At 47.6% G+C, this 57,671-nt stretch carries 54 protein-coding genes and 1 pseudogene (2 of these 55 only partly in view); 44 read left to right on the top strand and 11 right to left on the bottom strand.

Annotation, left to right across the window (positions count from 1 at the left end; all coding sequences use genetic code 11):
* Nucleotides 1-284: the 5' portion of a GNAT family N-acetyltransferase gene (locus LACZS1_RS11005; protein ID WP_070650336.1), read on the bottom strand. Its footprint begins 7 nt before the window's first position; only the first 284 of its 291 coding nucleotides appear in the window; it begins with the start codon at nucleotides 282-284; the stop codon falls past the left edge of the window.
* Nucleotides 285-622: 338 nt separating this feature from the next.
* On the opposite strand from LACZS1_RS11005, the gene LACZS1_RS11000 reads away from it, so the two are divergent.
* From LACZS1_RS11000 to LACZS1_RS10990, 3 genes are read left to right on the top strand one after another with little or no spacing between them, the layout of a single operon-like run.
* The gene (locus tag LACZS1_RS11000; RefSeq protein ID WP_070650335.1) at nucleotides 623-1,162 is read left to right on the top strand and encodes a dCTP deaminase/dUTPase family protein; all 540 of its coding nucleotides are present in this window, start codon (nucleotides 623-625) and stop codon (nucleotides 1,160-1,162) included.
* Nucleotides 1,163-1,181: 19 nt separating this feature from the next.
* Nucleotides 1,182-2,546 (top strand): DNA repair protein RadA, encoded by a 1,365-nt coding sequence (radA, locus tag LACZS1_RS10995; protein ID WP_010492253.1) that lies wholly within the window; start codon nucleotides 1,182-1,184, stop codon nucleotides 2,544-2,546.
* A 20-nt stretch (nucleotides 2,547-2,566) separates the two neighbouring features.
* Nucleotides 2,567-3,682, top strand: coding sequence for a PIN/TRAM domain-containing protein (locus LACZS1_RS10990; RefSeq protein WP_010492251.1), 1,116 nt, complete (start codon nucleotides 2,567-2,569; stop codon nucleotides 3,680-3,682).
* A gap of 104 nt (nucleotides 3,683-3,786) precedes the next feature.
* Here LACZS1_RS10990 and LACZS1_RS10985 read toward each other — a convergent pair whose 3' ends face one another.
* A complete protein-coding gene (locus LACZS1_RS10985; RefSeq protein ID WP_070650334.1) occupies nucleotides 3,787-4,683 on the bottom strand; it encodes an Rgg/GadR/MutR family transcriptional regulator in 897 nt (298 codons plus the stop codon).
* A gap of 280 nt (nucleotides 4,684-4,963) precedes the next feature.
* Between LACZS1_RS10985 and LACZS1_RS10980 the strand changes: the two genes are divergently transcribed.
* From LACZS1_RS10980 to LACZS1_RS10920, 13 genes and pseudogenes are all read left to right on the top strand, one after another.
* Nucleotides 4,964-5,842: an ATP-binding cassette domain-containing protein gene (locus tag LACZS1_RS10980; protein ID WP_070650333.1), complete on the top strand. Its 879-nt coding sequence runs from the start codon at nucleotides 4,964-4,966 to the stop codon at nucleotides 5,840-5,842.
* A gap of 25 nt (nucleotides 5,843-5,867) precedes the next feature.
* On the top strand, nucleotides 5,868-6,644 hold the full coding sequence (locus LACZS1_RS10975; RefSeq protein WP_070650332.1) for an ABC transporter permease: 777 nt from the start codon (nucleotides 5,868-5,870) through the stop codon (nucleotides 6,642-6,644).
* Between the two features lie 223 nt (nucleotides 6,645-6,867).
* Complete coding sequence (locus tag LACZS1_RS10970; protein WP_070650356.1) at nucleotides 6,868-8,058, top strand: MucBP domain-containing protein; 1,191 nt, start codon at nucleotides 6,868-6,870, stop codon at nucleotides 8,056-8,058.
* A 149-nt stretch (nucleotides 8,059-8,207) separates the two neighbouring features.
* The gene (locus LACZS1_RS10965) at nucleotides 8,208-9,035 is read left to right on the top strand and encodes a YhfC family intramembrane metalloprotease (RefSeq protein ID WP_070650331.1); all 828 of its coding nucleotides are present in this window, start codon (nucleotides 8,208-8,210) and stop codon (nucleotides 9,033-9,035) included.
* A gap of 148 nt (nucleotides 9,036-9,183) precedes the next feature.
* Complete coding sequence (gene gltX, locus LACZS1_RS10960; protein ID WP_049170030.1) at nucleotides 9,184-10,677, top strand: glutamate--tRNA ligase; 1,494 nt, start codon at nucleotides 9,184-9,186, stop codon at nucleotides 10,675-10,677.
* A gap of 171 nt (nucleotides 10,678-10,848) precedes the next feature.
* A complete protein-coding gene (locus LACZS1_RS10955) occupies nucleotides 10,849-12,243 on the top strand; it encodes an FAD-binding oxidoreductase (protein ID WP_070650330.1) in 1,395 nt (464 codons plus the stop codon).
* A 25-nt stretch (nucleotides 12,244-12,268) separates the two neighbouring features.
* Nucleotides 12,269-12,529: pseudogene (locus LACZS1_RS10950) on the top strand (helix-turn-helix domain-containing protein).
* Between the two features lie 343 nt (nucleotides 12,530-12,872).
* On the top strand, nucleotides 12,873-14,279 hold the full coding sequence (gene cysS / locus LACZS1_RS10945) for a cysteine--tRNA ligase (RefSeq protein ID WP_070650329.1): 1,407 nt from the start codon (nucleotides 12,873-12,875) through the stop codon (nucleotides 14,277-14,279).
* A complete protein-coding gene (locus LACZS1_RS10940) occupies nucleotides 14,276-14,707 on the top strand; it encodes a Mini-ribonuclease 3 (protein WP_070650328.1) in 432 nt (143 codons plus the stop codon). The genes cysS and LACZS1_RS10940 overlap by 4 nt, the downstream gene beginning before the upstream one ends.
* Nucleotides 14,676-15,458 (top strand): 23S rRNA (guanosine(2251)-2'-O)-methyltransferase RlmB, encoded by a 783-nt coding sequence (gene rlmB, locus LACZS1_RS10935; RefSeq protein ID WP_010492226.1) that lies wholly within the window; start codon nucleotides 14,676-14,678, stop codon nucleotides 15,456-15,458. The genes LACZS1_RS10940 and rlmB overlap by 32 nt, the downstream gene beginning before the upstream one ends.
* A gap of 2 nt (nucleotides 15,459-15,460) precedes the next feature.
* Entirely contained in the window at nucleotides 15,461-16,000 is a 540-nt protein-coding gene (locus tag LACZS1_RS10930) for an NYN domain-containing protein (protein WP_010492225.1), read from the top strand.
* Nucleotides 16,001-17,339: 1,339 nt separating this feature from the next.
* Nucleotides 17,340-17,936: a type IV toxin-antitoxin system AbiEi family antitoxin domain-containing protein gene (locus tag LACZS1_RS10925; RefSeq protein WP_047105540.1), complete on the top strand. Its 597-nt coding sequence runs from the start codon at nucleotides 17,340-17,342 to the stop codon at nucleotides 17,934-17,936.
* Nucleotides 17,936-18,820, top strand: coding sequence for a nucleotidyl transferase AbiEii/AbiGii toxin family protein (locus LACZS1_RS10920; RefSeq protein ID WP_070650326.1), 885 nt, complete (start codon nucleotides 17,936-17,938; stop codon nucleotides 18,818-18,820). Before LACZS1_RS10925 ends, LACZS1_RS10920 begins: the two co-directional genes overlap by 1 nt.
* A 163-nt stretch (nucleotides 18,821-18,983) precedes the next feature.
* Here the strand turns inward: LACZS1_RS10920 and LACZS1_RS10915 are convergent, their stop codons facing one another.
* Both LACZS1_RS10915 and LACZS1_RS10910 read right to left on the bottom strand, forming a co-directional pair.
* Complete coding sequence (locus LACZS1_RS10915; RefSeq protein WP_235500827.1) at nucleotides 18,984-19,877, bottom strand: Rgg family transcriptional regulator; 894 nt, start codon at nucleotides 19,875-19,877, stop codon at nucleotides 18,984-18,986.
* A gap of 144 nt (nucleotides 19,878-20,021) precedes the next feature.
* A complete protein-coding gene (locus LACZS1_RS10910) occupies nucleotides 20,022-20,276 on the bottom strand; it encodes an AbrB/MazE/SpoVT family DNA-binding domain-containing protein (protein ID WP_070650325.1) in 255 nt (84 codons plus the stop codon).
* Nucleotides 20,277-20,758: 482 nt separating this feature from the next.
* On the opposite strand from LACZS1_RS10910, the gene LACZS1_RS10905 reads away from it, so the two are divergent.
* The 8 genes from LACZS1_RS10905 to LACZS1_RS10870 all read left to right on the top strand — a co-directional run bounded on the left by LACZS1_RS10905 (nucleotide 20,759) and on the right by LACZS1_RS10870 (nucleotide 26,086).
* Nucleotides 20,759-20,956, top strand: coding sequence for a ComC/BlpC family leader-containing pheromone/bacteriocin (locus LACZS1_RS10905; protein WP_010492210.1), 198 nt, complete (start codon nucleotides 20,759-20,761; stop codon nucleotides 20,954-20,956).
* Nucleotides 20,957-20,983: 27 nt separating this feature from the next.
* Nucleotides 20,984-21,142: a hypothetical protein gene (locus tag LACZS1_RS10900; protein WP_010492208.1), complete on the top strand. Its 159-nt coding sequence runs from the start codon at nucleotides 20,984-20,986 to the stop codon at nucleotides 21,140-21,142.
* A 178-nt stretch (nucleotides 21,143-21,320) separates the two neighbouring features.
* The gene (locus LACZS1_RS10895) at nucleotides 21,321-21,602 is read left to right on the top strand and encodes a hypothetical protein (RefSeq protein WP_070650324.1); all 282 of its coding nucleotides are present in this window, start codon (nucleotides 21,321-21,323) and stop codon (nucleotides 21,600-21,602) included.
* Between the two features lie 6 nt (nucleotides 21,603-21,608).
* Nucleotides 21,609-22,136 (top strand): stage II sporulation protein M, encoded by a 528-nt coding sequence (locus tag LACZS1_RS10890; protein ID WP_070650323.1) that lies wholly within the window; start codon nucleotides 21,609-21,611, stop codon nucleotides 22,134-22,136.
* A 6-nt stretch (nucleotides 22,137-22,142) separates the two neighbouring features.
* The gene (locus LACZS1_RS10885; RefSeq protein WP_070650322.1) at nucleotides 22,143-23,645 is read left to right on the top strand and encodes a hypothetical protein; all 1,503 of its coding nucleotides are present in this window, start codon (nucleotides 22,143-22,145) and stop codon (nucleotides 23,643-23,645) included.
* The gene (locus LACZS1_RS10880) at nucleotides 23,614-24,216 is read left to right on the top strand and encodes an ATP-binding cassette domain-containing protein (protein WP_070650321.1); all 603 of its coding nucleotides are present in this window, start codon (nucleotides 23,614-23,616) and stop codon (nucleotides 24,214-24,216) included. The genes LACZS1_RS10885 and LACZS1_RS10880 overlap by 32 nt, the downstream gene beginning before the upstream one ends.
* 131 nt (nucleotides 24,217-24,347) lie before the next feature.
* Nucleotides 24,348-25,403, top strand: a complete 1,056-nt coding sequence (locus LACZS1_RS10875) for an LLM class flavin-dependent oxidoreductase (protein WP_274804370.1) — start codon at nucleotides 24,348-24,350, stop codon at nucleotides 25,401-25,403.
* Nucleotides 25,400-26,086, top strand: a complete 687-nt coding sequence (locus tag LACZS1_RS10870; RefSeq protein ID WP_029345590.1) for an NADPH-dependent F420 reductase — start codon at nucleotides 25,400-25,402, stop codon at nucleotides 26,084-26,086. The genes LACZS1_RS10875 and LACZS1_RS10870 overlap by 4 nt, the downstream gene beginning before the upstream one ends.
* Nucleotides 26,087-26,530: 444 nt before the next feature.
* On the opposite strand, the gene LACZS1_RS10865 is transcribed toward LACZS1_RS10870, so the two are convergent.
* The 6 genes from LACZS1_RS10865 to LACZS1_RS10840 form a co-directional block, all read right to left on the bottom strand.
* Nucleotides 26,531-26,932 (bottom strand): hypothetical protein, encoded by a 402-nt coding sequence (locus LACZS1_RS10865; protein WP_070650320.1) that lies wholly within the window; start codon nucleotides 26,930-26,932, stop codon nucleotides 26,531-26,533.
* Between the two features lie 792 nt (nucleotides 26,933-27,724).
* Nucleotides 27,725-28,702, bottom strand: a complete 978-nt coding sequence (locus LACZS1_RS10860) for a polyprenyl synthetase family protein (RefSeq protein ID WP_070650318.1) — start codon at nucleotides 28,700-28,702, stop codon at nucleotides 27,725-27,727.
* Nucleotides 28,703-28,878: 176 nt separating this feature from the next.
* A complete protein-coding gene (locus LACZS1_RS10855; RefSeq protein ID WP_093997901.1) occupies nucleotides 28,879-30,060 on the bottom strand; it encodes an RNA-guided endonuclease InsQ/TnpB family protein in 1,182 nt (393 codons plus the stop codon).
* 241 nt (nucleotides 30,061-30,301) lie between these two features.
* Nucleotides 30,302-30,865, bottom strand: a complete 564-nt coding sequence (locus LACZS1_RS10850; protein ID WP_070650316.1) for a Gx transporter family protein — start codon at nucleotides 30,863-30,865, stop codon at nucleotides 30,302-30,304.
* The gene (locus tag LACZS1_RS10845; RefSeq protein ID WP_025013283.1) at nucleotides 30,862-31,308 is read right to left on the bottom strand and encodes a NusG domain II-containing protein; all 447 of its coding nucleotides are present in this window, start codon (nucleotides 31,306-31,308) and stop codon (nucleotides 30,862-30,864) included. Before LACZS1_RS10845 ends, LACZS1_RS10850 begins: the two co-directional genes overlap by 4 nt.
* A gap of 187 nt (nucleotides 31,309-31,495) precedes the next feature.
* Nucleotides 31,496-33,394, bottom strand: coding sequence for an NAD(P)/FAD-dependent oxidoreductase (locus LACZS1_RS10840; protein ID WP_047105557.1), 1,899 nt, complete (start codon nucleotides 33,392-33,394; stop codon nucleotides 31,496-31,498).
* Between the two features lie 287 nt (nucleotides 33,395-33,681).
* On the opposite strand from LACZS1_RS10840, the gene pplA reads away from it, so the two are divergent.
* The 13 genes from pplA to LACZS1_RS10775 all read left to right on the top strand — a co-directional run bounded on the left by pplA (nucleotide 33,682) and on the right by LACZS1_RS10775 (nucleotide 44,218).
* Complete coding sequence (gene pplA, locus LACZS1_RS10835; RefSeq protein WP_025013285.1) at nucleotides 33,682-34,593, top strand: extracellular electron transfer flavoprotein PplA; 912 nt, start codon at nucleotides 33,682-33,684, stop codon at nucleotides 34,591-34,593.
* Between the two features lie 178 nt (nucleotides 34,594-34,771).
* Nucleotides 34,772-35,839, top strand: a complete 1,068-nt coding sequence (locus LACZS1_RS10830) for an FAD:protein FMN transferase (RefSeq protein ID WP_070650315.1) — start codon at nucleotides 34,772-34,774, stop codon at nucleotides 35,837-35,839.
* A gap of 37 nt (nucleotides 35,840-35,876) precedes the next feature.
* Nucleotides 35,877-36,815, top strand: coding sequence for a 1,4-dihydroxy-2-naphthoate polyprenyltransferase (menA, locus tag LACZS1_RS10825; RefSeq protein ID WP_070650314.1), 939 nt, complete (start codon nucleotides 35,877-35,879; stop codon nucleotides 36,813-36,815).
* Nucleotides 36,812-37,771, top strand: coding sequence for a UbiA family prenyltransferase (locus tag LACZS1_RS10820; RefSeq protein ID WP_070650313.1), 960 nt, complete (start codon nucleotides 36,812-36,814; stop codon nucleotides 37,769-37,771). Before menA ends, LACZS1_RS10820 begins: the two co-directional genes overlap by 4 nt.
* 127 nt (nucleotides 37,772-37,898) lie before the next feature.
* Nucleotides 37,899-38,048, top strand: coding sequence for a 50S ribosomal protein L33 (gene rpmG / locus LACZS1_RS10815; RefSeq protein ID WP_075760979.1), 150 nt, complete (start codon nucleotides 37,899-37,901; stop codon nucleotides 38,046-38,048).
* Between the two features lie 19 nt (nucleotides 38,049-38,067).
* Nucleotides 38,068-38,238 carry a preprotein translocase subunit SecE gene (gene secE, locus LACZS1_RS10810; RefSeq protein WP_010492112.1) on the top strand — a complete coding sequence of 57 codons (171 nt, stop codon included), beginning with the start codon at nucleotides 38,068-38,070 and terminating at the stop codon, nucleotides 38,236-38,238.
* Nucleotides 38,239-38,340: 102 nt separating this feature from the next.
* Complete coding sequence (gene nusG, locus LACZS1_RS10805) at nucleotides 38,341-38,895, top strand: transcription termination/antitermination protein NusG (protein ID WP_025013288.1); 555 nt, start codon at nucleotides 38,341-38,343, stop codon at nucleotides 38,893-38,895.
* A gap of 9 nt (nucleotides 38,896-38,904) precedes the next feature.
* Nucleotides 38,905-39,750 carry an alpha/beta fold hydrolase gene (locus LACZS1_RS10800; RefSeq protein ID WP_070650312.1) on the top strand — a complete coding sequence of 282 codons (846 nt, stop codon included), beginning with the start codon at nucleotides 38,905-38,907 and terminating at the stop codon, nucleotides 39,748-39,750.
* 53 nt (nucleotides 39,751-39,803) lie between these two features.
* On the top strand, nucleotides 39,804-40,247 hold the full coding sequence (locus LACZS1_RS10795; protein WP_070650311.1) for a nucleoside 2-deoxyribosyltransferase: 444 nt from the start codon (nucleotides 39,804-39,806) through the stop codon (nucleotides 40,245-40,247).
* A 194-nt stretch (nucleotides 40,248-40,441) separates the two neighbouring features.
* Entirely contained in the window at nucleotides 40,442-42,688 is a 2,247-nt protein-coding gene (nrdJ, locus tag LACZS1_RS10790; RefSeq protein WP_070650310.1) for a ribonucleoside-triphosphate reductase, adenosylcobalamin-dependent, read from the top strand.
* Nucleotides 42,689-42,714: 26 nt separating this feature from the next.
* Nucleotides 42,715-43,104 carry a DUF4430 domain-containing protein gene (locus tag LACZS1_RS10785; RefSeq protein WP_093997906.1) on the top strand — a complete coding sequence of 130 codons (390 nt, stop codon included), beginning with the start codon at nucleotides 42,715-42,717 and terminating at the stop codon, nucleotides 43,102-43,104.
* On the top strand, nucleotides 43,101-43,640 hold the full coding sequence (locus LACZS1_RS10780; protein WP_070650308.1) for an ECF transporter S component: 540 nt from the start codon (nucleotides 43,101-43,103) through the stop codon (nucleotides 43,638-43,640). The genes LACZS1_RS10785 and LACZS1_RS10780 overlap by 4 nt, the downstream gene beginning before the upstream one ends.
* 26 nt (nucleotides 43,641-43,666) lie before the next feature.
* A complete protein-coding gene (locus tag LACZS1_RS10775; protein WP_070650307.1) occupies nucleotides 43,667-44,218 on the top strand; it encodes a cob(I)yrinic acid a,c-diamide adenosyltransferase in 552 nt (183 codons plus the stop codon).
* A gap of 69 nt (nucleotides 44,219-44,287) precedes the next feature.
* Here the strand turns inward: LACZS1_RS10775 and LACZS1_RS10770 are convergent, their stop codons facing one another.
* A complete protein-coding gene (locus LACZS1_RS10770; protein WP_070650306.1) occupies nucleotides 44,288-45,763 on the bottom strand; it encodes an amidase in 1,476 nt (491 codons plus the stop codon).
* Between the two features lie 424 nt (nucleotides 45,764-46,187).
* Here LACZS1_RS10770 and mgtA point away from each other — a divergent pair, with 424 nt between their 5' ends.
* The 7 genes from mgtA to LACZS1_RS10735 form a co-directional block, all read left to right on the top strand.
* On the top strand, nucleotides 46,188-48,818 hold the full coding sequence (mgtA, locus tag LACZS1_RS10765) for a magnesium-translocating P-type ATPase (protein WP_070650305.1): 2,631 nt from the start codon (nucleotides 46,188-46,190) through the stop codon (nucleotides 48,816-48,818).
* Nucleotides 48,819-48,989: 171 nt separating this feature from the next.
* Entirely contained in the window at nucleotides 48,990-49,415 is a 426-nt protein-coding gene (gene rplK / locus LACZS1_RS10760) for a 50S ribosomal protein L11 (RefSeq protein WP_005688081.1), read from the top strand.
* Between the two features lie 98 nt (nucleotides 49,416-49,513).
* Nucleotides 49,514-50,209 carry a 50S ribosomal protein L1 gene (rplA, locus tag LACZS1_RS10755; RefSeq protein ID WP_306402855.1) on the top strand — a complete coding sequence of 232 codons (696 nt, stop codon included), beginning with the start codon at nucleotides 49,514-49,516 and terminating at the stop codon, nucleotides 50,207-50,209.
* Between the two features lie 184 nt (nucleotides 50,210-50,393).
* Nucleotides 50,394-51,767, top strand: a complete 1,374-nt coding sequence (locus tag LACZS1_RS10750; protein WP_306402746.1) for an NAD-dependent succinate-semialdehyde dehydrogenase — start codon at nucleotides 50,394-50,396, stop codon at nucleotides 51,765-51,767.
* A gap of 428 nt (nucleotides 51,768-52,195) precedes the next feature.
* Nucleotides 52,196-53,749, top strand: coding sequence for a glycosyltransferase family 4 protein (locus tag LACZS1_RS10745; RefSeq protein ID WP_070650303.1), 1,554 nt, complete (start codon nucleotides 52,196-52,198; stop codon nucleotides 53,747-53,749).
* The gene (locus LACZS1_RS10740; RefSeq protein WP_070650302.1) at nucleotides 53,746-55,242 is read left to right on the top strand and encodes a glycosyltransferase; all 1,497 of its coding nucleotides are present in this window, start codon (nucleotides 53,746-53,748) and stop codon (nucleotides 55,240-55,242) included. The genes LACZS1_RS10745 and LACZS1_RS10740 overlap by 4 nt, the downstream gene beginning before the upstream one ends.
* 132 nt (nucleotides 55,243-55,374) lie before the next feature.
* Nucleotides 55,375-57,671, top strand: the 5' portion of a protein-coding gene (locus tag LACZS1_RS10735; protein WP_070650301.1) for a pectate lyase-like adhesive domain-containing protein. It continues 1,597 nt past the right edge of the window; the window shows 2,297 of its 3,894 coding nt (coding positions 1-2,297); it begins with the start codon at nucleotides 55,375-55,377; its stop codon lies off the right edge, out of view.

Below are 57,671 nucleotides of genomic sequence, written 5' to 3'. Positions count from 1 at the left end.
TCCTTCACCGGCCGCAAGACATCAGCATATTCCGGATGGTTGTGAAAGGCATGAACCGCGTATGAGCAAAGTGGTTCAATGGTTTTGCCTTCTTTCCGGGCGGCAGCAACGACTGCTTCGATGAGTTGGCCGGCGATGCCTTGGCCACGCAAACTTTCGTCAACAAAAGTATGATCGACCGCCCATGCTTGGCCGTCGTCAATTGATTGATACGTTAATTCGGCCAGCAGTCGGCCATCCCAGTCGGTATTGAAAATCCGGCCCGGTTTGTGTTGAAATTCCATCTTAACCTCCTTGGTAAAAGTGCGTGAGCGTGAACTGGCGCGTTCAGGAACCGGAGTATAAGTGGCCATTGCGACCAAGGTCTTTATACGCAGGTTCCTGCGCCAGTGAACGCGTTATGGTTGAGCATCCAACGCATCGCACTGTCAGCGCCGCTTTTACCGAATCCAGTCACCATGACGTTCGGGTCAATTTTGTTAATGCGATTGACCAGCCGCGTCCGCACTCCAAATTTAGCAAGAAAACGGTATAATTACAAGAAGGAAAGCCTTTTCAGCATGGTTGTCAGCTGGTGCCACGTGTTATGATACCTTGGACACTACTTATATGGAGGTTCATTATGAAGACCCGTGGTTTTGAAATTGTTTCAAAGTATCAGGATGACGACCTGACCTTGCCCACACGCCAAACCAAGCAGGCGGCAGGGTATGATTTTTACGCGCGTGAGGATTTCTTACTGAAAAGCATCTGGCGGTATGATTTTATTCGGCTTTTCCGGCTGATTAAGAATGAACGTCCGCTGACCAACAAGGATTTCGAACGGGCTGAGCAGATCTTGAAACCGTATTTGGTGCCAACTGGGATAAAGGCGTATATGCAACCTAATGAAGTGCTAGTTCTGGCTAATCGCTCCAGCAATCCGCTCAAGCACGGCTTGACGTTGCCCAATGGGATTGGCGTGATTGATGCCGACTATTATAACAATCCGGACAACGAAGGCGAAATCTATATTCAGCTACTGAATTTCTTTCCCCGCGACGTGATGATTAAAAAAGGCGACCGCATCGGCCAGGGCATCTTCATGCCATTTTTACTGGCCGATGGCGATCAAGGCGGGCTGGCTCAGCGGCAAAGCGGTTTTGGGTCAACCGATCACTAGTTAATATTGAAGGGATAATATGGCTAAAGCAAAAACACAGTACGTATGTCAAAATTGCGGTTATATTTCGGCCACTTATTTAGGGCGTTGTCCGAATTGTGGCGGCTGGAATACCTTAGTTGAAGAAACCGTCAGTTCAACCAAGTCGGCACCGCGGCAAACGCGGGCAGGCAGTAAAGTCAAGCCGATGCGGATGGATGAAGTGACGGTTGCCAAGGAAACGCGGGTTAAGACCGGTTTGGCGGAATTAAACCGTGTGCTTGGTGGCGGCGTGGTGCCGGGATCGCTGGTGTTGATTGGCGGGGATCCTGGCATCGGTAAATCGACCCTGTTGTTGCAGGTGTCCGGGCAGTTGGCAAGCACTGGCGGCACCGTTTTATACGTGTCCGGCGAAGAAAGTGCCAGTCAGATCAAAATGCGTGCCGGCCGCTTAGGGGTTGCCAATTCGGGGATGTACCTGTATCCGGAAACCGACATGCCCAGCATTGAAGGCGTTATTGACCAGATGCAGCCGGATTATGTCGTGATTGATTCGGTGCAAACCATGAATGTACCGGATATGAACTCGGCAGTCGGTTCGGTTGCCCAGATTCGCGAAGTTACAGCCGAACTGATGCGCATTGCCAAATCTAAAGGCGTGACGATCTTCATCGTTGGTCACGTGACTAAGGAAGGTGCCATTGCCGGCCCTAAGATTCTTGAGCATATGGTCGACACTGTGCTTTATTTTGAAGGCGATATGCACCACACTTACCGGATTTTACGGTCGGTTAAGAATCGGTTCGGCTCTACCAATGAAATCGGCATTTTTGAGATGCACCAAAATGGCCTGCAGGAAGTTGCCAATCCCTCGGAAATCTTCTTAGAAGAACGGCTGGCTGGGGCAACCGGTTCGGCGGTGGTGGTGTCGATGGAAGGTACGCGGCCGATTTTGGTGGAAATTCAGGCATTGATCAGTCCCACGATGTACGGCAATGCCAAACGCACCAGCAGCGGATTGGATCACAATCGCGTCAGCTTGATCATGGCAGTGCTGGAAAAACGGGCCAATCTCATGCTGCAGAATCAGGACGCTTACCTGAAAGCCACTGGCGGCGTTAAGTTGGATGAACCGGCGATTGACTTAGCAATGGCCGTTGCGATTGCCTCGTCATATCGCGACAAAGAGATTCCGCCGACGGATTGTTTTGTCGGTGAAATCGGCCTGACCGGTGAAGTGCGGCGGGTGAACCGCATTGAAGATCGGGTCAAAGAGGCGGCCAAGCTGGGTTTTAAGCGGATTTTCGTACCGCGCAACAACCTGCAAGGCTGGCACGCACCCAAAGATATTCAAGTCATTGGGGTTACAAGCATTGCCGAAGCGTTGCATAAGGTTTTTAATTAGAAGAAGAGAGGAGGCAAACCATGAAGAAACGAATTGTTTATTTGATTTTCGGCTTGATCGGCATCGGGGTCGGCATGGGCGCATTACCGGCACTTTGGGAAGCCATCGGTTGGCAACATCACCTGATTGTCAATAACCTGCTGACGAACGGGTTAATCGGCGCCATCATTTTCCTGCTGCTAGCCAGTCTCAGCGTCAACTGGATTCTGGGACGGTTAAAAGTTCTGGAAAAGACGCTGAACACCAAATCACCAAGCTATTTACTGTTCGGTAGCTTGTCGACCACGATCGGCTTGATTCTGGCCGCGATTATTTCAATTCCGTTGTATCGGTTCATCGCACCGCTGAATATCTTCCTACCACTCATCATCATGCTATTATTCGGTTACTTGGGTTTTCGGGTGGGTACGACACGCAGCGAAGAATGGCGGCGGCTATTGAATTTCCGCAACCGCCGGACAGCAGATACGGACAACGACCAGGTACTCGAGCGTAAAGTCGGCGATCATTTTCGCAAATACAAGCTGCTCGACACCAGTGTCATCATTGACGGCCGGGTTCAGGCCATTGCCAAGACCGGGTTTATCGAAGGTACGATGCTGGTTCCGAACTTTGTTTTGCATGAACTGCAACTGATTTCAGACTCAGCGGATTCGATGAAAAGAATGCGCGGCCGCCGCGGATTGGACATTTTGAATGCCATGCAAAAAGATAAAGACATTCATATTGAGATGTACGAAGGCGATTTTGACGATTTAACCGAAGTCGACAGCAAGCTGCTCAAGCTCGCTAAATTGCTCGATGGCATCGTCATGACGAATGACTTTAACCTCAACAAGGTCGCACAATTTCAAAATGTACCGGTGCTCAACATCAACGCGTTAGCCAATGCCCTGAAGCCCGACGTGATCCCCGGAGAAAACATGACGGTCACCGTCATCAAATCCGGCTCCGAACGGCAACAAGGCGTCGCTTATCTCGACGATGGCACGATGGTGGTGGTCGAAGACGGCAAGTTCTACATGAACAAACCGCTGGAAGTCATCGTCACCAGCGCGCTGCAAACGGCCGCGGGGCGCATGATCTTCGCAAAGCCGGCACACCAGCAAAAGGCGATCCGGGATAAGGAAAAGTAAATATTGTGGATGTGAAAAGGCGTTGTCCCGAGTTGGGGCAGCGCCTTTTGAGTATGCACTTTTTTCAGAGTATATGCTTTTGCTTACTTCGCAAATGAACAAGGCTAACGCTCATCGGTGATTGGCTCCTGAAAAGAAAAATCAACCTTCCACCTACGGCCAAACGCTGGGCTTATTTTGGAGATCACTTTAACCAAGGCATTCAGTTCATTAGCAGCGTTTGAATTACCGGTAAGCTTGTAGGTACATAAAAGTTTGAGCAGGCGCAACTGAATGCGAAGAAAAAAGAGGTTATCCGGGACGCTTTGTTCCTGTAATCGGTTGAGTGTTTGAATGGCTTTTGCATATTCACACCTGTAATACAGCGAAACACCGACATTATAGAATGCAGAGAAAAACAAATCGAGATAGTTATGAGGTTGATGAAAATCAAAGTGAATGGCCAAAAATTTGGCGTATAGCCGATTAAAGTCATCAGGCTGTAAAAATGGCACACAATCGCCATACAACGCATATTCCAAGGCGTACCAGGTATCACGCCCCATTAAATAATCGTTGATGGTTTTAGAATCGGTTTTAGAGAGGAGAGCGTGAACATCTTGGGTGTCGAGAATAATGGCGGAGACCATAATTTCTCTCAGCTTATACAGACGGGCGTGGGTCTTTTTAAATTTCGACAAGAAAGATTGCCGGAATTGTTTGAGACCGTCAACATCTTGCTCCATCGCGTATCTGAGCAAACGTTTGTCCATCGCTCTTTGCGAAAGATCGGCTGGCGAGGCATTTGTATCATGATTTTGGTTGAGAATTTCAAAAAATTCGGTTGTATCCATTCCCACGTTATCCAATAGAAGGCACAACTTCTCTACGGAAATATCAGTATGGCCATTTTCGAATTTTGACACAGTGCTAGCACTCAAAGAACCTGCCACATCTGAGATCCTTAAACCGCGTTCAAGGCGAATTTTCTTAAACATATACCCAGCATCGCGTGTGCCCATAGTGTCTGACTCCTTGTTTTCTTAAAATCAACTACCGATTCATTATGACCTAAAAAATTCGCTTTTGTCAAAAAGCACAGTTTGTTTCTTTTGCTGTGGTAAGTTAACACCATTAAAAGATGTCAAAATCAAGTCTGGCAATTAAGGCAAAGTGTCAGATAAATTTTGTGCGTATCTCCAAAGTTGATGGCATTTTATATTCCTTATATCTAGAGTGGATGTTTAAAGCAAATGAAGCTGACAATCACCAATCTCATCAAGAAAGTTGTGGTATGACTTAATGCTAACAGTTAATAACCTCGATAAATGGTTCGGGAAGAAACAAGCGTTGCACCAAATTTCATTTAAAATCAAACCGGGACGGGTTGTCGGCCTGATTGGGGCAAATGGCGCAGGTAAAACAACCATTATGAAAACCATTTTGGGCATTTCGAGTTTTACCGGTGACATTCGGCTAAATGATCAAAAGATCACCGTTGACAATCATGATGCGTTAAAAGATGTGGGCGCCTTGATTGAGTATCCCGGTTTGTATCCTTATTTAACCGGCCGGGAACAGCTGCACCTTTTTACGAGAGGCACTGATCGGCGCGCTAAAGTGGACAAGGTGATTGAAGAAATGCATTTGACCCCCTATGCCGATTCAAAAGCCAAGCATTATTCGCTAGGGATGAAACAGAAGCTGGGGATTGCGCTGGCGTTGGTGAACCAGCCAAGTCTGGTGATCCTTGACGAGCCAATGAATGGGCTTGATCCCAAGGCAACAAGAGAACTGCGCGAATTGATCCTTAAGAAGAAGGCAGAAGGCATTTCATTCCTTATATCAAGTCATATCCTGAGCGAGTTGCAAAAAGTGGCTGACGATGTTGTGATCATTAATCACGGTCATCTCGTCACAAGCAATACCATGAGCGCCGTGTTGGCCAGAAATGAAAGTTATCTCTTGCTCCGAACCGATCAGAACGACCGCGCGGCGCAACTTTTAGTGCAGAAAAGTTATCAAGCTGCGGTCGAAGAAGGCAGCGTTAAGATTGCCAGAAACTCAATTCAAAATATGACATCTTTGTTGCATGAGGTGTTGGATCAGAATATTGCGATCCACGACATTCACGAACAACAGGATGACTTGGAAAACTCACTTTTAGGCATCATTGAGTGATTGAGACGATACGGAGGATTTTATTTTGTTCACATTGCTTAAACAGGAAACCTACAAACTCTTAAAAAGACCATCCTTTACAATTTTCTGGTTATTTCTCATTGTGTTTCAACTGGCAATGGCGATTTTCGGAAAAGTTTATCCACAGACGTTTCAGCCTGAGAACTTGTTCCTCAACGATTTTTATGCGCCGGTGATGATTGTCTTTTATATTATTGCAGTCGGTAGTACCCAGCTGTCATCGGAAAATCAGTATGGCACGCTGAAGGCCTTGCTGTATCGACAGTATTCAAGTAGCAAAGTTTTGGTTAGTAAGTGGCTAACCCTGCTAGGCTGTGCACTTTGCTTCTATGGCAGCAGCCTCGTGATGACTTTTCTTTTAAAAGTGATCTTTTTCCAAAATAAATTTAGTCTGACTTTGCAAGTTAGCACGCATCAGCCGATTTGGCAGGCCATGTTGATGAATACTGTCAGCGAGTTTTTGACCTTACTTTTTCTGGCTGCTTTTGTGTTGCTACTGGCCACCTTATTTGATAACTCAACGCCTGCAATCATCGTCGGCATTAGTGCCTACTTTGTTGTCTCGGTCTTTAACCAACTGATGTTTATGCTGATTGATCAGCACGAATGGCTCAAATGGAACCCGGTGAATATGTTGAACTTCGGTGCACAACTGAATTCCCCAAAGCTTTCGAGTCTGACCCACCTAGGCATCAACCAGATGATGATCGGCTACATTGCTTATGGGAGTATCTTCTTGATTCTTGGCCTGATTGTCTTCCGCAGACGCAATTTGCGGTAGATGATGGTATTCACGAAAAATAAAACGCCTGTTTAGGTGTCATTTTCTGCGCCCAAGTCAGTTATCCAAGTGCTTCAAAGTGGATCTTTTCTCAGCCCGAGAATCCATTCGAAAGTTTTTATACCAATACCGCGTGTTATAATTTGTGTGTAAATTAAAATACTTATTTTAACAAGGTCTGGTTGAAGGGCTTTTGGCTTGGTTTCTGAAGGGAGCAATTGCATTGAGACCAATTGGAGAAGAAAAAGTTCATAGCAAACTGTATAAAAATGGCAAGTTGTGGGTGGTGATGCTGATCGGCTTCTTCTTGATGGGCGGTACGAGTTCCGCGCATAAAGTGGCGGCCAAGTCCATCAATGAAACCTCTCAATTGGCACAACGATCGAGAGTCAAGGCAGCATTGACTCGTCAACAAAAAAAGCATTTGAGTAATCCCGTCGTCTCACCAATTACAGAGACAGGAAAAGCTGCTGAAGATCCTGCTACACAAGGAACCGTTGATATCAAATTTGTCGATGACCAAGGCAATCAACTTGCCCCGGATCATACGTTTAGTGGCAAAGTCGGCGATCCGTATACCATCTCGCCAATCAGCATCAAAGATTACCAATACGCCCATTTAGCCACGAATAGCGCACCGGCAACCGGCACGTACACTGATGGCACCGTCACTGTCACCATGGTTTACACCAAGACGCCAATTCCTCAAGGTAGCGTTACCGTGAAGTACGTCGATGATGCAGGTAACACGCTTGCACCTGATAAAGTGCTCACCGGCCAGCCTGGCGATCCTTATGAAGCCCGTCCGATCGATATTGCAAATTACCAATTCACCAGTCTTGCGCCAGACAGCGCACCGGAAAACGGGACCTTTAATACCGGCACTTTGACTGTGACGTTTGTTTACAGCAAGAATCCAACGGCCCAAGGAACCATTAACGTTCATTATGTTGACGAAAATGGGCACGCACTCGCGCCCGACAAAGTTTTGACTGGAAACGCAGGAACACCTTATACCACAACGCCAACAACCATTGCAGGATATCAGTATCTGCGCATGGCGCCAAACAGCGCGGCTGATTCAGGCACATTCACCAATGGAACGTTAAATGTCACCTTTGTTTATGCAAAGACGAGCGCGCCGGTCACGCCAAGTACGCCAGTCACACCAAGCACGCCGACAAATCCATCCACGCCAAATCCGCCAAGCAACGTTTTACCATCAACAGGTGGCAGCAATGGCGCGACAACAACGATCATAACGCCAACTAATAAAGCTAAGCACACACTCCCACGGACACACGAAGAAGAACAGATCGGCTTGACGGCTCTTGGCGTTGTTCTTCTAGCTTTGGCAGGCTTTTTAGGTATTCGTTGGCGCCGGCAAACGAAAAAAGTAAGTCATAAAAATTAAATCGTACCATTTTCAATTGTGTAAATTGAGTTGAAAAATGGAATGGAAAAGAGCATCATTCACTTTAAATGATGCTCTTTTTATACCTAAAGAATTGAAAACGACCACAACAGATCGTTTTCTGAACAATCGAATGTGAGGTCGCGCGTATGTCAAAAATTGTGAACAGCACTGTCAGTCAAGCAGCCATCGTGATGATGGTCATCGAGATCATTATTTGTTTGGTTTTGCCGGTGGCTTTAGCCGTGTGGATCATTCAACGGCGAAGTCATCCGAAAAAAGGAGCAACGCCAGTGTTCTTTATCGGTATGGCCATTTTCATTCTTTTTGCCGGCATTCTAGAAGGACCGTTTCGCGGCATTGCCCGGCAATTTCAACATACGCCGTGGCTTTACGCACTTTATGGCGCACTGCTGGCAGGCGCTTTTGAAGAAGTCGGTCGCTGGTTCGGGTTCAGATGGATTCAGCGGCGGATCCCGCAAAAAGCCAAGACGCCGGAAACCCCGTTTTTGTATGGTTTAGGTCATGGCGGCCTTGAAATGATGCTGGGTGGGGGCTTGGCAATGTTCAGTAATGTGCTTTTTGCAACGACCATCAACAGTGGCGCGTTGGCTAAATTAATGACCAAAACCCCGGCAAGCGCACGTGCTGGCATTATCACCGCGGTGAAGCAGTTGACTGGGATGAGCGGCTGGACGGTGTCACTAAGCTTGCTTGAGCGACTGTTAGCCTTGACCATTCAGATTGCCCTTTCGCTGGTTGTTTGGTTGATTGTGGTCAACCGCAAGCAGTGGTTTTGGATGTTACTGCCGGTTGGGTTGCATGCTTTTATTGATTTTCCGGCTGGATTGAGTCAGGCAGGAGCTTTAAGCCTCACTGTGACAGAGCTGCTGTTGGTCGTGCAAACGGTGATCGTTGTGGCGTTTGTTTATTGGCTCTGGCATCGGGAAAAACCGAGCAGCACTGTCAGCGCATAATGGTTCAATAAACAGATTGTTTCATTAAAGGGATGGCACTTTTCCCGTCGAAACGAAAAACCTGATGACCTTGAGGCGTTGCCGTCCATCGCTTGCCCTTCTGTGGTACACTAGCATTGCATGTTTACAGAAAATGGAGGCTAAGACATTGGCAGATCGACCAATTCGGGTGCGTTATGCACCAAGTCCGACCGGGCATTTGCATATTGGCAATGCACGGACGGCACTGTTCAATTATTTGTTCGCACGGCACAACAAGGGAACGTTGGTGCTGCGGATTGAAGATACCGATACAAAGCGGAACGTTGCAGATGGCGAGAAGAGTCAGATGGAGAATCTCCACTGGCTCGGGATTGATTGGGATGAAGGTCCTGATAAAGGTGGGGACTTTGGCCCTTACCGCCAGTCTGAACGTAAAGACATTTATGACAAGCTGATCAAGCAACTTGTCGATAAGGGCTTTGCTTATGAATCTTATCGGACCGAAGAGGAACTGAAAGCCGATCGCGAAGCCCAAAAAGCCCGTCACGAAATGCCCCATTATGAATACGAATATGAAGGCATGAGTGAAGCCGAAAAGGCAGAGGCCATTGCTGCGGCGAAAGCCAAGGGATTACAGCCGGTCATCCGGTTCCACATCCCGACCGATAAGACTTACGAATGGGATGACATTGTCAAAGGCAAGATTTCGATTGATGCCAACACACTTGGCGGCGATTTTGTCATTCAGAAGCGCGACGGCATGCCGACATATAACTTTGCGGTGGTGGTTGATGACCACCTCATGGAAATCAGCCACGTGCTGCGCGGCGACGATCACATTGCCAACACACCAAAGCAGCTGGCAATTTATGACGCTTTTGGCTGGGAGCCACCGATTTTTGGCCATATGACTTTGATCATCAATGGCGCAACCGGCAAAAAGCTGTCCAAACGTGATGAAACCGTCTTGCAGTTTATCGAACAATATCGTGAACTCGGCTACTTGCCAGAAGCGATGTTTAACTTCATCACCCTGTTAGGCTGGTCACCGGTTGGCGAAGATGAGATTTTCACCAAGAAGGAATTCATCAAGCAGTTCGATCCGAAGCGTTTATCCAAGAGCCCGGCACGCTTCGACCAGAAGAAGCTGGAATGGGTTAACAACCAGTATATTAAGGCGAAGCAAAAGACGAATCCGAACGAGCTCATGAGCATGTCGCTGGCAAACCTGATTGAAGATGGCCTGATTCATAGTGATCCGGATCCGAAAACCATCGAATGGGCCCGTCAACTGATCAGCCTGTACACCGATCAGATGAGTTACACCGCGCAGATTAGCAAACTTGCCGATATTTTCTTCGACAAGGCAACCGATCTGACGGATGACGAGCGCAAGGAGCTGGCTGACGACAATGCCAAGCCAGTTATCGAAGCGTTCGCTAAAAAGATTCGGGCACTGGACACCTTCGACGCGTATTCCGTTGGCCGCATTGTCAACGAAGTCAAGCAAGAAACCCAGGTCAAGGGTCGCAAGTTGTACATGCCGATCCGCATTGCCGCAACGCTGCGGATGCATGGTCCGCAACTGGCTGAAACGATTGAGCTCATGGGCCGCGATCAGGTGTTGAAGAACGTTGATTTGGTCACATCGCAGCTTTAAACAGCAGCAAAAATCCGCGCAATGTCGCGGATTTTTTGTATGCCGGCGCAATGGACGATGTCAGATCGCGTTTTCCAGACTAAATCAACCCAGCCTTTTGGAAATAGGTTCATAATGAGGATAAGGATTTTTATAATGAACCCAGCAATCAAAGCAATGGAGGTCTGGATAATGGCAATTTTTACTGCTTATGACAACGCGGAAATACTTGCAGCTTTGCGTGCCGCCGCACCGCATGCGGAGATTCATACAGATGATCAGGTTGCCCGCGAACATAGCGCCAATGGCAATGCTCAGCTGGAAATTGACGGCAGAATTTTGGCTTATGTGGCAGTTGGCGATGTTGCGGATATTCAAGGTGTTTTGAAAATAGCGCGGCAATATCACATTCCGGTCGTTCCTCAAGGCGCGGATACCAGTACCGTCATCGGGGCGGATGGCCTGAATGGCAGCATTATCCTCTCAACGGTGCGGATGAATCGGATTAAGGAAATCAGTAAGGGCGACTTGTTGGCGGTTGTGGAACCGGGCGTGATTAATGGGGATTTGGATAAGGAAGCCCGCAAGCAGGGACTGTTCTATGCGCCTGATCCGGGTTCTAAGCCGATTTCCAGTATCGGCGGTAACGCAGCGACCAATGCCGGTGGGATGAGTACGGTCAAGTACGGCGCAACAACGGACAATGTGCTTGGTTTGAAAGTCGTGCTCGCAGATGGTAGGGAAATCAAACTCGGCGGCCGCACTTATAAGCATGCCTTTAGCTATGACTTGACCCATCTTTTTGTGGGATCTGAAGGCACCTTGGGTATTATTACGGAAATCACCGTTAAGTTGAACCCAATTCCGATCGGGACGCCTGTAGTCGGGGTGGCCTATTTTGATAACATGACGGCCTTGGCCAAAGGGGTCGAGGATTTGCGGTTGTCAGGAATTTATCCGGTAACGCTCGAAGCACTGGACGGCTTGACCGTTGCGGCATTGGATCGGTATGAAGGCACGCACTATGCAGAAGGTGCCGAGGCAATGCTAATTTTCCGGCTGGATGCAGGCGGTGAAGCCAGTCTGAAAATGGCGGAACAGATTTTAACGGCTGATCACGCCAAGAATATCAAGGTAACCAGCGATCCTGATGAAGCAGGTGCCATCATCAAATTGCGGCAGGACATGTTGCCAGCGGTTTTTGCGAACGGTCAGCACATTATGGAAGATATGGCCGTGCCGTTATCCAAGCTGCCGGAGATGATGGACTACATTGCCGAGGTTGCCAAAGACTTGAATGTTGAAATTTACACCGCCGGCCATGCGGGTGACGGCAATGTGCATCCAACGGTTATCTGGCCAGCTGACCAGACGGAACCGCCAAAAGAAGCGCTCCAGGCCATTCGCATGATGTTCCGCAAAGCACTGGCATTGGGCGGCACAATTTCCGGCGAGCACGCTGTAGGGATGAGCAAGAATCAATGGAACAACGAGGAGCTCGGCTTTGATGTCGATGAAATTCAGCACCAGATCAAGGACTTGTTTGATCCGCTGAATATCTTGAATCCGAAGCGGAAGATTGATTAACGGTTAAAAAGAAGGGGGCAGTTCTGTGTCCACTTGGAATGAAGTTAAGGGTAAAATTGATTCTATTCCTGACGAAACATTAACCATCATCGATGCACTGACTGAACTTGAAGCGGAACGGATTCGCCGTGGGATCTCACAAAAGTAATTCGCTGAAACAATTGGCATGAAGCAGCCGCAGCTTGCAAAGATTGAGCGCTTGGACTCTGTTCCGTCGCTGATGACATTGTCACGGTATGCTAAAGGACTGGGAAAAGAGATTCGTCTATCGATCGTGACGCGTTAACAATGAGTAGAAATTTTGGGCTTCCTTGCTGGTATGTAAGGGAGCTTTTTTGGTTCTATGCAGCGAGTAAACTGGGGTCGGAAGTCGGCGGGTAAGAACCTTAGCGTGATGGCCAAAGACCAGCCATTGGGGGAATAAGAATTGTAACGCAATCCGGTTCCGAAACGCGTTCGCTGGCGCAGAAGTCGGCGTGTAAGTGGCCTTAGGCGTGATGGCCGGGCTTTGGCCATCACGCCCAAGGCCCTTACACGCCGACTTCTGCGCCAGCTCACGCTCTTTCCTTTATAATCCTCCCATTTTCCTGTAGAATGCAGGTAAGACGCTACAGGAAGGAAATGAGCCGATGTTAACGTTATATAATACGATGTCCCGGCAAAAAGAGCCGTTCACGCCACTGCACCCTGGAGAAATTCGGATGTATGTCTGCGGACCGACTGTCTATAATTATATCCACATCGGTAATGCGCGCAGTGCGATCGCGTTTGATACGATTCGCCACTATTTTGAATACCGCGGTTATCATGTCACTTATGTCTCGAATTTCACGGATGTTGACGATAAAATTATCAATGCCGCGCATGAAACCGGCGAAGCACCGCTTGATTTGGCGCAGCGGTTTATTGATGCCTTCATGGAAGACACCACGGCGCTGGGAATCGAACCGGCGACTGCCCATCCACGCGCGAGTCAAATGATTCCGGACATTATTGATTTTGTCCAGGATCTGGTCACAAAAGGCTATGCTTACGCCGTCGACGGGGACGTGTATTATCGGGCGCGCAAGTTCAACCATTATGGCGAGTTAAGCCATCAAAATGTCGACGAACTCGAAGAAGGCGCCAGTCAGCACATCACGCAAGAAGAGCTGGCTAAAAAAGAAGATCCGATCGATTTTGCATTGTGGAAGGCCGCCAAGCCCGGTGAAATCAGCTGGGACTCTCCTTGGGGCAAGGGTCGACCGGGATGGCACATCGAATGCTCGGTCATGAGTACCCAACTTCTCGGTGACACATTTGACATTCACGGCGGCGGTCAGGATCTTGAATTTCCGCATCACGAAAATGAAATCGCCCAGAGTGAAGCCAAAACCGGCAAGCAGTTCGTCCGCTACTGGATGCACAATGGCTTTGTAACCATTGGCGAAGATGATGAAAAAATGAGCAAGTCGCTTGGCAACTTCATTACGGTTCATGACATTTTAAAAACAGTCGATCCGCAAGTTCTGCGGTTCTTCATGGCCGGCACTCAATACCGGATGCCAATCCGTTACTCCGATGCCAACCTCAAGAACGCAGCGAACAGCCTTAATCGCCTAAAAATCGCCCGTGAAAATCTGGTTTATCGCCGCGACAATGCTGTCCCAGGCGTTGATCCCAAGATCACCGAACAACTGCAAACGTTGAAAGACCAATTTATCACCGCCATGGATGATGATGTAAATGTCCAAAACGGGTTGACCGTCCTTTTTGACTTGGCTAAATTGCTGAACGAATATGCCAATGAAGATACGGTTAAACGTGAAAGCCTCGACGACTTACTGAATCTTTATGATGCGTGGCTGCAGATTTTCGGCGTGGTTTTTGCCGATCAGACCAATCTCGATGCCGATATTGATGCGTTGGTGAAAGCGCGCGATGTTGCCCGGGCAGCGAAAGACTTTGCCAAGAGTGACCAGATTCGTGATCAGCTGGCAGCACAAGGCATTATTTTGGAAGATACTCCTCAAGGAACGCGGTGGCGCAGAAAATGACATTTGATCCAAAACAATTGAACGGCATCGCATTGGCCTATATGGGCGATGCGGTGTATGAAGTCTACGTTCGGGAACATCTCCTCAAACGCGGCTTGGTGCGCCCGGCTGCCTTACAGCGCGCCGCCAAAGATTTTGTCTCAGCCAAAGCGCAGGCGGCCTTAATCGCGGGGATGGAAGACGAGCACTTGCTTAACGACGAAGAGGTCGCGATTTTCAAACATGGGCGTAATGCCAAAAGTTACACGCATGCCAAGAATACCGATGTCGTCACTTATCGCGTTTCGACCGGCTTTGAGGCCTTGTTTGGCTATCTGCATCTCGAGAAGCACGACAAGCGAGTTGCCGAATTAGCCGCATGGTGTATTCAGTACGTTGAAGAAGGGAAGACGGGTCATGGCAAAACAGCCGCAAGCAGCACCAAATGAACACGATCCAGATGAGTTTGTCTTTGGCCGTCATGCCGTTGAAGCTGCACTCAAAGCCGGTACCGCCGCAACTATTAACAAACTTTTCGTTCAAACCGATCTAAAAAGCGAGCCGATTCAGCATTTAATCGGCATCGCGCAAAAAAAGAAAATTCTGGTCGCTACCGCACCGAAGCAAAAACTCGATCTCATGAGTGACCATGGCAATCATCAAGGCGTTTTACTGGCAATGACGCCCTATGCCTACGCAAGTGTGGATGATCTTTTTCAACATGCAGCAGATAAAGGCGAAGATCCGTTCTTCTTGTTGTTGGACAACTTAGAAGATCCGCACAATCTAGGCTCGATTCTGCGAACTGCCGATGCTAGCGGTGTGCATGGCATTATCATTCCCAAGCATCGCGCCGTGGGTCTCACCAGTGCGGTCGCCAAAGTCAGCACCGGTGCGATCGAATACGTTCCGGTTGCCCGCGTCACCAATCTGGCGCAAACCATCAAACAGTTAAAAGACCGCGGTATGTGGGTCTTCGGCACCGCGATGGATGGTCAGGATTATCGCCAGTGGGATGCAAAAGGTAGTACGGCGCTTGTGATTGGTAACGAAGGCAAAGGGATCTCGCCCGGAATCGCCAAACTCATGGACGCCACGATTGCCATTCCAATGGTCGGCCACGTTCAAAGCTTAAATGCCAGTGTTGCGGCCGGCATCTTGATGTATCAAGCATTTGCCAGCCGCCATGAGGGCAAGTAACCATGCGCGAACACATTTTGATTGTCGACGGCTATAACGTCATTGGAAACTGGCCGGAGCTGGCCAAATTGAAAGCGGAAGACCACTTCGATGTTGCCCGCGATCGACTGTTGGACATCCTGGCAGAATACCGCAGCCACGAAAACGCCAAAATTATTGTTGTCTTCGATGCCATGTATGTACCTGGTATCGGCAAAAGCTATGCGAAGTGGGATCTGCAAGTGGTCTTCACCAAAGAAGATGAAACTGCGGATAGTTACATCGAACGGTTAGCCCAGGAAATGAACTCGCCCCTCGTGCAACTCGTGGTCGTCACCAGCGATCAGGCGGAACAGTGGACCGTGTTCTCCCGCGGCGCCCTCCGGATTAGTTCGCGCGATTTCCTCAAAGAGGTTCAGCGTTCCGATCGCGAATTCAACCATGATACTGCCAACTATGCTGCTCATCTCGCCCGCCGCAATAGTCCATGGAATAATGATCAGTTATTTCTACTGGATAAAATGCGGCGGCATCTGGAACGGCGGCCGAAGCCGAAGGAGTAAGATATTTTGGCTGCCGGCACTAGATTTATTTTGGAATGAAAAATTCATATTAAAGAGTGGAGAAACTTTGAAGCGTTCTAGATTGCTGTACCAGTATTCGCTTATCTCGTTATGAAACCTGCCAGCTCTGATCGAGCATTTGGCAGGTTTTTTTTGCGGTCGAAATTAGTAGCTGATATGATCGTTGACAAAAAAAGGTAGAGAATAATCTACCTGCAGCCATTTTCGTGATATTAGGTGTAAGTTGGATATATGATGTCGAAAGGAGAAGGACATAAATTCATGTTCATAGACTAGTAGAGAAGGGTGTCCTCATATTGTTAGTTGGCATGTTAACAATGCTTTATTCATTTATTTCGTTAATCGCCATTCTATTGATACTAGTCATGCGGCGCTTTAAATACCCCAAGACAGTTCTGAAGATTTATATACCGATATCTGTAGCTTTTTTCATTTTCAGAATTCTGTATATCTCTCAGGGATGGCTAAGCGCAATTTTGCTTGATTTGACGATATCATTTTTGACTGTGCGTGGCTACAAAACAATACATGAGAGAAATCAATAAACGAGGTGAGCAATATGATGATGGCAGTTGTCTGTATACTGATTATCATGTTGGCGTGGATTATTGGCAAAGTATATCATGATACTTTGGTTATCAAATGGCTAAGGAAACACCGCGGTCCGCTAACAATAGTTGCAACTTTGTTAGTCATATTTAGTCAAAGCCGTGATCTCCGCTATACGGTATTCATGATGTGGACTATTCTCGTGCTCCTGATGGGTATTGTGATGACAGTTTACGACTTTCAGAAACGACGAGCGGCTTTAAAATGATTTCGTAGCCCAACGAGCCTTAAAATGGTTCCAGAAACAGATCTTACTGGAAAAACAACCTTTTTCAAGCAATCTGCTATAAAAAGCTCGAAAAATAGTTTTGGGTCAAGTAGTGTGGAAGAACATATTCATCATTTTGGGCGGCTCTCCTCCTGAGAGCCGTCTTTGTTATGCTTTGCCACGATCTGACAGATGCGTTTGAGAAAGGTAGCTTAATGCCGAAGAAAGAACATTTTAAGGACTTAATCGGCCAACTAATATCTTGAGTCGTTGGAAAGTGGGTCGTGAAAGCCTCCGCCAACTAGCAATACCTGGGTTTGATATTTCTTGAGTGGTCACCATAGCGATATCTATGTGGAGTGAGCATGGAATGTGATAGCGGTCGACAATGCTTACCAGATTTTGATACGGTTTAGGCTGAAAAGTTGATATGTTGCTATATACAACATATAATGCACTTAAAGGCGTAGTTACAAACAGACCTTAAAGCGGAGGAATTTCATGGGCAAAAACAAAGGACTTGATTCGTTACTGGCTGACTATCACACCTTTATTAGCGGAACCGCGGCTCAGTACGGTGTTTCTTCTTCAATGTTAACTAACGCTATTAGAGAGGGACGAATTTCACGCGAAGCACGTGGCGTCTATGTCGAAAATGGCTATACATGGGACGACTTTGCAATTCTCTCGCAACGTTACAGCAGAGGTGTGTTTGCCCTTGATACTGCTTTATTCTTATATGGGCTAACTGACCAGATCCCAGACCGGTTTATTATGGCCTTTCCCCGTGGGTATCGTAATCCTCGGTTATCAGAGCACTGGATTGTGCCAATTTATTATGTGCCTAGTCGATACTCTCCAGGCATTACCACAGTAGAAACGCCCAATATGAACTTTGTACGAACCTATTCAGTTGAACGAACTTTATTAGATGTATGGGAACGGCCTGATGTTGCTCCTTACACTCGGAATGAAGCATTCAAGAACTACTTTGATGAGTATGGACAAAACAATGCGTCGTTTGAGCGCCTTTTAAAGCTTAAAGAGCAACTGTATCCACACAGCGACTTAACAAAACTTTTAGAGGTACTTGTCTAATGAATCCTTATGCCAATCTTTCGCCGCACAAAATTGCTAATCGAATTAATAAAGCAGCTGACTCTCTTGGCGTCCCGCGACAAAATATGCAGCTGCTTTTCAGATTGCAAGAATTATTACGGCAAATTTCCGAATCGGATTACCAAGATAACTTCATCTTCAAAGGCGGGTTTGAAATAGCCATGATTGTTGGCGCGTCAAGACGAACTACGATAGATCTTGATATGACAATGAATAACCAAGAATTAAATCCGGACAATCTCAAAAAAGTGTTGACGACTATTTTTGATCATGCGCAAAGCCCTATTCATTTCACCGTGACACGCATTAAATCAGAAATGAATGAGCATGAATATCCTGGTTTCCGTGTCGGCGTTCTCGGTACTATGGGGAAAACACACTCTAAATTAAACATTGATGTATCAACGGGAGATGTGGTATATCCCAAACCTATAAGACTGACACATACGAATTTTATTGATTCTACCGACAAAATTTTGATGAACGCCTTTCCACAAGAACAAATTATGGCCGACAAGTTGGTAACCATTTATCAAAAAGGCATTAGAAATACTCGAGCAAAAGACTTTTATGATATTTGGGTGCTCAGCCTGACAACATTAGCAGACTTGAATCACCACACACTGGTTGAGGCGTTTTTTAAAACGGCAAAAGCAAAAGGAATCACTGACATTAGTCTGAAGCAGGGTAAAGAAATCATTGAACAGTTAAAAGCCAGACCTGACATGGTGCGTTCTTGGCAAGGCTACCAAGAAACTAAGGAATTTGCGCGTGGTATTGAATTGAATCAGGCTTTAGACAATGCAAGCGAACAGCTAAAAAACATTTTTGATGATAACACTCCTAATTCAATTCACAAGTAAATTGGGCTGAAAAGACATGCATGGATTCAAAGGCAATATGGTCTTTAAAGTTAATCGGCACAACCCGTTTACTAAAAAGCTCCAAATTCGGAGCTTTTTTGCATGCAAAGACAAATCACGCCAAAGAAAATGAGATAGTTCCGGTACTTATTCTGACAAGGTCTTACCCACGCTCCAAATCAAGCGACTCCGGATCAATATGCAACGACTCTAACCAGTTGATATTCACAGCATACAAAGTCGGATCAATAATCTTCGTTCCCTTTAGCAGCAACGACAGCTCCTCGCGCGCCTGCTTGGCACCCTTGTTGGATAAGATGGCGGTAGCTAGGCGGACGAATGCGATGTGGTGGCGCATGTAAAGAACGTTGGCTTTGAGCTTGTCCATATTGACCAGATTCAACATGGACAACGCTTCTTGGTAATCACCGCGCTGAAGGTATTTGGTCGATAGATTATAGAACGCACCGAAGAATAGCTCATCGTAACTACTCAGATGAAAGGTGTCATACTGACGAATCATTTGCTGCACAAGGCGGTCATTAACCCTCTTTGACAAGGAAAAGCAGACATTCGAGTAGACATAGTATTCAAAGAAAAACCAAGGGCCGGCCTTCAGCAAATAATCTTGCAGGTAGTCTTCTTCTTCGTTGGAGAAAACTGGCTGCTGATGTTTCAAGTCAGATAGAAAGCTTTTTATGACCAGTTTCAGCAGATACCTGGGAGGATTATCCTTTTTTGCATTGGCGTACCTGTCTGCGAGTTGCGTCAGCGTGGCTGTGTCCATCTGCTGATAGGCGTTGCTGATCTTAATGCTTAACGCGCGCAAACGGTTGTTGGTGTGATCAATCAGCTCAAAGAATTCTTGCGGCATGGTGTATGTCGGCTTCAGGATGGTCATAAGATTGGTCATCCGGATATCCGAACCGTTATTTTCAAAATGGGAAACCGCTGTTTTATGCAGATTGCCGTGGACCTGACGGATAGTTAAGCCGCGCCGGTTGCGAATGGTACGGAAAAGTTCACCAGCATCATCATACGTATCATCAGTCATCATGGTCACTTCCTTTAATTTGAGCATACGCTAATTGCGATGGAATGAATAATTTTAAGCAAGTGGGGTTTCACTAGGCGTTGATGCTGGTCTGCTTGGGTAGGTGCATTGATTACGGTGATTTCGTCCTGCGTCAAAGATGTCATGCTACTTGTTCTTCAAGTAGTCCAGGCCGATTCTGTACTGCTTTTGTAAGCGCCGAATTGTCTTGATCAATTTTTCTTCGTTGGCTCCATCCTTTTCATGAACGACACGCACGGATAAATCACCATCCGTCTGCACACTGAATTCTAGTTGAGTGTTTTTCTTGATGCCACTAAGCCGACGTATCTCTGAAGGAATTGTGACTTGTCCCTTGCTAGACATGGTTGCGCGAAAAGAATTCCGTTTTGATTCTCGCATATCCATTTTCCTCCTTAGTTCCTTACACATAAAAGCCTATCACATTGTCATGAAAAACCGATTTTGTACAATACCTTTGCAATAGTTACTGCGATTTTTTCATAGCAGTCTGACGCTCACAACGCAAATTCAACCACAGCATGGCTGATTAAGCTCCAAGTCTGTGTGGTACAACAGCCCATCGAACAATAATCATCAAGATTCGGCGACGACGTAACTTAACATTAGATGATGTTCGGGTTAATGCTCTTGAAGCGACTGAAGCTGATGCAGTCAAAATTTATCGTAACAAAATCGCCTTTTTTCGTCGTGTTTTGCCTTTTTTCCCCAAAACCACTACGAAAAGTGCCAAATTACCAACGTTTAAATTTAAATTGACCACGCGGACTTGAACTCATCGTATATTGTGTTTAGGGAAGCTAGCACCCTAAAAGTTTAAATATATCGGCTACGAATGAGTCGAAGAAAACGGAGGTAGCGCCATGCAACAATTCGTGACGTTGGATGATAGCCATTTGGAACGGATCAGTGGTGGCAGCACTGATAATTTTTGGACCTACATTGGTATGGGACTCGGAGCGATTGCACGAAGCTGGGCTCAAGGTGGTTTTTTGGCACCCGCAATGAGCCTTAGCATTGATGTTCTCAACGAGCTCAAACGAAAAGAAAACTTGCCATAGGATGAGTCAAAAGAAAGGATGAGCGTCATGACCAATTTAAAAGATTCCGAACTTTGCCAGATTACAGGTGGCTTCTTACCGTTCGCAATTCCGGTAGCAACGATTCTAGGCATTCTGGCGACAGATGCATTTAATCATGCTGACCAGCTGATTGATGGGTTTAAACAAGGCTGGCAGAGGCCGTAATAAACCTATGATGGCGTGCCATTCACAAGAGGCAGGGCGAAAGCTGTCAAAGATGTTTAACAGCTTTGGCGATGAGACCATGGTCTATCAGACTTCCGTGACTTTACTGCCATTGTTCCGATTGAAGGCTACTATCTCGATTTACAAAGGTCCGGTCTAAACATAAAAGGAGAAAAATATGAGTCATATGGTTTTGCGTCATCGCAAAGCAGCGATTGTCTTGGCAGTGGCTGCGTTTGCTATCGTGCTTGTGGCTGCAGTTAGGTACAACGCAATTGTCGCTGATATTGCTGCAGCAGTTCCTTTGAGTCGAGAGACTAGGAAGACTATTGAAATGTTTTTGGATGCCGGTATGGGTGCAGCAGCGATTATTACGTTATTAGGTGGCGGTGGCCTAATCGCGTATATTGTGCAGCAAGCGTTTAAAAGTGGGGGCAAGAAGTTAATTCTTGCAGCTTAATTAGTTGTGAAAAAGTCCAAAGTGTTTCTGATAAAGAAAACGGCAATTTTGTGTCCGCTTTCTTTATTTATATTCACCGCAATTACTATTTCAATTGCAATCAGCCTTTTTCTATCATCATATCACTTCCTCCAAAACTTGCCTGTTGATTTGAAAAGTCAGGTTATTGAATTTAGCTTTTTTAAAATCCTAGTAAAAAATATTTTTGTTTCATTCTTATTAATAAGTGGGTTCTTCTTGTATAAAGTATCGACAGTGATTGTATTGTTAGCAAACGCAGTGTCCATTTCCTTCGTGCTAACGCTGAATATCTATACAACTGGTGAAGTCTGGTACTTTCTCGGTCTGATAAGTATTCACGGATTAGTTGAACTTAGTGCGCTAATGATTGCGGCAAATATAGGATTTCAGCGAATTAATCTCAAGATTCGGACGCAGAGGTCGACATTTAGAAATACAATAGTGCTCATACTGATATTACTCATTATTTCAGCCAGCCTGGAAACGTTTGTAACGCCCTTGTTTTGGAGATGACTTAAGATGATTGAAGTATTGGCGGTTTCGTTAAAAAGAGGTCTTTCTGGCGTTCCTTTTGTTGATACACTCTCCGCTAGAAAGACAGTTTGGCTTTGGGGAATGATCAACTTATCCGGCTTGGCCGCTTCAATAATGATTCTTAGAGAAATCTTGATATCAGGAGTCCTTCTTGACGATATCAAGAAAATTATGATGGTGTGGTCTGGGTTCACTTTAAATGTTCCTGAAGTACTTGGAATTCTTGTTGCGGCCAACGCCGTCATTTATTATCAGGATTTAAAGTCGCTTTGCCTCATGTCCTTGAATCAACCAATAATAAGATTCGGAGTGCGTTCGGGCATTTCCTCAAGTTTGTTGAAGGCTGCATTTTGTATAAGAGCAATTATCTCCATTACGCGAATACCTTTTTTGCTCTTTCTTATAACGCTGACGATAGAAAATCTTCGCGGCGTTTGTTGGCTTTCTGGCAGTCTCTTTCTGGCGACATTGGGCATTGCACGCATTACTTTTATGCACTTTTCATTGGAGAAGTGGCTGAGGAACGAGCTTGTAAAGAATGTACTTGTACTTATTTTTGCATTTGTATTCACAGCAAGTGTGGGGAAAAGTTTATGCGTCGAGTTTATAAGAATTTTTTTAAACGAAAACATTTTAACTGCTGCATCCTTTTTCAGTTTTGAACCGCAGTATGTGCTATTTTTAGTATTGATTTTGATAGTCTTTTTTGGACTTTACAAATATCGTAAGCCAATCAGTTTCAAGTGGTCATACATGAAGGTTCCAGTGAAAAGTGCCATTTTCTTAGCGATCAAAGATACTGGACAGATTGGCACATGGTTTTACTTTATCAGCAGTAGTGGGCTTGCACTTCTAATGAGCAGCGTAGATGAAAGATACTCGTTGTTGGTCGTGTTTGTCACAATTTATTACAGCACCATGGTTCTGTATCAGACGATTATTAATAATCTTCCAGGTTATTTTGAAATAAATGTTCATAAACAAATATTTATTTGGAATAATCACTTAGAGATGCTTGTACATCGGTGTCTATGCTCCTTTCTGGTGTACCTCACCGTTAAATTAATGCCTTTAGTCTTTTTGATCCTACTTTTCAGCTGGATTAAAGGACTTTCATTTTTGGAAGTGGGATTACAAATTCTGGCCACCCTTAGTATCTCTTACTTAATGGCAGTGGTTTATCAATTGAAGGGTTTACTGGGATATACGAGAAATCATGATACCAATGCTTTTGAAATTAGAGAGCAGCTTCGTGTAAAATCTTTCAGAACGATTATTGAGGGTATCTCTTTGGCTTTTGTTGCGCCTTGTAGTGCTTTGCCGTTGACGCTACTTGTTGTCGACAGAATCAATATACAACTATTCATCATTTTGGAAACTGCAATGACGCTCACTGCAACGCTGAGTGTATTAGCTCTGCTAACAGTGGTCTCATTATGTATAAAGAGGGGAAGATATGGGCAATCAGGTTCGGGTAAAGAACGTTAGCTTTTCTTACGATGATAATGTACTATTTCGAGACCTTTCTTTGCATTTTTCCTCGGGAAGCATCTATAGAATCATGGGGTCGAACGGGGTTGGAAAGACAACGCTCCTTAAGTTACTCGCGTTTGACCTATTACCAAACGAAGGGGTAATCGACACTGATTTAATGCGAGAGGAGATCGTTTATCTTCATGACGGGAATATACTGGATCCCAACTTAAGCGCCAAAGAACATGTGGATTTTTTGATTTCCTTTGATAAAATCAATCGACAAAGGCTGGCAAAATTGCCGTATTTACTGGAAAAGATGAAACTTGGAGCATATTACAACGAACTAACGTCGGCGCTGTCGCTAGGCACAGTCATGAAATTAACATTTCTCTTGTTTTGGCTTCAAGAACCCAAAATGTTGATGCTTGATGAGTTCTTTTCTGGAATTGATACGAGTGGCATGCGATGTATTGCAGACTTGATAAATGAAATGGCTACAGAAGGTGCGGTTATTCTTTTCGTTACCCATGTTGACCAGAATGCTGATTTATTGGCTTATCGTTCAGTGCAAATAGCAAAGTGAAAATTGATTTGACAAGTTGATCATGTCCTTTCCTATATTCAAAGTCTTGTGGTTGCTTTCTCGCCCAAAATATTCTATGATGTCGTTACTAGCTTACAAAAAGTAAGTAACACGCATGGGAGGCATTTTCGATGGTAGACATTGAGCATTTACAGTTTGGACTTGAAACTTTTGGTGACATTGTGGCAAATGAAGACGGCAGTTTACAGACCGCCGCTGCATCCATTCGTCAGATTGTGCGCGAAGGTGAGCTGGCCGATGACTTGGGCATTCAGGTCTTTGGGGTTGGCGAACATCACCGGCCGGACTATAGCGTTTCGAGTCCGGAAACGGTTTTGGCGGCGATTTCAGCAGTGACCAAGCAGATCAAGTTGGCAACGGCGGTCACCGTGCTCAGCTCTGATGATCCTGTGCGGGTTTATGAGCGATTCGCAACTTTGGATGCGCTGTCCAATGGGCGGGCGCAGGTCATGCTGGGACGCGGCTCGTTCACCGAGTCTTTTCCCTTATTCGGCTATGACTTAACCGATTATGACGACCTATTTAATGAGAAACTGGGGCTATACGACGCGTTGCGCAATGAAAAGGCAGTGACCTGGTCGGGTAAGTTCCGTGCTGCTTTGAAAAATCAGGAAGTTTATCCGAAGACCGAAAACGGTAAACTTGAGACTTACATTGGCATTGGCGGCTCGCCGGAATCCGTGATTCGCGCGGTTAAGTTCGGTTACAAAGTGATCATTGCGATCATTGGCGGGCAAGCCAGCCGGTTCAAACCGTATATTGAGCTATATCACGCAGCTGCCAAAGAACTCGGCAAGCCGGAGTTTCCAATTGCCGTGCACTCGCATGGGTTCATTGCTGATGACGAGAATGAAGCTGTCGAAGTGGCGTTTAAAAATATCAAAGCCAACTTTGATCGCATTGGGTTGACCAGTGGCTGGGCACCGATGAGTCGTGAACAGTTTGACGGTGAGACTAAGGTAGGTTCGTTCTACGTCGGCAACCCCGAGACCGTCGCGCGGCGCATGGCCGAAACAATTGACCTGCTCGATCTCGGCCGCTTCGATCTCGTTTATGGTGCCGGCAACCAGACCGCAGCTCAGCGCGAGCGTATGATTGAGTTGTATGGTACGAAAGTCATTCCGCGGGTTAAAGAGATTTTGGCAGAAAAGGCGGCGGTGAAATAATGGCCATTCAACGCGTAGGCATTCTTGGCGCAGGAAAAGTCGGCATCGTACTGGCCGGTTTGGCGCTGGACGCCGGCTACACAGTGCGGATTTCCGGTTCAGGCTCCGTCAAGAAAATCGCCTTAACCATCAAAACCTTAGTACCCGGCGCCATTGCGTCAGAGAATGCGGATGTCGTTGCCAACAGTGACATCATCCTGCTGGCGATCCCGCTCAGTCGCTACAAGAACATCGATGCAGACTTATTGAAAGGCAAACTGGTCATTGATGCCATGAATTACTGGTGGGAAACGGACGGCATTCGCGAAGAAGTCTTAGATCCGGACACGACTTCCAGCGAACAGGTTCAGGCTTATTTCAAAGATGCCAAAATCGTCAAAACGTTCAATCACATGGGCTACCACAATCTGCAAGAAGAGGCGCGACCAAAAGGCGACCCGAGACGGAAGGCGCTCTTCGTCACCGGCAACGATCCTGACGCTGTTGCCACAGTGGCTGCCTTTGTTGATACAATGGGCTTCGACACGGTTGTCCACAACAATCTGGCAGATGGCATCATGACCGAACCGGGCAGTCCGCTATTCGGCGCCAGCCTGCGTTACGCTGAAGTCAAGGACATCATTGATCATTTTGATCAGACCGAGTTCGGTAAGCGGATAGCGGCAAAGGTTCATAGTCATTAATGGGTGACGGGGATTTGGTATAAAAGCAAGGCATACAGCTTTTTGAAAGCTGAGATACCTTGCTTTTTTGCTTCTATAATTGATTGTTTAAATGAAATGAAATTGTTAGACTGACAATAACAAACAAGCTCTTTAGGTACCCGGGCTATCTATTGTGTTGGGGGTTAATGAATGAAAAGCAGGAGAACAATAAGCAGGAAGGCTGCTTATATTTTGATTTTCTTGGGCGGTATTGTTGTTGGTTTGATAACTTCGCCGGTGATCCAAGCCTTGTTCTGGATAATTTTCCAGTAAACGATTTTATATTTAAAGAGCGTGCAGACTCATACCTATGTCGCAGCAATTCAGTATAGGTATAAGCCTGTGCGCTTTTTGATCCGTGATTTCCAATGCCAAGAACATCAAATATATTGAGCGGAACATTGAGATGTTTCTAAAAGAGATTCACTTAACCGTTAAATTTACACCCCACACCTCACTGTTAGTGCCATTGTCAAAAGTCGTGTTGTATCTAAACCGAAGCCCCTTCTTTTGAGCAATAGCAGCATTAATCGTGGCTTTGAAATGTTTGAAACGCTTCTCCATTGTTGAACGTGAAGCGCGCACTTGCGGAGCAGTGTAATCGACATAAACGGTATAGTTGCCCAACTCATATGGTGTGATGGTAAGCTTTGTCGGGGTGGGCGTTAAGGAGGATAGAGGGATAGCGTTATTATCGTTGTTAAATGCCTGATAAATAAACGATCCAGGTGTAGATAGTCCGACAACGATTGCCAAAGTAAGAGGAAAAACGGCGTAGTTGATGATTTTTTTGCTGATGGTCAAAATCTTATTGTCTTTTACCATAATGTTTACCCGCTATATTAAAAAGATGCCTGACCGATGTTTGAAATCTGAGTTCACGTGGATTATATAGGATTACGATGTATTTTGCATTTATTTAGTCAGGCCATCTTAGATCGAGGACAAGCCCAAATTGAGTTCAAGTATTCGTTGGGGCACTGATGCACGTTAACCACTGTGTTTTTGATCCTCATCTCGGTATCGACTCATGAGCATGTAGCATCATGTCAATTTAAGATGAGTCTCTTCAATCGGAATAACAAGCGTTTTATAGCACATAAGCAACGTTAATTTTTAATTTGGCTATTCTTGCAGTTCATGTAGTAGCCTACTTGTAGAGACGTTAAGCCCTGCATGGAGGAAGAAACTAATGCCCTTACCCGTTAGAATTGTCCTTTTCACCTTAATTATGGTGATTGTGTTTATAATTCTCGGGGTTATTGACGCAGCTTGGTTAAAGTATCGGAGACGCCCGGAGATGATCAAACAGCGAAGGATTGGTCTTATTAGTCTGGGAATTGTTTGTGTCATAAGCGGCATCGGTCAAATCTTGGGTCTGTGGCCTTAAATGGTCCCATGGAAAAAGCTGTTAGTCTCTTAAGCTTTGCTAGCTAAACGAAATCCTACCTGATAGCCTACCTCTGCGTTACCAATTGCCTAACGTTCTAACCGGTTACAATCTTACTAGTAGATTGATCGAAGCTTCAAACAAAAACCCACGGCGTTTCCTCATCTGCCAATTGGCATGGTGAGAAAGCACCGTGGGTTTTCTTTTTTGCGTTCAATCAAACATGTCTAGGCTTTCCGGTTCAGTAAGCTGCTCGTCAAGCGGATCAGATCGTCCTGCGCCGGCCCGGCCGGCAACTTCTTTAAACCGGCGATGGCTTGTTCGGTATGTTGTCGGGCCATGGCGTAGGCTTGCTTGACACCTTCATATTGGATGACCAAATCACGAAGCGTATCCATTTCCGCATCGGAGATTTGGTCCTTTTTGGCAAGCAACGGCAAAAAGGCTTGGCGATCGCGCTGCATGGCTAGAATCAACGGGGCGGAATAGACCCCGCTGCGGACGTCTTCGCAAACCGGCTTGCCGAGGGTGTCGCCGTTGCTTGTATAGTCGAGGATGTCATCGAGCAACTGGAAGGCAATGCCGATGTCCATGCCGATTTTTTCGGCAGCTTTGGCGAAATTGTTGTTACCGCCGCTTTCGTAGGCACCGACAAAACAACTTAAGGCAAAAAGCTGACCGGTTTTGCCGGAAACCTGTTTGAGGTAGTCGTCAATGGTGATGTCGGTTTGGTAGCGGGTGGCCATTTGGTCCAGTTCGCCTTTGAGGATTTTTTCCATGCTGCCGCTGTCTTGTTGAATGCTGCGGAGGCTTGAGGCGTAATGGGCCAGGAGCTTGAAGCAGACTACGAAGAGATAGTCGCCGGCATAAACCGCGGTCTCCGGGCCAAATTGTTTTTGAATCGTGATCTGGTTGCGACGGGTTGGCGATTTGTCGATGATGTCATCGTGAATGAGCGTTGCCGTGTGCAAGGTCTCGATCGCTGCTGCCAAGGCAATCATTTTCTCCCGATCCGTATCCTGAAAACGCGAAAAGAGCAGACAATAGGCCGGACGCAACAGCTTGCCGCCGCCGTTGATCATCTCCAGGATAGCTTCAGCCACTGGCGTATTGTTGGTGGTAATCTGTTTTTCAATTAACGTTAGTGCTGAGGACAATTCAGGCGCCAACGTCGGGTATTCATGCCACATGGGATGAATTTTCATTGTGTCGCTGTTATATAAAACGTGGAAGAATGTCTCTTTGACACCAATAAAGGTTTTATATATTTCCTTTCTTGATTGACAATCTTACATTTCATTTAGTCCCGTCAACAACGGTATTCCCACTCTGAAATAATTCATCATGACAGTGACCGCCTCCTGAACTTTAAGGGTATAGCCTACCCCGTAACCTTCGATTTCGCATAAGCCACAAGATTTTCAACGGCATTTTCGTCTCGCCGCAACTTCACGCCACATTGATAACAATGATAGTCATCGTGACCCGTACGATGTTTCAAGTTGCCACTCAGCGTGATGCGTTCATCAGCGGTTTTCACATAACCGCATCGTGAACAACGCTGAGTACTAGGGTAAAACCGATCCGCCAGCACTAACGTATTCCCATACCAGTCAGCCTTGTACTGCATGATCACTTTAAACTTGCCAAACAGTGATCGATGCAGGTTCTTGGCGAGACGTTTATTCATGCGCATGTGGCGATTATCCAGATCCTCAATCCCAATTAGGTCATAATCAGTGACGAGCATCGTCGTAAACTTTTGCAGCAAATCCGTTTGAATCCGTTCAACTCGTTGGTATTGACGCTTCAACTTGGTTCTCGTTGTGCGATAAGCCGCGGAGTTAAAATGCTTGGGATTTACTTTCCGTTTGCGGGCTAATTGGCGCTGATAATGAGCAATGCGGGCGTAAAGTGGTGGCAGACGTTCAGGCAAGGTGGGTTGAGTGGCATAGCCGGTTGACGTTTGATAGTCAAACTTGCCGATATTGGCATCAATCCCAGTGACAGTTAGAACCGGTCGCTTTTCAACAGAAGTTTGAACCTCAATTGAAAAGGAGGCATAGTAACCGTCAGCGTCTTGAACGACACATACCTGTTTAAGCTGACCTTGCCAGCGCGGTTGCTCAGCTAGTTTGATGTCATACCAGGCACCAGCACCATGAGGTTTATCTAAACGTAACTTGCCATTCACAAGTTGTGCCCGATCCGTTTTGAACGTTTTGCGGGATCGTTTCTTAGATTTCCAGTTGGGCTTATCGTGATCTGGCATCTTTGGATTGAAGTAGTTCTTCCATGCCTTACCTAGATCCTTTACAGCAAGCTGCAAAACTCGGGCTGACTGTTCGTACTGCCAATCGGCTTTGTTCCAGACCAGTTCGTCCCGCACTTTGCGTTCATTAGGACGCAAAGTTTTATCGGCCATCACTAGGGACGCATCGTACATGGCATTCCACGTTTCGAGGGCTTGATTCCAGCAAAACCGGCGATAGTTAAACAACCGCTCCAGTTCACGCCGCATGGTTGCATTGGGATAGAGTTTAATCTTATGCATTTTAATCAAAAGTTGTCACCTCCTCTCAATTAGCTGGTTAAACGCCACTTGAGAGGAAGCTCAGAGTAAGCCGTTCAACCCAAGGCTAGCTAGCGGAACTTTGGTAAGAACCATCATACAGTACCGATTCAGGCTCTTGTCAATACATTTCGCTAGTTAACTTGGTTTGAACACACGGACAGCTTCCACTTAATTATTCTGTCCATGTTGTACCGCCTAATTCCATATGGTTCGTCATATTTGAGTGCTGTTAACATCCTCCTTTTTTACGTCGCTTGCTTCGGTCGTAGCGCAGGCGGCGTAAGATATCAATGTGTTCAAAAAGGAAATTAGCCGCAATGCCGACTGCGATGCCGGCGAGAATGCCCATAAAGGCTAAGATCGGCAGGTAGAGCATCACCGTCCAGCTTTGGGCGATCAATGATGCGACTAGTAGTTGGCCGACGTTGTGCAAAATGCCGCCAGCGGCCGAGATACCGATCATGCTGACGCGTTTTTCCCCCAGTTGTTTGATGAGCAGCATCCCCAGCCAAGACAGGAGTGCCCCGGCTCCGCTGTATAGGAACGTTGAGAGGGTGCCGCCTAGCAAGGTGGTGAGCAAAAGGCGCAACCACAGCAAGACGAAGCTATCCGAAATGGACATCGTGAACAGCGAGATGATGGTGATGAGGTTGGCTAAGCCTAGTTTGGCACCGGGCGCAAACGCAAACGGGAAGGGAATCATGCGCTCCAGTAAGCCGATAATGACGCCTTGGGCACAGAGCAAGGCAATATAAATATATTGCCGGGTGCGGTCGGCTTTATAAATGCTCATTCGGTCACCATGCCTCCCGTATTGTTACTGCCGCCTTTGTTCGATTTAATTTCAATCAACAATTTGTGCGGCAGGCAGACAATGGTTTGTCCGGGTTTGGTGATTCGGCCGCGGCGGACGCAAACCTGATCCTGACAGTTGGCTTCGGTAATCGCAATGCCGGCACCTTGAACTTCGATCTTATTCCAGTCGCCGTCTTTGGCGCGATAAGTGAATTGGGTCGTGCCAGTGTGGCCGGTTAACCTTTTTCGATAAACCTCGTGGCCATCATGGGTCACTACGGCTGTTAAAACGCGCTGCGAGGCTTCTTGTTGCTGCTGATTTTCCTGAATGCCGAAGATGAGGTAGGGGATGAAGGCTGCAAGAAACAGGCCGCCGACAATGATCCAGTCAAAAGGGCGAATCATTTTAAGATAGCGTTTGAATGTATTCGGCCGTTTCATGGTCAAGCTCCAATCTAACAAAAATCAGTCGTTCGCATCGGTCAATGAAAAGAGGGACGTGAACGTCAAGGACGGGGAGCACTGCACGCCACAGAACATGGCCGCAGCAGCTTCCCGCTCTTGAAAAAAGACTCTAGGCAAAATCCACCCAGAGTCTTCTGCGCCGTTAAACGCGTTATCGTGACAATTATTTGAGTGCATCGGTACCGTAAAGTGATTGCGGTGTTCCATAGCGCCATTTGCCAAAGACTTTCTGGAGATAAGGGACAACCCATTTATCAAGCCCGAACGCGCGGCCGGAGCCGTTCATGCAGGCAAGGGCCATCGGAATCATCCAAATGTTGACCCAGTAGAACATGCCACTTAGGCAGAACACACCGACAAAAGCAATGGTGGCTGCCGAGGTTAACCAAGTGAACAGACCTGCAATCAAGGCGAGGCCAATCAGAATTTCCATGATCGTCATCGCTTTTTGCATGAAGAACGCCACTTGCTGGTTAGGAATCAAGGTCTTGGTAATGCTGTAATACCAGTTCGGCATTTTATCAAAGACCATCATCGGATCATTCCCATACTGATAGGAAAGTGAAAAGACAGTCTTGGTAGCCTTGGCCGCGCCGGCTGCCGCACCGGAAGCGGCGCTGGTGGCATCGGCACCGGCGGCAGAAGCACCGCTGGTAGCAGCTGGTTGTAGCCAACTAAATGGCAGGCGCAGCTTATCAATGAACCATGACTCCTTGCCTTGAATCTTCGGCCAGCAATCAATCAGCCACATCGCGCCTAACGTGAGCCGGGCAGGCACCGTCCATAGTACGTTGCCTTGACGGGAAAGGTGGCCGCGGAACATATTACGTTCGTTGCGGGTCCGGAAGAATTCGTGCATGAAGTATTGGAATAAATAATAACCGGAATAAATTTGGATGAAGTAGAGCATGTTGACTAAGTGCTTCATCAACATCGCAAAGAAGCCGGAGAGATGCAACCAACCCATGATGTTGGCAACACCATATTTGGAACCTAAGCTGACCATGAATCCGGAATAGTTAGCTTTGTATTCAATCTGCTCCTTATTTTCCAGCTTGGCTTCAATGTTGGTCAAGGCAGTATGCGCGGTTGCTTCGGCGCCTTGAACGATTTGCGGTTGGCCGCGGCCGGTGCCGTCTTGATCAACCAGTGAGACATCGCCGACAACGTAAATACTTGGATCGTCTTGCGATTCCATGTTGTTCTTAACCAGGATTCGGCCAGCCCGTCCTTGTTTCAGGCCAAAGTCTTTGGCCTGATCCGTTGCCTTGACCCCTGCTGTCCAAACCAGCGTGCAGGTTGGGAAAGTGGAACCGTCTTTCAGATCGACATGGTCTTCATGAACGCCGACAACGCCGGTATTCTTCATGACCTTGATGCCGCGTTTTTCCATGTAACGTTCGGCTTTGTTCGCGTCTGAACGATCCAGCATATTCATGATCGTCGGCGCCATTTCCATCAGGCTAAATTGGATTTCGTTCGGATCTAGCTTGTACTGTTTGGCGAGGGTATCGCGCCAGTCACGCAGCTCGCCGATTGTTTCGGTACCGGTAAAGCCGGAACCGACAATGACGATTGACAAAAGAGCTTTGCGCTTAGCCGGATCGTGTTCTTCGGAACCGCGCCGCACGACATCTTCAATGTGGCGTTTCAACCGAATCGCGTCTTCCCACTTACCCAAAGTGAAACCGTGTTCGGCAACGCCTGGTGTTCCGAAATCATTTGGTTGTGATCCGATCCCCAAGATCACATAGTCGTAAGGGAAGCGGCCGTTTTCCGTGACCACTTCCTTCTTGTCGCGGTCAATACCTGTCACGTTATCGGTGACAATCTTGACGTTCTTACGTCGATTGAATAGCCGCTGCAAATCGTATTGAATCGCATCTTCCGGGACACGATCCGCTGCGATTTCGTGCAGTTCGGTGACATAAGTGAAGTACGAGTGGCGATCGATCAGCGTGATCGTCACGTCTTTGTTGCGTTTGTAGTGCTTGGCCAGGTGCTTTGTCGCATAAACCCCGGCAAACCCCGCGCCAACCACGACGATATTGGTTTTCGCCATGCATAACACTCCTTACCATTTGCAATATCCATACTTTTGTGAAGTATGTATCCAAGTCATTATAGCCTTTAATTTTGCTTAATGTCTAACGTTCTAGCTCTCTTTTTCCAAATCCGGACATTTTTGTGTAAAAAGACACAAAAATACGCTTTCGAAACAAATCTAAGAAAATGAGAAAGCGCTTATAATACCCGAGTTTAGTTGATTTTTTTGATTTGACTGGCTAAACTAAATATGTGATTGAGAACACAATATCGCAGTAATGAACTGCAAAAGGGGTAAATGTCATGAAGTTAAGTAAAGTTGTGACGGGGACAGCCGTTGTTGCACTGTCCACTTTGGTTTTAAGTGCATGCAGCAGTAGTTCAAGCAGCAAAAATTCGTCCAGCAGTAAGGCTTCCAGCAGCAAAGTGGTGAAGAAGTCATCAGCCCAAAAGCAAGTTGCCGGCGGTCCGCTGAAGGATGGTACTTACAAGCTGAATGAAACCGGCTATGACCATGGCTATAAAGTTGAAATGGCCATGACAGTCAAAGACGGGAAGATTACTTCTACTAAGTATGACTACGTTGACAAGAATGGTAAATCCAAGACCAAGGACGCTGCCTATGAAAAATCAATGAAGTCCAAGGTTAAGGTTGGGCCAAAAGAATATATTCCTGAATTGAACAAGTCGTTCCAGAAGAACGGGACAAATGTTGGGGCAATTGATGTGATCTCAGGTGCGACTGACTCCAGCCTGACCTTCAAGAACTATGCACAACAATTGATTCAGGCTGCCCAAGCCGGTGACACCAAGCCGATTGAAGTGAACAATACCGGCAAGATGAAAGACGGCACCTATACACTTGAAGAAAAGAACTACTTCAATGGTTATCGGGTTACCTTCTCCATCACCGTCAAGGACGGCAAGATTACGCAAAGTAACTATGACAACGTCAATAAAGATGGCAAGTCCAAGACACTTGACACCAAGTACGAAGCTAATATGAAGAAAGTCAACAAGGTTGGCCCGAAGGAATACATTCCGGAACTGAATAAGTCGTTGGTTGCTAAGCAGTCACCAGCCAAGGTTGATGTGGTTTCCGGCGCGACCCACAGTTCCGATACCTTCATCTTATATGCTGATCAACTGGTCAATGCTGCACAAAATGGCAACACGAACAAGATCGAAGTTGACAACATTGTTTACAACAACTAATTTGTTGGTTTCACGATCGAAGCGGTTGGACTGATTGTTAGTCTAGTAGCTTAAGTAAGGACTTGTTCGGAATACTTCTTCTGAGCAGGTTCTTTTCTTATGCCTACAAAACCCCGTATAATGGCTCTGCAGCCGGATGATTGTGCCGGTTCACGCTCACTTTTGGAGGAATATTTAGATGAAGAAAAGAGTTGTCGTCGTTTTACTGATGCTGCTGGCATTGGTAGCGACTGCCTGTTCCGGCAAGCCTGCAGCTAAACGCACGTTGGTCGAAGGCGACCCTTATTCGGATACCCAGTTTTTGATGGGCACGGTTGTCACGGTTAAAATATACGACAAGGGCAAGCAAGAGGCGTTAGATGCTGCTTTTTCCCGGATCCAACAGCTGGCCGATCAGCTGACCGTCAATCAAAAGGGGTCGGAAGTCGATAAGATTAACCAAAACGCTGGGATTAAGCCGGTTCACGTGACGCCGAGTGTTTATCGCGTGATCGCGGCGGCCAAACACTACAGCGAGAATTCCAATGGCTCGTTTGATTTGGCGATTGGACCGATCACCAGCCTGTGGCACATTGGCTTTGCCGATGCCCGCAAACCGGCACAAAGCGAAATTGATGCCAAGCTGCCGTTGGTGCATTACCAAGATGTCCTTCTTAATAAGAAGCAACAGACCGTTTACCTGAAGAAAAAAGGCATGGCCATTGATCTTGGCGGCATCGCGAAGGGGTTCATCACCGATGAAGTCGTTAAGACACTCAAGAAACAACATGTTACCACCGCTATTATTGACTTAGGCGGTAATATTTTCGTCATGGGCAAGAGCCCCAAAGATGCGAAAAAAGACTGGAATGTCGGCATTCAGGATCCGAAAAAGCCACGAGGGACGGCCATTGGCACTTTGCCTGCCAGTAACAAAACCGTTGTAACTTCCGGAATCTACGAGCGCTATCTCAAAGTTAATGGTAAAGTTTATATGCACCTTATGAATCCCAAAACCGGCTACCCGTTTGACAATGAACTGATGGGCGTTTCGATCGTCACCAACAAAAGTGTCGACGGCGACGCCTTGTCAACGGCAACGTTCGATAAAGGGTTAGTCGATGGGATGGCATATATCGAAAAGCTGAAATATGCCGATGCCATTTTTGTCACCAAGGACAAAAAAGTTTACGTCAGCTCGGGATTGAAAGACAGTTTCAAACTGTTCAAACATTCCGGCTACACGCTGGCGAAAATCGCTAAATGAGAGCGTGAAATGGCGCGGTTTAAAGAGGGGGAAGTTGATGACGCTACCGATTTTCTTGGAATTGGTGGAAATTCGCACGAAGCTGGCAAGTATTTTGCCGTTTGCGATTGGGACGTTATTTGCAGTGAGTTACTTTCACGGCTTTGATGCTGTGAACACGGGGTTATTCCTGGTGGCGATGTTGCTTTTTGACATGATGACCACGGCGCTAAACAACTTGATGGATTATCGTAAAGCCAAAGATGAACATTATCAGCAAGCCGTTAATGTGATCGGCCGGGAGCAGTTAAATCCGAAGCTAGTTAGCCGAATCATTATCGGGATGCTGGCAGGCGCCTCGTTGCTTGGGATTGTTTTGGTTGTGCGGACTGACTGGCTTGTGTTGTTGATGGGGATGGCCTGTTTTGCAATCGGCATCTTATATACTTGGGGACCGTTGCCATTGTCGCGGTTGCCATTGGGAGAAATTTTTTCCGGTGTCGTGATGGGCTTGGGCATTCCGGTGATTGCCACTTATATTAATATTGCCCCCGGAAAATTGATCGCACTGGACTGGGGATGGCCGACGATTGTCTTGCGTGGCGATTTTATTGCCATTATCGCTTTAGGCTTGACCTGCATTACGCCAATGGCCACCATTGCCAACGTCATGCTAGCCAACAACATGGCTGACTTGGAGGAAGATGAGCGGAATCATCGGCATACGTTGCCCATGTACTTAGGTCACTGGTGGGCACCGCGGGTTTACGCCTTGTTAGCCTATGTTGGTTTCCTCGCGGTCTTGTTAGCAGTTGTGTTTGGCGCCTTGCCGAGCTGGGCATTGCTGATTGAATTGGCGTGGCCACTGGTCATTCGCAACGTCCATCGTTTTATTCGGGACCCAAGCAAGCCACGAACGTTCCACACCGCCGTCGTGAACCTGGTTTTGGAAAATGGCTTATTAACCCTCGGCCTGGGAATGGGGGTCTTGTTATGACGCAACCATACAAACACCTAACTTGGCCGTTGTTTCTTGAATTTATTCGCTTACCGGCAAAAGCAGCGAGCATGCTCCCGTATGCGCTAGGCATTAGTTACGCCGCATGGGCTTTTCAACAATTTTCCTGGGTCAACAGCCTGCTTTACGGTCTGGCCCAGCTCGCCATTGCTTTGTTTGTCACTGGTTTCAACAACGTGCAAGACTACTTCAAAGCCAAGGACCGTAGTTATCAGCAACAACAAAATATCATCGGTCGCGAGCATCTGTCACCTTGGGGGATGTTGGCGTTGACGATTCTGATGCTATTAGTGAGTGTCGTTCTTGGCCTGCTTCTTGTGATGCGCACGAATCTCAGCCTTCTGGTCATCGGTGCCATTGGCGTTGGCATCGCCATTCTATATACGTTTGGTCCAATCCCCTTATCTCGGCTCCCACTTGGCGAATTACTGGCCGGAATCGTCGAAGGCTTCGGCACATTCACGATTGCCGTGCTGATCAACATGCAGGCACCGCAACCCTTAGATCTCGTCTTGGGCCGCCGCACATTTGCATTTTCACTGAATCTCGGGTGGTTGCTGCAGTTATTCATCGCCGTTCTCCCGATTGTCATCCTGAACGCAGCGGTCATGTTTGCCGACAACATCGCCGATCTGGAACAAGACGTGAAAAATGAACGCTACACATTGCCCTATTACCTCGGGAAAAAGCGTGCCTTGCGTTGGTACCGGCTGATTCCGTTTACCACCTTTGTCACCTTATTACTCGGCATCGTTACTGGCATCCTGCCGATTTGGAGTTTGCTGGTACTGGCGACATGGCCACTGGTGCTCCACAACACAAGGGCCTATACCAATTCACCTAGTAAAGACAAAACTTTTATTTTCACCATTCGTTCGCTCTTGAGCTTTGGTGGGGTGTTGTTGGTGACGTTGTGGTTGGGGATACTTTTTTAAAAATGACCTCAGATACTTATAATAACGAAATATTAATGGCACTAAAGATGGTGCCGTCTTTGTTTGCTGACGCTTGCTATTCATGGACAACCTTGGTATCATATTGGACGTGACTGGAGGGAACAAGATGTCAGTAAAGAAAGTTGCTTTAGCTTGTTCGGTTTGTGGGCAACGGAATTATTTTGTTCCCGAAAACCCGAAGCGAACGGAACGGTTAACTTTAAGAAAATTTTGTAAACATTGTGGCCGGGTAACGGTTCACCAAGAAACCAAGTAATAATGGAAGGAGCAGACTGATGAAATTTATCAAAAGTGTTTTTGCGGAAATGAAGGCTGTTACGTGGCCGACCGCGAAACAGACACGGCGTGATACGTTTACCGTCATCATGACTTCCATTATCTTTGCCATTTATTTTGCGGCGGTAGATTGGGTCATTAACATGATCTTTCAGGCGTTCTTGTATTAAAGCCTGACAAACCGCTTCATCTTTGCTATACTATGAGCAGCGCAAAACCGCCTTCGATGACGGTTTTTTATTTTGACTCAAAACACAAAAAGGAGACGCATTATGGCTGAAACAGTAACATCGGCAGAGAAACATTGGTACGTGTTGCACACTTATTCCGGTTATGAGAATAAGGTGAAGACGAACCTTGAACAGCGGACGACCAGCATGAATATGGATGATTATATTTTTCGGGTGGTCGTTCCTGAAGAAGAGGAACATGAACAAAAGAATGGTAAGGATAAAGTCGAGATGAAGAAGACTTTTCCTGGCTATGTGTTGGTTGAAATGGTCATGACTGACCAGTCTTGGTTTGTGGTCCGGAATACGCCGGGAGTTACGGGGTTTGTCGGTTCACATGGTGCCGGTTCAAAGCCAGCGCCTTTGCTGCCGGAAGAAGTTGCCAGTGTCCTGCATTCGATGGGCATGAGCACGCGTCATCAGAATGTTGAGTTTGATGTGGGCGAGCCAGTGACGATTATCGACGGTGCCTTTACCGGCATGCATGGTAAAGTGACGGCAGTTGATAAGGATAAGATGAAGTTGAAAGTTGTTACGGAAATGTTTGACCGTGAAGTGACAGCTGAATTGGACTTTGATCAAGTCGACAAGCTGTAGGTAACGCGTATGAGCGGCTGGTTCTGGATTCTTGTGACGCTGGGCGTGATTATCGTTGTCGGTGGCCTTGCAGACTATCTTTTGTTGGCCCGGACTGGCTACGCGCCGGTTCCGCTCGTGATGGATCCAACGCCGACGTTGTTTATTCCCGGGCATCTGGGGACGCGGTATTCGTTTGGCCATATGTTGTGGCGTATGCAGCGGCGTTATGGCTTAAGTAAGGATGTCGTGGCGATTGTCGCCCCGGATAGCAGCGTTCATTTGCGCGGACAGTTGAATCTGAATCACCACGCTGCCGTTCAGGTGTTGTATACGGACAAAACGGTGCGGCCCGCTGCCCAGTTGCGCGGGTTAAAGCATGTGATCGCCGCTTTGCAGGAGCAGCAGGCGTTTACGCGGGTTAATTTGGTCGCGCATTCGATGGGCGGGGTGACGGCGGTGCTGTATTTATTGAGCCAACCTGCCGTTCCGGTTGCTAATTTGGTGACGATTGCCGCACCGATGAATGATGTGGAGGTTGCGCGGCGTTCGCCGATTCTTAATTGGCCGTTGACTCGTCAAGGACCGGAGCACACGGCGCCGATCTATCAGTACTTTCAACGTTCGATTACCAACTTGCCGCCAGATTTGCGGTGGTTGAATATTGCCGGCGATTTGATGTTGGGTGGGCGCCACGATGGCGAAGTGGCGATCAGCAGCAGCTTTGCCGTGCGGTATTTAGTGAAGGATCGGATTAAAGATTATACCGAAGTTGTGATTCGCGGACCGCGGGCAGCCCATAGTCTACTACACGAGAATCGGTTGGTGGATCATGATATCGCCGAATATTTATGGCAGCGGCAACGCGACTTTTAAGTGCTGCTGAATTAAAGTTTTGCGGACAGAAGCCGCTCAAGGAGTAAACAAATATGGCAGAAGTATATTTGGCTGCACCGTTTTTTGATCCTGCTCAGATTGAGCGGCTTGATCAGGTTTTGGCAGCTTTGCATGCAAATGAATCGGTCACCGCTATTTTTTCACCGCGCGATGACACGAATAAGGCGGGGTTAACGCCGAACTCACCAGGGTGGCAGCGGCAGGTGTTTGGTGAAGACATTCAGGGTCTGCACCGCTCGACGGTCTTAGTCGCCATTCTGGATTATGTCGGTGAAAACCCCGATCCGGGAACGGCATTTGAGATCGGGTACGCCTATGCGCACCACATGCCAATCGTGGCGCTTCAGCTTGGCGAGATGAAAATGAATCTGATGTTGGCAGGATCGATTACCTGCTTTGTGAATGATTTGGCCGAGCTTAAAAGTCTTGATTTGGACCATGTGTTAGTGCGGCCGTATGTCGGACCAGTCTTTTAAATCCACAAATAGATCAGATGTCGCCAGCGTTTTCTTGCGCTGGCGATTTTTTAATTTCGCCTGTATTTTTAAAAAGCCGTGCAGCCCGCGTTGAGCAGGTGGTTGCCAACATTGACAATTTGTTATTGATTAATCTATATCTTGATATTAGGTTCGTTTGGCTATACCATATCTTGTATACGGGAGGGACAGCTATGCAAGTTATGATGAAACCGATCACCTTGGCACCTGATTTTATTGCCGAGGTCAAGAAAGAAATTAAGCCACACTGGGGTGAACTGGGGTGGGTCACGTATAAGCGGACCTATGCCCGGTGGTTGCCGGATCAACAACGTACCGAGAATTGGGATGAAACCGTCAAACGAGTGGTTGAGGGGAATATTAACCTTGATCCGCGGTTACATACAGCCAATCCCGATTCAGAAGTCGTGGACGAACTGCAAAAAGAGGCACGGAATCTTTTCAAGCTTATTTACGGGCTGGCCGGCACGCCATCTGGCCGTAACCTGTGGATTTCCGGAACCGATTATCAAAAGCGCAATGGCGATGCCTTGAATAATTGTTGGTTTATCGCCATTCGCCCGCAGCCATATGGTGAGTCGCATATCGTCCCGACAGATTTTTCGGCTGACCAGCCTGCTGTCTCGATGCCGTATTCCTTTATGTTTGACGAATTGATGAAAGGCGGCGGCATCGGTTTTTCCGTCACCAAAGACAACATTGCCAAATTGCCGCCAGTCGCAAACGCCGTTGACCTGACGATTGTGATTGATCGCAGCAGTGCCAGCTATGCGGAATCACTGAAAATGGGTGCGGTTGATCGGGAAGCTTGGGAACAGGCGCATGCAGCCGAGCATAATGATCGCTACGTTTTGCCTGATACCCGTGAAGGCTGGGTTTTAGCCAACGCAAAGGTGATTGATCATCATTTTGCAACGACCAATCCTAGTGGTCAGACCAAACTGGTACTGGATATCAGTCGGATTCGGCCAAAAGGCGCCCGGATTCATGGCTTTGGCGGCACGGCTTCCGGCCCGATGCCATTAGTCGAGATGTTGCTGGATATTAACAAGGTGCTTAATGCCCGGGTTGGCCAGCGGTTGACTGCGGTTGACGCCACGGATATTGGCAACTTGATCGGCAAGACGGTCGTGGCCGGCAATGTGCGGCGTTCCGCGGAAATGTCGTTAGGCTCGGCCGATGATGACGCGTTCATCACGATGAAGCAGGATCAAAAAAAGCTTTATCATCACCGCTGGGCATCTAATAACAGTGTCGCGATTGATACGCAGTTTGACGCTTATGCACCGATTGCGACAGCCATTGCCAAAAACGGTGAACCGGGTGTTGTGAACCTCGATTTATCACGCCGCTTCGGCCGGATTGTCGATGGTGAAAACGCGGCTAACGATCCGGATGTGGAAGGCACCAACCCATGTGGCGAGATTTCGTTAGCCAATGGTGAACCGTGCAATCTGTTTGAACTCTTTCCGGTCGTTGCAGTGCAACAAGGCTGGAAGCTGAAGCAGGCCTTCGCACTGGCAACGCGGTATGCCAAGCGGGTAACCTTCAGCAATTACGACTGGCAGGTTTCCCGTGATATTATTAGGAAGAATCGCCGCATCGGCATTTCGATGTCCGGAATTCAGGATTGGTTCCTGGATGATTTCGGTCATCGCGTCGTATCCGGATTTGAACCGGTTGTGGATCCGCACACCGGTAAAATGCTTGAGAAGCCGATTTATAACCCGGAAATCAAGCAAGCAGTGGATGGCTTGTATCACGCGGTGGTTGATGCGGATCAGGCTTATTCCGATGCATTGGGCTGTGAGCCTTCCCGCAAACACACCACGGTTAAGCCATCGGGAACCGTTGCTAAGCTGGCAGGGGTTTCAGAAGGTATGCACTTCCATTATGCTGGTTATTTGATTCAGCGTATTCGTTTCCAGGCCAACGATCCGTTGCTGCCGGCTTTGAAAGCATGCGGTTATCATATTGAGCCGGATGTTTACACCAAGAACACGATGGTTGTCGAGTTCCCGATTCGCGCGGCGCATGCCGATGATCCGGCATTTGCTTCGGCCGGGACGGTTTCAATTGCCGAACAGATCGCGACCCAGGCGTTCTTGCAGACATACTGGTCGGATAATGCGGTCAGCTGCACGGTCACCTTCCAGCCGGAAGAAGCCGATCAGATTGCCGGCTTGTTGTCACAGTATCGGCACGTGATCAAGTCAACATCCATGTTGCCGTACGTTGGCTCAGGCTTCAAGCAGGCACCAAAAGAGCCGATTGATGCAGACACCTATCAGCAAAAGTGCGCCAAGATTCACGGATCGGTCGCAGCTGTTTTTGCCGCCCAAAATGCCAATCATGATCAAAAAGATCTGGAATTAGTTGACCAGACGGATTGTGCTGGCGGCGCTTGCCCAATTAAGTAAAAATGCGGAGGAAAATGAAGGTTATGTTGAAGAAAGCTTTACGTTCACTGGTTGTCTTTTTTGCAGCAATATTTGTGCTAGCTGGGTGCAGCAACAGTTCGAGCAGCGCTGCCAAATCCAGCAGCAAGCCGAACCAAATTGTGGTCACTTACCAGTTGAAGCAAAATGGCAAGGCGTTTGCCAAGAAAAAGATTACCCAGCCGAAAAAGTCAGTGGTGATGACCGGTCTGAAAAAAGGTTGGTCGGTCAAGGCTTCGAAAGGGTTTATCACTGAGATTGCCGGCAAGAAGCAAAATGTTGCCAAGAAGACCTACTGGCTGTACACCATCAATGGCAAGATGGCGAAAAAAGGTGCCACAACGCAACCGGTCAAGAACCACGATAAAGTCGTTTTTGACCTGAGTGTTACCAAATGAAGCTGCCAGCGTCAGCCAAAAAGCCATCGCCTGTTCGGGCGGTGGCTTTGCTTGGTCTATTGACGGCTTTGTGCACGGTTTTGCGGATCGTTAAAGTGCCGATTCCCAACGTTCAGCCGGTGACAGATATTTTGATGGTCGTGACGTTGTTACTTGGGCTGCGCTGGGGACTCGGCTTGACCGTCAGTACGCTGGTGGTCTCCAACCTTGTTTTAGGATTTGGCTTGTGGACGCTTCCGCAAATCGCGGCCTATATGATCTGTATGCTCGTGTTACAGGCGATTGTGCTGATGTTGCCGATTGTCCGGCGCCTGCTCTGGCTCCAAATCGGCTTAGCCGGGTTACTTGGGTATCTTTACGGGTTTGTTGTCAGTCTGGGGATGGCGGTCATCGGCAGTTTGAATGGGCTGGGCTTTTGGGCGTATTATATCAGTGGTTTGTTGTTTGATACTTATCATGCGATCGGAAATCTTGTTTTTTATCCGATTGTACTGTTGGTGTTGCAACAAGGACTGAAACGGTTCAATCGCGGATAAAGCACTTACGGAAAAGAGGACTCGGCATGAAACTTTACACAAAAGTCGGTGATCACGGTGCCACGAAACAGATTAATGGTAAGAAAGTGCCGAAATATGATCCCCAAATTATTGCGCTGGGCGATTTGGACGAGCTTGATTCATGGCTCGGCTATGTCGCGTCGCAAGCAACTGCGACGCCGGGATTTGATTGGCTTGCGCAGGCGTTGGAGGATCGGCAGCGGGAGCTTTATGAGTTGCTGGCTGACGTCGCGGTGCCGCGGCACCACACCATTACCGAAGCGCATGTCAAGGCACTGGAAGATGCGATTGATGACATGATGGCCCAGGTGCCGCGCATCACCGCTTTTGTGTTACCCGGTGGCCATCCGCTGGCAGCGGCGTTGCAATATGGCCGCGCCGTGGCACGTCGGGCAGAGCGCTCGCTGGATCTGCTGGCTGAGGGAGATAAGACTGTTACTGCGGTGGTTTTGCAATACAGTAATCGGCTGTCTGATTACCTTTTTGCATTGGCACGTTACGTCAATTTCAAGGCAGGCGTTCCTGAAGTGAAAAGTAAGAAAGCACATAAGGGATAGAAAAGGCCTTAATCCGGTTTTGCTGGACTAAGGCTTTTCGTTTGCACGCAAATTGTCATTGAGAATGGTTTATTCTGCCTGTGAAATATCATCCGACTCGCTTAGTGGATACATTTGTAACAGGTTGTGCTGCTCGAACCAATAACCAAGTCGCAGTAACTGATCTTCGCGACCCTTCGCAGCCACAAACTGAATGCCTAGTGGTAGACCATCCGGTGATATCGCGGTGGGTAAGCTAATGGCCGGGGCGCCGGTTAAGTTGGCTTGTTGGGTGAACGGCGAGTATGCGAGGCTGGGCTCAAATAAATCCCAGACGAGCTGCTTTTGTTCTTCAAGCGCAAGCTCGGCTGCATGTTTCATTTTATCGACGATGGCAGGTGATTGTAACTCGGCATCAATGCGCGGCGCCGTTTTGGCTGTCGTTGGCGTCAACAGCAGATCATAGCTGTCGTGGAAATGACTGTAAGCTTCGGCTGCCTGATCCCAGACTCCCAACGAGCGGCTATAGTCAGCGGCCGTCGTGTGCAGTCCGGCTTGATAAATGGCCCACGTGACGGGTTCGACGTCTTCCGCAGTGACCGCGCGGCCGGTTTGCTCGGTATAGGCTTGGAACATGGCCGCCGTCTCGCCGCCGTTCATCAAATAATAAGCCTTCATCAATGCCGTGCCATCCACATCGGGTTGTGCTTCAACAACCGTGTGCCCAGCCGCGCGCAACGCATCCACGGCTAACGCGACTGCCTTGACTGCCGTTGCGCTAACCGGTGTTCCGACAGGCGATTGCGTGGTGTAGGCGATTTTTAACGGCCGCGGGTCATTGACGTCTTCGAGATGCAGCGGTGGCGCAATAAACGGTGCGGCTAATTGGGTAGTTGCCAGTCCGCGCAACAAGGCCTCAGTGTCAGCCATAGTGCGGGTCAAGGCAAAATTAATGGAAGCACCTTGCCACCCGCGCCACTCACCAGGCCCGGTCGGCACCCGGCCGCGGGTAGGTTTTAAGCCGATTAAGCCGGAAAAAGAAGCGGGGATCCGAATCGAACCGCCACCGTCAGATCCGGCAGCAAGCAGACTGATGCCAGCCGCGACCAACGCCGCCGCCCCGCCGGAAGAGCCACCTGGCGAATAGTCCAGATTCCACGGATTGCGTGCCGGACCGTAAAGCGTGGCATCAGTGATATTTTTAAAGCCGAACTCCGGGACATTACTTTGACCGATGATCACAAAACCCAGTGCCTGTAATGCCTTGACAAAGTTGTTGGTGCTGGTAGCTTTGGCATCTTTGAATAGTCGACTGCCCGCTGTGGCCGGTGCGCCGGCGAAGTTTTGCCCCAGGCCTTTCAAGACCAGCGGCACACCCAAGAATGGTTGGCCGGTGTCTTTCAGTTGCGCGGCATCGTGTTTGGCAGCCGCAAACCTTGTCCAGGTGATGGCATTCAGTTTGGGATTGAGCTTGGCAATTTTATCGGCCGCCGCATCGATTAAGTCGGCGCTGGTAATGGCGCCGGCACGAATCGCGGCAGCTTGGGCTAATGCTGAAGAAATCATTAATTTTTCCTCCAAGAAGGTCTTCCTGACAACAATGCTACTTTAGTTATCTTTGACAACCATCTTACTGTCAAGTTATTCTTTGAGTAAAACTAATTGCTTACAATTATTCGTAACTTTTCGGCAGATTTACAGGAAGGAGTGAACAAAGGACTTAATGGAACAAGATAATAGCGACGAAGCACCCACGAAGACATGAACGCAATAATTAAGTGGAAGGTGCTCATGTGGCTTCAGTGGAAAAATTGCGAAATGTATTCATGACCGGCTGACAAGTGATTTTCTTTGGAAGTTATCTGTCAGGTGGCCGGCCTTGCGTCATCACGAGGCTTAATGAAGACAGCCACTCAAATAAGAAAGGAACTATATAAAAGTTTATTGATGCCAAAATGGCATGCTTCCACATTTTATATAACAAGAGATGATGTTCAAGAAAACCATAACAAGGCATAACGCTTCTACCCAGGAAAAAACGGCGGCGTTGATGCAGTATAGCCAGCAGCAGCCACAGGAGGTTCTGGCGACACTGAAAACCCGTGAAGCAGGTCTGAAGCCTGCCGAGGCCGCCGATCGTCTGGAAGAAACGGGATCCAATACCGTCGTGACCCAACATCCGCGGCCGTGGTATTTAATTTTGTTTGCCGCTTTTAATGAACCTTTTGTCTGGGTCCTGCTTTTATTATGCATCGTTTCCATTATGACGGCGGATTATGATGGTGCCCGAATGATGGGGCTGATGATTACGCTCTCTGTTTCGATTCACTTTTGGCAGGAATATCGGTCGCAAAAAGAAAGCCATGCGCTGGCTGCCTTGATTGCCAATACGACAGCGGTGACGCGTGACGGGCAAACGCAGGAGCGGCCGATGGATGAAGTCGTGCCGGGCGACATTGTCCAGCTGGCAACCGGTGATATGATTCCGGCCGATGCTTATTTGATTGCGACGCACGATTTGTTCGTCAATCAATCGTCTTTTACCGGTGAAGCGATGCCGGTGGAGAAAACGGCCGGCAAAGCCACTTTAGAACCGGAGCAAAGTCTCTTTGATGCGCCGAATCTGGTCTTCATGGGAACAGACGTGATTTCCGGTTCTGGCACCGCGGTCATTTTGAAAACCGGGGATGCCACTTATTTTGGCGATATGGCGAATCAAATCGGCCATAAACCCGCGCCGACAAGCTTCGAACAAGGGATGCGGGCCATCAGCCGGGTGTTGATCAGCATGATGCTGGTATTGGTGCCGGTGGTGTTCGTAATCAACGGCATTACCAAGCAGGATTGGTCCCAGGCGTTCTTTTTTGCGATTGCGGTCGCGGTGGGGTTGACCCCAGAAATGTTGCCGATGATCGTCAATAGCAATCTGGCAAAAGGCGCGCTTGCCATGTCGAAACGAAAAGTCATTGTGAAACGGCTGCATGCGATCCAAAATCTTGGGGCCATCGATACCCTTTTTACTGACAAAACCGGCACGATTACCGAAGATCGCGTGGTCGTGATGCGGTATGTTGACGCGACTGGGGCCACCGATCCGGCGGTGCTGCGGATGGCGTATATGAATGCCAATTATCAGACCGGCTGGCATAACTTGATGGATACGGCAGTGGTGAATTACGCGCATGAGCACGAGGCAATTTTGGCGGACTTGCCCTCGGGATTAACCAAAATCGATGAAATTCCGTTTGATTTTGAGCGGCGGCGGCTGACGGTCGTCGTCGCCAATGAGGACCACCAGTGGATGATCACCAAAGGGGCATTTGAGGAAATGCTGGCGGTGTGTGATCGGGTCGAACTGCATGGCGAAGTGCTGCCGATTACTCCAGAGCGGCTCAAGCAACTTCAACATACAAACGCGGCCATGAGTGGTCAGGGGATGCGGATGATTGTGGTGGCTTACCGGCAAGACGTCCATCAACAGGAAATTTATACGACCGCTGACGAACAGCATATGGTGATCGCCGGTTTTCTGGGTTTTCTGGATCCAGCCAAGCCAGATGCCAAAGAGGCGGTTGGCTTATTGCGGAACCACGGCGTTCGCGTGAAAGTTTTGACCGGTGATAACGCCATTATTACGCAACATGTTGCCGAAGAGGTGGGTATTGCCAATCAGCTTGTTGTCACGGGAAATGATGTCGAAGCCATGGACGACCAGGCATTACGGCAGGCTGTCGAGTCGACGGATCTGTTCGTGAAGCTCAGCCCGTTGCAAAAAGCGCGGATTATTAAAACCATGCGGGCAGCCGGACATACGGTTGGGTACATGGGTGATGGCATCAATGACACCGCCGCACTGCGCGAAGCCGACGTCAGTATCAGTGTCGATACGGCTGCGGACATCACCAAAGACGCGAGCGGCATTATTTTGCTGGAAAAGAGTCTGCTGGTGCTTGAAGATGGCATTCTTGAGGGACGACGGGTCTATGCCAACGCCATGAAGTACATTAAAATGACGATCGCCTCGAATTTTGGGAATGCCTTTTCGGTTTTGGTTGCCAGCATTTTTCTACCGTTCCTGCCGATGCTGGCGATTCAGCTGCTGGTGCAAAATTTGATTTATGATACGTCGCAAATGACCATTCCCTGGGATAATGTGGATGACGCAACGTTAGCCAAGCCGACCCCGTGGCGCGCTAAGGGGTTGTTGCGGTATACGTTGACATTTGGGCCGTTAAGTTCGCTTTTTGACATCACAACGTTCCTATTCTTATGGTTTGGGCTCGGAATCGGGGCTCATGCGGCCAGTTTGCCGGCACAGCATGTTTTTCAGGCAGGCTGGTTTGTTGTCGGTCTGTTCACCCAATCGTTAGTCGTGCACGTTTTGCGGACGCGGGTGACACCATTTTGGCGGGCGCCGGCATCGGCCATCGTCATTCTGTCGACCATGTTGGCCTTGTTGGTGGGCTTGTTCCTCATCCTCTCGCCGCTGCATCGTGCCTTTGACTTTGCGGTGTTGCCACTTAGCTATTGGCCGGGTGCAGCGCTCATCGTGTTGACTTACCTGATCGTTGTTGAATGCGTTAAGCGGTTGTATTTAAAGCACGGCTGGCCATGGTTATGAACACGGTTTGCTTGTCGGAAAGAGTTCATGATCTGCAGGGATTCTTTTTCAACGCTCTTGCCTTTTATACATGGGCGTGCTACGCTACTTAAGTATGTTTTCAGCATACGCGTGGGAGGCCAAAACTTCTGGCCATCATAACCACATCACGGACTTAAGGAGGTATGTCTCGTGGCTAAAAAAGTAGCAAACATTGTCAAACTCCAAATTCCTGCTGGGAAAGCAACCCCAGCTCCTCCGGTTGGCCCTGCACTTGGGCAAGCCGGTATCAATATTATGGGGTTCACCAAGGATTTCAATGCACGTACGGCTGATCAAGCCGGCATGATTATCCCGGTTGTCATCACGGTTTATGAAGATCGTTCATTTGATTTCGTAACCAAGACCCCGCCGGCTGCAATTCTTTTGAAGAAAGCTGCTGGTGTTGAACATGGTTCCGGCGAACCGAATACCAAGAAGGTTGCTAAGGTAACCAAGGCTCAGGTCAAGGAAATCGCCGAAACAAAGATGCAAGACCTTAACGCTGCCGATGTTGAAGCGGCTATGCGCATGGTTGAAGGAACGGCTCGTTCGATGGGCTTCGAAGTCGAAGACTAAGACGCACTGTTCGGATTCTCAGTGAAAACTGAGGTAATCAGGTGGAAGGGAGAAAACTGATCTCCCAGTGACCACATTTGCAAGGAGGAAAACCCAGAATGGCTAAAAAAGGTAAAAAGTATTTAGAGGCTGCTAAAGCGGTTGATTCAAACAAGCAGTACACCCCTGAAGAAGCGGTTAATCTGCTGAAGAAAATCGACTATGCCAAGTTCGACGAAACCGTTGAAGTTGCCTATCGTTTAAACGTTGACCCAAAGCAGGCTGACCAACAGATCCGTGGCGCAGTTGTGCTGCCAAACGGAACCGGTAAGACGTCGAAGGTCATCGTTTTTGCCCAAGGCGACCAAGCCAAGGCTGCTGAAGACGCCGGTGCTGACATTGTTGGTGCCGAAGATTTGGTACAAAAGATTCAAGATGGCTGGTTGGACTTTGATGTTGCCGTTGCAACACCACCGATGATGGCTCAGGTTGGTCGTTTAGGCCGGGTTCTTGGCCCGAAAGGCTTGATGCCTAACCCGAAGACCGGCACCGTTACCATGGACACTGCCAAAGCTGTCAATGATATCAAAGCCGGCCAAGTTGCTTATCGTGTTGACAAGGCAGGTATTATCCATGCCCCAATCGGCAAGAAGAGCTTCGATGCTGACAAGCTGCTTGAAAACTTCAAAGCCATGAACGACATCGTTTTGAAGGCACGCCCAGCAAGTACAAAGGGTATTTACATTAAGAGCCTGACATTGACGTCTACCATGGCGCCTGGTATCAAGGTTAACCCGACTGACTTCTCAAAATAATGATTATTTTGAGACTCGCAGAAACTGGCGGGTCTTTTTCTTTTGCGTTAAATTTAAAATGGCGTATGCCCTTGGGCTGCAAGGAATTTGCCGATTTTGCCGGCCGCGGGAACGGTACGCAGTTGGCATCTATCGGGGGAATACGCTATGATTAAGTAAGGACACGAAGGGAGCGTTTACAACAATGGCTTATCAAACCGTTGATCCGAACACGAACACTTTAGAGAAGACCTATTCAAACACGACGCCTGCGCAAATCGGCGAAATGCTGACAACCGGGCATGCGTTTTATAAGGCACAGCGTAATCTTGATCCGGCAACGCGCGCCGCAACGTTACACGCAGTTGCCGCTTATTTCCGAGATAATGCAGATGAAATGGCTGCGATTATCACTAAAGAAATGGGCAAACGCACGGAAGAAGCTTTAGGTGAAGTCGAACTTTGTGCTGAAATTGCTGACATGTACGCTGACCTGGCGCCGGCACTGTTGAAACCGCAGCCGATTAACAGCACGGCTGGCGCTGCAGTGACGAATCACGTTGCTACCGGAATCGTGTTTGGTGTCGAACCCTGGAACTTTCCGTATTATCAGTTGATGCGGGTTTTTGCACCGAACTTCATGGTTGGCAATGCCGTCATTATCAAACCGGCAAGCAACGTACCGGCCAGCGGACTCGAATTTGAAAAGGCGGTACTGGCAGGCGGTGCGGACAAAGGTGCCTTCCAAATTGCCTTAATCGGCCATGATGATACTGAAACCTTCATCAAGGATCCGCGGGTTGCCGGTGTATGTCTAACTGGTTCTGAAGGCGCCGGTTCGCATGTTGCGGCGTTGGCAGGTAAATACTTAAAGAAGTCGTTAATGGAATTAGGCGGGATGGATGCCTTTCTGGTTTTAGACGGCGCCGATCTTAGCAGCGTCATTCCGGAAGCGGTCAAGACGCGACTGATGAACTGTGGCCAGGTCTGCACCAGTTCCAAACGGTTTATTGTGTTAGATAAGTACTATGACGATTTTGTAGCCGGGTTGAAGAAGGGCTTTGAAAGTGTCAAAATCGGCGATCCAAGCGATCCTTCAGTCGACGTTGGCCCATTGAACAGTCAAAAGGCCAAGGACAAGCTCCAAGGTCAAGTTGATACGGCAATCGAGCACGGTGCCAAGGTCGTTTATGGCAATACGCCAGTTGATCTGCCGGGCGCCTTCTTCCAGCCGACCATTTTGACAGACATCGACAAGGATAACCCTGCTTACCACACCGAATTATTTGGCCCGGTTGCCTGTGTCTACAAGGTACACTCTGAAAAGGAGGCTATTGAGCTTGCCAATGATGTACCTTATGGCCTTGGCGGTGCAGTTTTTGCCGGCGATACCAATCACGCTGCAGAAGTTGCCGCGCAGATTGAAACCGGTATGGTCGGTGCTAACCAAAGTCAGAGTTACAATGCCGAATTGCCATTTGGCGGCGTTAAGAACTCCGGTTACGGCCGTGAACTTGGCGACTTAGGACTATTTACATTTGTTAATGAACAAACCGTTACCCGGGCACTGCGCAAGTAACGGGTGTTCAAGCGTGTGTTAAGTGGTCATTGCTACCATGACAGATTGAACGAAGAAACTTTTTAATAGTGAAAGAAAGACGCCATCGCGATTTTGCCGCGATGGCGTCTTTGTTTGTGAACGTGACCTAAATTCTGGCCTACAACGCGTGAAAAGCCACATGAAATTTAAAAAGTCAAAAATTGTAACCGTTTTCTTGACGTTGGCGTATTAATATTTTTGCTGATAATAGTATTATATAAATGTAACCTAAGTTATGATATTTAAATATTTATACAAGAGAAGTCCTTTGGAACGTTAACCTGGTAGCTTTCAAAGGACTTTGATTGCCTTTAGGAGGAGTGAATATAATCGCTGTTTTGACAATATTTTGCGAGTATTCGAACTTTTAACTTTTGGGAGATTTTAACAACGAGGAGTGGTTGTGAGTGAACTATTTCATCAACTTCGGTATGCCCGCTAGTAAATCCGGGATTGAGCATGCTGAACTTAAGCGCAAGAGTCTTTTTGATAAGCACAAGGAGCCATACTGCTTTTTGTTGCGGGACTGGTCGCGGGATTTACATACAAATACAGCTAACGCAGGCATTACAGACGAGCATCTGATTAACATGTTTGATTATTACCAGAACACCTGTCATGTTGATCAGGCTCAGCTTTTGCCTGAAGAGGTCGACTTGGGGCTTAAGGATCTTAAGTACGACGACGAGTATAAGCGTAATCGGGTTTTGGTCTCTCGAGCCGATGGTCGGTTGGCAGCGCGAATTAACTATGTCCGTGAAACCAGACAGGTTGTTTCGACGGAACTTTTTGATGGCGTTGAAAACCTGTATCAGGTTGCATTTTATGATTCACGCGGCTTCAAGTCCTTAATCCAGTGGTATACGCCGGACAACAAGATTGGCAACGAAGAGTGGCTGACACTAGATGGCCGCCCGGTGGTTAAGGCATTTAATAAGAAAGGTGAAGACGGCAAGATTAAACAAACCGGTTGGATACTGACCGATCGGAAAGGCAAACGTTTCCAGTTTGACACGATTGATGCGTTCTTTGAGCACTTCATCAATGATGTCAATGAAAGCGGCAAGAATGTCTTTATTTTGGATCGCTCGTTACTTGCTGATGAAGCCCTCATTCACTTAGACAAGCCGGCATACACAGTCATGCATCTGCACAATTCACATGCAGGCGATGCCCAGCGGCCGATGGATTCGGTCATGAATAACAACTATGAATACGCCTTAGTCAATGGCGCTAAGTATTCGGCATTTGTATCGGCAACTAAGAAACAAGCCGTTGATGTTACGAAACGTTTCCCATATATTACGAAGTCCTTTGATATTCCGGTTGGTATCGTCCCTGATGACGTTCTCAATCGGCAACGCATTTTGTCCAAGAATCGTATTTTTGGGAAGGTCATTGCCGTTGCCAGAATTGCCCCGGAAAAGAATCTGGATAACTTAGTCCGGGCGATTGCGATTGTGCATAAACAAACGCCAGAAGTGACGCTTGACCTGTATGGTTATCCCGACGCAACGAATAACTATGCGGAGAAGAAAAAGATCGAAAAGACGATTAAGGAACTGTCACTAGAAGATGTCGTCACTTTCAAAGGTTATACGGAGAATCTGGAGAGCGCCTATAACACGGCACAGATTTTCGGTTTGACCTCGATCATGGAAGGCTTTGATCTCTCCCTGCTGGAAGCCATTTCGCACGGTGTTGTTGGCGTCACTTACGATGTCAATTATGGCCCGAACGAAATTGTCGAGGACGGGGTGAACGGTTATGTCACTCCTTATGGCGATATCAAGGCATTAGCCGAGAAGATTCAGTCATTATTTGCTGACAAGGACAAAATGCAACAAATGAGCACCAATGCTTACGAGTCGGCCAAACGCTATTCGGAAGAAAACGTCTGGCACAAATGGCAAAATCTCCTACAAGACGCAGAAAAGACGGAAGGAGGTGTCGCGAAATGATTTACATGGTTGGCGAAAATGTCTTCACTTTTAACTCCGGCACTGAATTCTCACAGATGCAGCGGCTCAAGGCTTTTAAACGCAACGGGATTGAAGCAAAGCTGTTGGTGCGGAACTATAACCGATTCTTATATCGCGATGCTTCCCGAGCTGGCTTGGCCAAAGATGACTACATCAATATGTATGACTATTTTCAAGGGGTTGTCGGCCTTGAACGCAAAAAGCAGGAGCTCCGCTTGCTGGATTCCATTCCGTTGACGAAATACCACGTGGTCGGCATTGACAACAATTTGACAACGATTGATCTTCTGGGTCGAACCATTGCCAAGATTGCTGTTATGCCGGAAACCGTGGGCTTGGTTGGCAGCATCGATTATTTTGATTGGTTTGGTAATAAAGAACTGACCGAGTTCTGGGATTGGCGCGGGTTCAAATCGATGGAACAGAATTACAATCCTGACGAAACAGTTGCTGCCCAGAAGTTCTTCGATCGGCAGGGCCATGTGGTGCTGGAAATCGTGCACATGAACAAAAATGGCAAGCTTGCGCCGACGCTCTGGAAATTAATGAACTATCACGGCCATGACTACGCGTTTGATTCTGAAGACAGCTTGTTCCTGTTCTTCATGAACGAAATTACCAAGACAACGCCGGGACTTATGATTTCGGATCGGCGGACGCTTGATGCACCTGTGAAGCAGGTGGCGCATGCAACAGGGACCATCGCTTATATTCACGAAGGTGATCTGTTTATTGAAGGTGAAGGCAAGAAGAAAGTACCTAACCCTATTTACGACGAAGCATTGGACGAACAAAAGCCATTCACTGCCGTCTTCTTCGCCACCCGCGAACAGGCTAAGAGCCTTAGTGGCAAGTGGCCGCACTTAACGATCAAGTCATCACCGGACACATTTGCTGAAGCGCAAGCAGATAATCATTCGGAGCCTGAGCATCCACATTTAACCTATATCGGTCGGCTTTTCCCGGATAAACATATTGCTGACTTGATTGATGCATTCGAACAGGTCCACCAAGCCCGTCCGGACGCCGAATTGTTCCTTAAAGGTTATTTTTCCGATGATGATTACCATCACGAGATTACCGATAAGATTCACAAGAAAAAGCTCGATGATGCCGTTCACTTGGTCAATTACAGCAATGACAATCACGACATTTTGGCGAAAACCACCGTGTTTATTTCAGCGGCAAAGTCGGAGGCTTTTGGGATGAACAGTCTTGAAGCGATGGCAGCCGGAGTACCGGTTGTCGCGTATGGCTGCCTCTTTCTGAAGAACAACCTTTTGATCAATGACCAGAACGGATTGGCCGTCGACAACATGACGCCAAGCAATTTGGGCAAGGCGGCACTTTCGGTATTGCAAGATGATCAGCTGTATCAACGGTTACAGGCTGGCGCATTGAAGACCGCAACCCAACACTCAGAAAAAGCATTTGTTGATGAATGGAAATCAGGGCTTTCTGAATTTCTTTAAGTCAATGTTCAGGTAGTTGTGAGCAGCATATTCCGGAAAGGTGATGGTGCCACGGGGGAACTGCTTTGAGGAGAATGGGTCGGAAACTAAGCATTTTTAGCTTACTCAATTATTTTTGAGAGGATCTTGAGTATGAAAAAGGTAAAGAGAACGAATGTTTTGGTCGAGAAGAAACGATACAAGATGTTCAAGTCGAAGAAAAAGTGGTTAATTGCACCACTTTTCTTCCTTGGCGTCGGGTTGGGAACAGCCTTCGAACCAAACGAAGTTAAAGCTGATGTTCAAACGCCCAGCAGTTCCGTCTATACTGAAGCGTCTTCATCGGGAGCTAGTAGCGGCCAAAGTAGCGCCAGTAGCAGCGCTGCCGCAACTGCACAAAGCAGCGCAACTAGTGCTAGTCAAAGTAAAGTAGCTGCTGCCAGTACAGACAGCAGTAACAGTGCTGCCAGTAGCAGCCAAACCAGTAGCGTTGCAAGTTCTAGCCAAGGCAGTGCAAGCGTTGCGAGCGCCAGCCAAGGTAGCAGCAGCGTAGCCAGCGCAAGCCAGGGCAGTAAGAGCGATGCTAGCGCCAGTGCTTCAAGCAACAGTAAGAGCAACGCCAGCGATGGCAGTGCTAGTCAAGGTAGCAGCAGTTCTGCCAGCGATAGCAAGAGCAGTGATAGCGCGAACAGCAGCAGTGCCAGTCTGACAAGTGCTGCTGAGAGTGCTGCCAGTGCATCGAGTGCCAGCGCAAGCAGTGCCAGTGCTGCAAAAGCTGCAAAGAGCACACTTGCAGCCAGCTCAGACGCGACTGATTCTGGTTCCAGCGTTGACGTAAGCACGGCTTCTGATTTTAATGCGGCCATGGCGAACTCAGCTGTCAGCCAGATTAATGTTAAGTCCAGTTTCGTTGATGACGTATCAGGTGCTGATCGACAGTCATATGCTTATCGCCCAAACCTTGTCATCAATGGTAACGGAAACACGATTGATTTTCGCAAACACTGGTACCAGCTAGATGCAAAGGCCAATGAGAGTGAAAGTCTTACGATCAATGATTTGACCATGTACGGCTACAGTTACTGGGGCCCGGTTACAATTATGGGTGTTGCACCTAACTCAGGCTATGATCATTCAGTGACCTTTAATAACGTAACCTATACTGGGGCCCAATTAATGTATGGGCGAACTACGAAGGTTTACATTGACGGAAAGACAACTGTTAATTCCGTAAAATCCTATACTTCACCGTTCGATCAATCGAACCAATCAACTCAGCCCGGTGATGGTGGCCAGCAAAACTTTGAAGTTAGCTACATGGAAGTCAAAAGCGGTGCTACTTATACGGGTACTACTTATAGTGGCACGGCTGTTCAAGTTCACAACGGTGGCTCGTTTATTGTCGATAAAGGTGCGACCGTTGACCTACAGAGAACCAGTGCGGTTGGCGCTAACGAAGACGGTTTTAATGCACTGATTTATACAAGTGGATCGGTTGAGTTTAAAGAAGGATCGAAGGTTACTCTTAATAAGAATAAGCTTCAAGAAAGTAACTTTTCACCGATTTATATCGATACTGGCGCTAATTTAACTGTCGACAAAGACGCGGTTGTTAATATTGATGGTGCGACTGGTAACACGCCGATTAAGATTGTCGGTAATGGTACTGTCAACCTCAATGAAGGTTCATCAATGACCATTAACCAAACCGGGGATACGTTCGGCACTAATGGTGTCATTAATATCGCCGGTAGTGGCGGCTTTTATGTTGCGAGCGGCAGCACCCTTGCCGTTAATGTGACGGGGACAGATGCAGCTTCGATTAATGTCATCAAGACGACGGGTAGTAGCCAATTGAGTTTTGCCCAGGATGCAACTGCCAAGCTGACTATTAATGGTGGCACAGGTATTGCCCATGTACTCAACATCGGCAATAACTCAAAGATCAATATCTATATGCCGAAGTCAATTCTTTTCAGCATTGAAGGTAATACGAATAGTGCGTCTAGTATCTTCGATGTTACTGGCAGTGGTGCATTAACTGGCCAATATGTCAAGATTATCCCTGACAATGGTAAGAATCCTTTTGGCCCATATAAATCTGTTTCATATGCATTGAGTGGTAAGGGTTCTACATCAACGAAAGCGACGGTTAAGGGCTTAACTCAAGCCGCCGAAGCTTCAGGTGAAGATCTTGCAAATGATTTTGCAACTGATACTAGTCTTGAATTTGTCACAGCTGCAGATAATTTTGTTACCGTTGATCCAGTTACCAACGAAACCACGGAACTCACGGGTAAAACCGGTGCGGATGGTTATGTAACGATTACCGGATTAAAGGGACTTCCTGCTGGCACTTTGACTGCAGACCCATATGATTCAACCAAGTATTTGGTACAAGCTGATGACAATGGGAACTGGAGTTATAAACTACCTGCCGGTGTCACGTT

The organism is Lacticaseibacillus zeae subsp. silagei (genome assembly GCF_030770335.1).
GTDB lineage: Bacteria > Bacillota > Bacilli > Lactobacillales > Lactobacillaceae > Lacticaseibacillus > Lacticaseibacillus zeae.
Note: the sequence above shows the minus strand (reverse complement) of the source record. Positions and strands in the feature narration are given on the sequence as shown.

Excerpts from the sequence above, each read along its gene's own strand:
- LACZS1_RS10895 (WP_070650324.1), top strand. The coding sequence starts at position 21,321 with ATGAGTCATATGGTTTTGCGTCATCGCAAAGCAGCGATTGTCTTGGCA.
- LACZS1_RS10840 (WP_047105557.1), bottom strand. The coding sequence starts at position 33,394 with ATGGCGAAAACCAATATCGTCGTGGTTGGCGCGGGGTTTGCCGGGGTT.
- secE (WP_010492112.1), top strand. The coding sequence starts at position 38,068 with ATGAAATTTATCAAAAGTGTTTTTGCGGAAATGAAGGCTGTTACGTGG.
- cysS (WP_070650329.1), top strand. The coding sequence starts at position 12,873 with ATGTTAACGTTATATAATACGATGTCCCGGCAAAAAGAGCCGTTCACG.
- LACZS1_RS10830 (WP_070650315.1), top strand. The coding sequence starts at position 34,772 with ATGAAGAAAAGAGTTGTCGTCGTTTTACTGATGCTGCTGGCATTGGTA.
- LACZS1_RS10875 (WP_274804370.1), top strand. The coding sequence starts at position 24,348 with ATGGTAGACATTGAGCATTTACAGTTTGGACTTGAAACTTTTGGTGAC.
- LACZS1_RS10900 (WP_010492208.1), top strand. The coding sequence starts at position 20,984 with ATGACCAATTTAAAAGATTCCGAACTTTGCCAGATTACAGGTGGCTTC.
- LACZS1_RS10860 (WP_070650318.1), bottom strand. The coding sequence starts at position 28,702 with ATGAAAATTCATCCCATGTGGCATGAATACCCGACGTTGGCGCCTGAA.
- LACZS1_RS10770 (WP_070650306.1), bottom strand. The coding sequence starts at position 45,763 with ATGATTTCTTCAGCATTAGCCCAAGCTGCCGCGATTCGTGCCGGCGCC.
- LACZS1_RS10885 (WP_070650322.1), top strand. The coding sequence starts at position 22,143 with ATGATTGAAGTATTGGCGGTTTCGTTAAAAAGAGGTCTTTCTGGCGTT.
- LACZS1_RS10925 (WP_047105540.1), top strand. The coding sequence starts at position 17,340 with ATGGGCAAAAACAAAGGACTTGATTCGTTACTGGCTGACTATCACACC.
- LACZS1_RS10800 (WP_070650312.1), top strand. The coding sequence starts at position 38,905 with ATGAGCGGCTGGTTCTGGATTCTTGTGACGCTGGGCGTGATTATCGTT.
- LACZS1_RS10955 (WP_070650330.1), top strand. The coding sequence starts at position 10,849 with ATGGCAATTTTTACTGCTTATGACAACGCGGAAATACTTGCAGCTTTG.
- rplA (WP_306402855.1), top strand. The coding sequence starts at position 49,514 with ATGGCTAAAAAAGGTAAAAAGTATTTAGAGGCTGCTAAAGCGGTTGAT.
- mgtA (WP_070650305.1), top strand. The coding sequence starts at position 46,188 with ATGTTCAAGAAAACCATAACAAGGCATAACGCTTCTACCCAGGAAAAA.
- pplA (WP_025013285.1), top strand. The coding sequence starts at position 33,682 with ATGAAGTTAAGTAAAGTTGTGACGGGGACAGCCGTTGTTGCACTGTCC.
- LACZS1_RS10930 (WP_010492225.1), top strand. The coding sequence starts at position 15,461 with ATGCGCGAACACATTTTGATTGTCGACGGCTATAACGTCATTGGAAAC.
- LACZS1_RS10915 (WP_235500827.1), bottom strand. The coding sequence starts at position 19,877 with ATGATGACTGATGATACGTATGATGATGCTGGTGAACTTTTCCGTACC.
- LACZS1_RS10845 (WP_025013283.1), bottom strand. The coding sequence starts at position 31,308 with ATGAAACGGCCGAATACATTCAAACGCTATCTTAAAATGATTCGCCCT.
- radA (WP_010492253.1), top strand. The coding sequence starts at position 1,182 with ATGGCTAAAGCAAAAACACAGTACGTATGTCAAAATTGCGGTTATATT.
- LACZS1_RS10910 (WP_070650325.1), bottom strand. The coding sequence starts at position 20,276 with ATGCGAGAATCAAAACGGAATTCTTTTCGCGCAACCATGTCTAGCAAG.
- nusG (WP_025013288.1), top strand. The coding sequence starts at position 38,341 with ATGGCTGAAACAGTAACATCGGCAGAGAAACATTGGTACGTGTTGCAC.
- LACZS1_RS10965 (WP_070650331.1), top strand. The coding sequence starts at position 8,208 with ATGTCAAAAATTGTGAACAGCACTGTCAGTCAAGCAGCCATCGTGATG.
- LACZS1_RS10780 (WP_070650308.1), top strand. The coding sequence starts at position 43,101 with ATGAAGCTGCCAGCGTCAGCCAAAAAGCCATCGCCTGTTCGGGCGGTG.
- LACZS1_RS10905 (WP_010492210.1), top strand. The coding sequence starts at position 20,759 with ATGCAACAATTCGTGACGTTGGATGATAGCCATTTGGAACGGATCAGT.
- nrdJ (WP_070650310.1), top strand. The coding sequence starts at position 40,442 with ATGCAAGTTATGATGAAACCGATCACCTTGGCACCTGATTTTATTGCC.
- LACZS1_RS10820 (WP_070650313.1), top strand. The coding sequence starts at position 36,812 with ATGACGCAACCATACAAACACCTAACTTGGCCGTTGTTTCTTGAATTT.
- LACZS1_RS10990 (WP_010492251.1), top strand. The coding sequence starts at position 2,567 with ATGAAGAAACGAATTGTTTATTTGATTTTCGGCTTGATCGGCATCGGG.
- LACZS1_RS10865 (WP_070650320.1), bottom strand. The coding sequence starts at position 26,932 with ATGGTAAAAGACAATAAGATTTTGACCATCAGCAAAAAAATCATCAAC.
- LACZS1_RS10940 (WP_070650328.1), top strand. The coding sequence starts at position 14,276 with ATGACATTTGATCCAAAACAATTGAACGGCATCGCATTGGCCTATATG.
- LACZS1_RS10740 (WP_070650302.1), top strand. The coding sequence starts at position 53,746 with ATGATTTACATGGTTGGCGAAAATGTCTTCACTTTTAACTCCGGCACT.
- menA (WP_070650314.1), top strand. The coding sequence starts at position 35,877 with ATGACGCTACCGATTTTCTTGGAATTGGTGGAAATTCGCACGAAGCTG.
- LACZS1_RS10750 (WP_306402746.1), top strand. The coding sequence starts at position 50,394 with ATGGCTTATCAAACCGTTGATCCGAACACGAACACTTTAGAGAAGACC.
- rlmB (WP_010492226.1), top strand. The coding sequence starts at position 14,676 with ATGGCAAAACAGCCGCAAGCAGCACCAAATGAACACGATCCAGATGAG.
- rpmG (WP_075760979.1), top strand. The coding sequence starts at position 37,899 with ATGTCAGTAAAGAAAGTTGCTTTAGCTTGTTCGGTTTGTGGGCAACGG.
- LACZS1_RS10920 (WP_070650326.1), top strand. The coding sequence starts at position 17,936 with ATGAATCCTTATGCCAATCTTTCGCCGCACAAAATTGCTAATCGAATT.
- LACZS1_RS10880 (WP_070650321.1), top strand. The coding sequence starts at position 23,614 with ATGGGCAATCAGGTTCGGGTAAAGAACGTTAGCTTTTCTTACGATGAT.
- LACZS1_RS11000 (WP_070650335.1), top strand. The coding sequence starts at position 623 with ATGAAGACCCGTGGTTTTGAAATTGTTTCAAAGTATCAGGATGACGAC.
- LACZS1_RS10775 (WP_070650307.1), top strand. The coding sequence starts at position 43,667 with ATGAAACTTTACACAAAAGTCGGTGATCACGGTGCCACGAAACAGATT.
- LACZS1_RS10795 (WP_070650311.1), top strand. The coding sequence starts at position 39,804 with ATGGCAGAAGTATATTTGGCTGCACCGTTTTTTGATCCTGCTCAGATT.
- LACZS1_RS10985 (WP_070650334.1), bottom strand. The coding sequence starts at position 4,683 with ATGGGCACACGCGATGCTGGGTATATGTTTAAGAAAATTCGCCTTGAA.
- LACZS1_RS10980 (WP_070650333.1), top strand. The coding sequence starts at position 4,964 with ATGCTAACAGTTAATAACCTCGATAAATGGTTCGGGAAGAAACAAGCG.
- LACZS1_RS10850 (WP_070650316.1), bottom strand. The coding sequence starts at position 30,865 with ATGAGCATTTATAAAGCCGACCGCACCCGGCAATATATTTATATTGCC.